Below are 55,718 nucleotides of genomic sequence, written 5' to 3'. Positions count from 1 at the left end.
TCGCAGCCGCAGCCGTATTCGTTGAGAATGGAGATGAGTGCCGGGTTGGGGTTGGCCTTGACGGCAAAGTATTCCTTAAAGCCCGGGTTCCACGCAAAGGCGTCGCGCACCTCTTGCATGTTGCGGCGGATGCCCGCCTCGTCGTATAGATGAAACGGCGTGGGGAACTGCTCGACGATATGCTCGAGCGTCTCCTTGTCCACAAACGGCTGCTTGGCCGCATATGCCTCGTTGGGGGTCAATGCCATGTCCCGTAAACCTCGCTATCCAGACGGCGCCATCTGCGCATCGAATCCGCATAGCGTGGACCCAATGTCCGGATAGCGCTCCCGCATTGCTGCAGACAGTCCTGTGGGTGTTTCCCACAGGCCCACCAGGTTGTTCGTGCCCGAAAAACCCAGTTCGGCGGGTTTCGCCTCCCCGCGGGGTCAAAGCCTGCCGGCTCACCCGCGGCTCTTCGTGCCCGCGCCTCTATCAAGTGGTAAAGACCCTATCACGTTGCACTTTACCAAACAAGAGTATTCGTATATAACGTTTAAAAAATGCAGGGATATGCTGGAAACATGTGCGCCACAATCCTGTATCACAATAAGTTGCAACAAATGTGCCTCACGAAGGGATCCTCTATGACCGAGCTCCAAGAACTCCGTCGCTATCGGCGCGATCTCCATCGCATTCCGGAGCTCGATTTCGATCTTCCGCAAACCATTGCCTATATCGAGGGCGTGCTGGCACCGCTCACCTGCGAAGTGACCCATCCGTGCCCCAGCTGCGTCTGCGCTTTCTTCGACGCCGGCGTTGATGCCGCGCATGCCACGGCGATTCGCGCCGATATGGATGCGCTGCCCATTGAGGAGGCGACAGGGGCGGCCTTTGCCTCGACCCATCCCGGCAAGATGCACGCTTGCGGACATGACGGTCACATGGCCATGGCACTTGCCGCCGCGACGTATGTCGACCGTACGATTCGCGAGCAGCCGGGCGTCATGAGGCGCAACGTGCTCTTTGTGTTCCAGCCGGCCGAGGAAACGACCGGTGGTGCCAAGACGGTATGCGAGAGCGGCGTGTTCGAGCGCTATGGGGTCGGCCGCATTTTTGGCTTCCATGTGTGGCCCGATCTGCCTGCCGGCACGTTGGCGAGCTGTTCCGGTCCGCTGCTGGCGCGTTCGAGCGAGACGCATATCTATATTCACGGTACGAGCATCCATATTGCTAAGACCTATGGCGTGCCGGTCGAGGAGTCGCACGATGCCGCGTTGGCGGCAGCGAAGTTTTTGGTTGCCGAGCGCGAGCTGATGGACGAGCTGGGCGGCGACGAGCCCTGTATCGGCAAGTTTGGTCTGCTGCAGGCCGGTACGGTTTGCAACGCGGTGGCGGGGGAGGCCCATGTGGCCGGAAGCCTGCGTGTGTTTACGGACGGCATGTTCGATCGGGCGCGCGAGGGCGTGCGCCGCGTGCTTGATGAGGCATGCGCTGCAACGGGCTGCACGTACGATCTCGACTTTGCCGAGGGCTATCCGCCGGTCGACAACGACCCCGAGTTGTTTGCCAGCGTCGCGCCTGCCTTGCCCGGTCTGCAGCTTGTGGAGGAGCCGCTGTTAATTGCCGAGGACTTTGCGTTCTATCAGCGCCATCTGCCGGGCGTGTTCTTCTTGCTGGGCACGGGCGTGCCAGAGGCGCAAGAAAACCCGAGCGATTCGGATGGCTGTCCCGCCTATGCCACGAGCGCCCTTCACACCGATATCATGCTCTTTGACGAGGAAATTTTGCTCAAGGGCCTCGATGTCTACAAACGATTGCTTTTGCTTGGTTAATCGGCGCGGGCGCATGTTCTAGAAAATACGAACAAATGTACGGTATAATAGAGATGTATGTCTGTAGAAACGTTTGACGTTATTAACGTAAGGCGATACTATGATTGCATCGTACAAAGATGAGGATACCGAACGTTTTGCAATGGGTGTGCGGGTCAGGAGGTTCGTGCCCTTTGAGCGGGTCGCATTGAGGAAGATTCGTCAACTGCAGGTTTGTGCTTCACTTGATGACCTTCGCGTTCCTCCGGGCAATCGTCTTGAAGCGTTGAAGGGCGATCGCGCCGGCCAATATAGTATCCGTGTTAATGAGCGCTATCGGGTCTGCTTTGAGTGGAGACAGGGGATGGCTTGGAATGTCGAAATCGTCGATTATCACAAGTGATGAGACCGCGCCCGATTTGCTGTCACCGGTGACTCCTGGTGAACTTCTCAAAGAGGAATTTCTTGTTCCTATGGGCATTTCTCAATATCGTCTTGCTAAGGAGACCGGGATTCCGGCACAGCGTATTGGGCAGATTATTTTGGGGAGGCGTCGTGTTACGGCTGACACCGATCTTCGCCTTTGCCGCTACTTTGGCCTAACGGATGGTTATTGGCTGCGCGCCCAGATAGCGTTTGACCTCGAGGCGGAAAAGAGGCGCATCGAGCCGGAACTGGATAAGATCGTTCCTGTTCAGCAGGCTATCGCATTGTAGTGTTCAAAGATGTTGAGGTTGGAGTGACGATGGGGCGACGCCGACAGTCTGCCGTTTATAGTCCCGGTGGGTGTGGATGCGGCTTGTTGTTGCTTCCGGTTATTGCTGTGAGCATTGGCGTTATGTTTGCGCTTGCCGGGTTGGCGGCAGCGGCACTCGTGTTGCTGATCGTGGCCATTGGCGTGACGATTTGGCTCTGCCGCAATCGCGAGCAACGCCATGCCGACGGTAAAACCAATGTCGGCGGGGTCGTCTTCCTGATTATTGCGTACCCGCTGAGTGTCAGCTACCTGGTGCTCTTTGTCCTGTTGATGATCAGTGCCTTTACCGGGGAATCCGTAACGGTGGGTTGATCACTACTGGCAGACGGTCGCGCAAAGTGCGTTTGCTCGGCGTTTGGATAACTGCATTGGCCGTTTACCGCAACCTTAGCTCTCAGCTAATGACGTAGGGAGGCAGCGGACTCGAAAAGGCGAATAAATGCGCAGGTAGAGCGTATCGTTTCTTTTGACTTCCTCTCAGCGGGTTGCTGCCTGGTAAGAATCCGGTACGAATCGTTCTTCGGGTTGCTCTGAGGCGCCTTCGGGGGCGTTTTCTACGCGCTCACGAGGTGAGCTTACGAGGGTTAGTCGGCGCCCGCCGTTGATGACGCGGGGCTCGACTTGGACGATCGGAGTGACGGCGGGGGCGGCCTCGACGGGTTCGGAGAAGAGGTCGCTCACGACGTCTGCCGCCGCGCGCTTGGCCTCCATGTTCACGTGGGTGTAGATCTCCATCGTGATCTCGCTCGAGGCGTGGCCGGCCAGCTCCTGCATCACCTTGGGGTGCACGTCCCTCAGGGCGAGAGTGGAGAGGTAGGAGTGGCGAAGCTCGTGGAACGCCCAGCCATTGAGGCCGAGCGTCTCGCGGTCGCGCAGCCACCATGCCTCGAGCACGTTTGGGCTGAGCCTGCCCATGGTCGTGCTGAGAACGACCGGGGTGCTCTCGCTCTGCTCCAGGCGTTTTCCGGGCTTCTCGCCGTTCTTCTTCGCCAGCCTCTCCTGCTCCGCCGCGTACTCGTCAATGCGGGCCTTCTGCGCCTCCTTGTGCATGACGAGGGCGTCTCAGACGGAGTCGGGCATGGGGAGGCGCCGCACGCCGGCCTTCGTCTTGGGGTCCTTGAGGTTCCCGAAGCAGCCGTAGGACTTGCGGATCGATATGACCCGGCTCTCGAGGTCGACGTCGCGCCACGAGAGGCCGCAGACCTCCCCGCGACGCATCCCGGTGCTGACCGCGAGGAAGTACGCGATGCCGGCCTCCCAGGTGAAGGGTGGACGCCTCCACGGGCGCTCCGTCGGTAACCGTGACGCTCGGCGGCACGCCGGGGGCGCGCACGTTCGCCTTCGCCTTCTCCGGCCTCAAGGGAGAGACCGGAGAGCAGGGGCCGCAGGGAGCGCCCGGACAGGACGGCGAGGACGGGGCGCCGGGCGCGACGCCCCGTCCTCTCGGTCTACGCGACGAAGCAGTACGTCGACCAGGCAATCGCCGCCCTGGACGACCTGAGCGAGGTGGAGTTCTGATGGCCGTGGGGACGATCCAGAGGTCGGTGCTCACCGACATCGCCAACGCGATCCGCGTCCAGAACGGCGGCACGGGCACCTACCTGCCCTCGGAGATGGCGGCGGCGGTTCTCACGCTCGACGGCACCAAGGCGGGTGCGCCTTTCCAGGCGACGCCGGGCGCCGGCGCGAGCGTGATCTCGGATGCCGTATTCGACGGCATCGCGGACGCCATCCGCGCGCAGAACGGGCTCTCGGAGACCTACAAGCCCTCCGAGATGGCGCCGGCCATCCTGGCGCTCGCATGGGACGTGGGCGCGGAGATGCGCGCGATCCTGCTCGCGGACGATACGCTCGAGTTTCAACTACCGCGACGGGCGCTCCTCCGACATGCCCGGCGCGGTGATCCTGGACGCCTGGGAGGTGGACCCGGAGGGCTACTCCTCGGCGGGTGTCCGCCCATGGGACGACGTGAAGCTCTCCGCGACGCGCGTCGTCTTCGACGGCGACTTCTCCGAGGGCGGGCTCGCCAACGCGAGCTACCTCTTCCACGGGTTCGAGAACCTCGTGGAGGTGTAGGGCTTCGAGGAGCTCTCGGGAGCGACCAGCATGAACCAGATGTTCGTGAGCTGCCCCTCTCTCGAGACGATCTGGGCGGACGGGTTCACCTCGTCCGCCACGAGCGGGTCGCTCATGTTCAGCGGGTGCAGCAGGCTCGTGGGCGGGCAAGGCTACGTGCCCGAGCAGATGGACAACCACAACGAGCTCAACTACGGGGTGGACGGAGTGCTGACCGACCCCGAGGCGGGGCGGGAGCTCGTGTCATCGGGGCTCCTGTGCGCAAACGCCCGGTACAACTCCGTCGGCTACCAGCCCTGGTACGACCACCGGCACGACGTGGAGGCGGTGGAGATCGCCGCCGACATGGCGACCTACGACCACGTGAACACGAACTACTGGTTCTACGGGCACCAGTCGATCACCGACGTGACGGGGATGGGCAACCTCTGCGGCGTGCGCGAGATGCAGCACACCTTCAACAGCTGCGAGGGGCTCACCGAGATCGACCTCTCCGGGCTCGACCCGTCCTCGCTCGAGGACCTCGCCTACACCTTCGGCGGGTGCGGCTCTCTCGTGACGATCTGGGCGGACGCCGACTGGGCGCTGCCTTCCTCCGGCGTCTCCGGCTTCCAGACGTTCTACCAGTGCGCCTCGCTCGTGGGAGGGGCGGGCACGACCTACGCGAGCTCGCGCGCGGGCTACCAGTACATGAGGATCGACGGCGTGGGCGGCGCGAGGGGCGGGGCTCTGCTTTTTTGGTCTAATTCGGCTGGTAACGACGCCATGCCTTCAACGGCTGTTCCATATCGTGGTCAAAGGCGTCATAGAGGACTATCCAGTCTTCGTATACCCTCGCATTCCACCAGTTTCTAACGCGTTCGTTCGTTGCGTCGAAGAACTTCTCCATCATCACACGCGGAGAGAGAAGATTTTCTGCGGGGTCGTGTCTCATTCCAATGAAGCTGTACTTGTCTGATCCCTCTTCTAGATCAAGTTTCCTGCATACCGTATCGAAGAATGCGTCATTGAAGAACACTCCTATCTCATGCGTCTCGTTCTCCATCTCCTTCGGGAAGTCGTCTGCACACACCCTTTTGAACCACCTGGTTACGCTGTTGCTTTTCGGGTTGTCGAAGACCATCAGGCGGTCGCATTCCCAGCATTGCCAGATTTCCACGCTTCTTACTCCGGCGGTATACTCCAGCTCAAAAAAAGCGAGGTCATCCATGTGGCTTCGGAGCTCTTCCCATGGATAAAAGCAGCACTGAGGGTTGTTCTCGTCACATCCGTTCCATAGGGTGTTCCCGCACGGGCAACCTAGCTTGGTCATTCAGCGCTCCTCCTCATGACCTGAGTTTTTCCTTTATCACTCATTGCCTGCGTCTTTCGTGCCGTTATACGTTTCGTCGCCCAGCACGATGACTTCGCCAGCCTCCGGCGGCGCCGCCGCCGCAAGCTCGGATTCCAAAGCCTGCATCACGTATTCGTGCCTTCTCGCGGGTTTGTTGATAAGGACCCACTTCGCCTGGGCGAAGGACCTGCAGGCGAAGACCATCCATTGAGGTCCGTTTATCGCCATCGGGCTCTTGGTGAACGCGACCCTTCCGGCATTCACCGCGGTTGCCAGGGAGTGGGCTATGAAGAGCATGGTCCCGAGTTTAGGACGCTTCTCCCTGCTGGCGGTGATTGGGATGGACTCCCTTACGCCGTACCCCTCTGACACCCTCTTGAGGAAGTAACCGAGGCGCACCACGACCTCCGTAAGCATCACTGGGATGGCCTGGGTGCAGAAGTGCTGAAAGTCGTAGCCCTCGTAGTACATGCCCTGGACAATCTCTGCGATGGTCTGCTCCTCCTCGCCCACACTCCCGAACTGCATGAGGTTGAACAGGCCCATGAGCGGCGCCGGCAGACCCATCGAGGTGGTCATGTCGGACTTTAGGTGGATGACCTGCTTGCAGAGAGCCGCGAAGACCGTTGCCTCCTCGCGTCCGGCGTAGCGGGGTATTTCCTGCGAGAGGATCCTTCCGAACTTGTCGATAGTGGTCATCCTCCCCGTGAGGATGTCGAGCGTTCCCACGACGAACCCGAGCAGCGGGTCGTGCCCCAGCGAGTAGAGCCTGTGCATTGCCGGCCATAGCCCCTCGACGTACTCGCTCGTGAACCCGGCGTTGTACGGGGCGTCGTAGGGGACCTTCGACGAGACGTCTCGCGCAAGTCTCTCCATCTCCTCGGGTGGGAACCTCTCGAGGAACCAGTCACGCACGTAATTCTCAAGGGGCTTCCCCCTCGTACCCTCCGAAGTTCTTTCCGGGATGCCAACGAGCAGGATGTCAACGACCGACGAGAGGATTCCAGCGGACACGCTGATGGCGACGTCTACGGGATTGAGCCTGTGGAGCGCGTTGTACTCCTCGTTGAGAATGCGAACTTTTTCGTCTGCAGACGCGAGCTCTTCTTCCGTCAGAAGCTCCTCCACATGATGGTCGCTCCCATAGTTCGCTCGCGCTTCCTTGACCAACTTGCTCCAAGATGACGCCGAGGAATCCGATTCATCCTCGTGCGAAGCAAAGGAAGTCATCTCTCCAGCCTCTAGCATCGATCTCTGCTCTCCCTTTTGGGAGCCTTCGAGGTTTTCAGCTCTTGCGTACAGCGAATAGAGGACGTCCTCTGCCTCTTGGACGATGTCGCTCCTCTTCCTTCTCATCTTGCGTCCCGCTTCAGCTCTTCGAGTTTCTCCTCAATCTCAAGTTTCTCCTGGGTCTTCTCCTCTAGCTCTTTCCTTGCCTTCTTAAGCTCTCTCTTCGGCGCTCTCTCCGCCTCAAGACGTTTTATTTTCTCCTGCAGGACCAGAAGTGCCTCACAGACTGCTGCATATTTCTTCTCGTACTGCTTGTACTTCCATTTTGCTCCCAGGAAGAAGCCAAGCACCCCCGTGAGACCGGCACCTAGGAACGGGAGCGCTTTTGGAAGCGCCTTTTTTAGATGCGGACCTAGGTTTCTCAAGATGTTCAGAAAGGCATTCATCGTTCCCTTGTCCCTTGGCGTCAGAGTCAATCGTTGCCCGAATTATAACGTCCAGCAATTCCGTCTCTTTCGTTTAGTGGGATATGCATGACGAGGGATTGAGTTGTGAACTGTTGCGTGAAGCGACGGAAGGCGAAGCTTCGCAACATTACCGCAGCTAAACATAGTCGTTTGTGACCGCATCGGACACTTCTCCCGAGTGGCGGGGCGTTCCCGTCCGGGGAGGAGGCGCGCATGGAGTCGGTCGTCGCGGCGCTCGTGACGGGGGTTCTCACCCTCGCCGGGGTGCTCGTGTCCAACTCGCGCAGCCGCGCGGTCATGGAGGTCAAGATCGACAACCTGACGCGTCAGGTCGAGAGGCACAACTGCCTCGTCGAGCGCACCTACGCCCTGGAGCAGGACGTCGCCGTCGTGAAGGCGGAGATCGAGAACATGCGGAAGGGGCAATGATGGAGGCTTTCCTGACAACCAACGAGTGGCCGTGGCGCCTGGCGCGAACGATCGTGCAGGGCGTGCTCGGCGTGGTCGTGGCCAAAGTGGACATGCTCGTGGGCTGCGCGGTGCTGGAGCCCGAGTGGCGCGCCGTGGTGGTGGCGCTCGTGATGGCCGTGCTGTCGCCGGTGATGGCGGAGCTCGGCGCGGCGCTGCCGACGGGCGGTGGTTCCGATGAGTGACGGGCGTAAGTTCGCGAGCGAGGAGGAGCGCTGGGAGGCACTGCACGGCGAGAGCGTCGAGGCGGCAGCGCCCGACGGCTGGGATCCCGACGAGGGCGAGGACGGCGGCTTCGAGGAGGTGCCCGATGGCGTATAGCATCCTCTTCAAGCAGTGCGGGAGCGACCACATGACGCGCGGGCGCTCGCGCGCGATCGACCGCATCGTGGTGCACTTCACGGCGACCCTGGCGTCCGCGCGCAACAACGCGACGTACTTCGCGCGGAACGAGGGCCAGGGCGCCTCCGCGCACTACTTCGTCGACGACATCACGCCCGAGATCTACCAGAGCGTGGCCGAGGGCGACACCACCTGGCACGCCGGAGACTGGCAGATGAGCTGCCGCGCGATCGGCACCGAGGTCGTCTCGGCAGGCGAGGACTTCAGCGCGACCGAGGTCGAGAAGCTGGGATGGCTGGTCAAGAAGCTCATGGCCAGGTACGGCATCGGCGCCTCCGGGGTCATCCGCCACTACGACGTGACGGGCAAGCTCTGCCCCGCGCCCTACGTGGCGGCGTCCAAGTGGGCGGCACTGAAGGCCGCGATCACGGGCGGAGCGGCGTCCGGCGGGACGACTGCGGCCGCCCCGGAGGGCACAGTCGCGGAGCTCGCGCGGCGTGTCATCGCCGGCGAGTTCGGCAACGGGAACGCGCGGCGCACGGCCCTGGGGAGCCGCTACGACGATGTGCAGGCGGAGGTGAACCGCATCCTGGTCGGGGGCTCCGGCGGGGGCGCGGCACAGGCGCCGGCTTCTGACGACGTGGACGACCTCGCGCGCCGGGTGCTCACGGGCGAGTTCGGCAACGGCTCGGCGCGCAAGGCCGCGCTTGGGTCTCGCTATGCGGAGGTCCAGGCGCGCGTGAACGAGATGCTGGGCACCGGGGCTCCTCGGGAGGCTCGTCTGGCGGAGCCGACGTCGACGCCCTGGCGCGCGCCGTCATCCGCGGCGACTACGGCAACGGCGCCGAGCGCAAGCGCCGCCTGGGGTCGCTCTACGACGCCGTGCAGGCCCGCGTGAACGAGATCCTGTCGTGACGCGCGAGGACGTCCGCTGGGGCGTGGCCACGGCGCTCGCCGTGCTGCTGTGCCTGGGTGTGCTGCCTTTCGTTCCGCTGCTCTGGCTCGCGGGCAGGCTCGATACGTAGCGTTTTGTCTCTTCACTAAGGAGTACACAAGGGAGAGGCCCTCGCCCCTTTGCCGGGGCGAGGGCCTCCGTCGCTACCGCCTCCGGCACGGGCCGTCGGAGAGCGTCGGGAAGTCTCGGTGCCTGGGGCCGTCCACGAGCACCTCGTGCCACCACTCGCTGCTTCGCGGCCCGTCCGCCGCGAGGTTGTCGATCAGGCGGGTCTGGGTGACCTCGTCGAGCTCCGCGAACTCGTCGCGCATCGCGTTCTCGATGGCGGAGGAGCTCGCGATCATGTCGTGCAGGATCTGCTTCTTCTCCTCGAGGGTGAAGCTCTCGGGCGAGATGTCCACGAGCTCCGCCATGAAGTAGGCGTGGTCCTCGGTGTCCTCGAGTGCCTTCCAGTCGGTCATGCCTGTGCTCCAATTCTCTCATGTAGTGAGTTTTCCCCTTATCTGGGGTGGTAAGAATTACGGTACGAATAAACCCGCTCGGAGCGCTTCAAGCCGTTGCGAAGTGTTATCCGACCTCATTACGACACCTATATCTACCTGCGAAAATTTTGCAATTTGTTGTCCGCTGTTTCGAACTGGGGTGCGCCTTCTAATTAGCTCTCAGCTAATGAATTCAAGTTTAATCCTTCCTACGATGTGCTGTGTACCGGCGCGGTAGCCGGATCGTAGGAAGGATGCATAATGAAAAAGCTCGAAAACGAAGTGCTGCTCAGCCGTCGCGCTGCACTTGGCGCATTCGCCACCGTCGCCTTGGGGACTGCCGGTCTTCTTGCCGGTTGTGGTAGCGATAAGGCGACCGTCACCGAGGACGCTGGCGATGGCGACAAGAAGGAAGAGGCGAAGAAGGAAGAGCAGCCTACGACTGACCTGGCGGTTGGCACGACGGTGACCACAGCTGCCGGTCTTTCCGTCGTTGTCGATTCCGTCCAGCCCGGCCTTACAAATTATGACGGTTCGACCATGACGGGCATTCACGTCACGTACGTCAACAATGGCGATGAGGGCGCAGATTACAATATCTACGACTGGAAGGGCGAGGACGCCAACGGCGCCCAACAGAATCAGGGTTACTACAGCGAGGGCTCCGATGAGCTGCAGTCTGGTACCCTTTCCGCCGGTGGCTCCGTGGCGGGCAATATCTACTTTGATGGCGATATCAAGAAGGCACTGTATTTTGCCAACATGTTTGATAAGTCTGCCACTGCAAGCTGGGTGCTGGCCTAGCATGTCGCTACCGTTGCGCCGGATGGGAGGTGAAGTCGTATGCCCGATAAAAAACTGACCGAGGAGTTGCTCAATGAGCTTCTCGATGCGCCGAACATCGATGGCTATATCAGGGAGCACGACTTTGCCGCCCCGTCGCTTTCGGATTACCTGAAGCAGCTACTGCAGGAAAAGGGCTTGGAGCGCTCGCGCGTGGTTCGTATGGCCGATCTCAATGAGACCTTTGGCTATCAGATCTTTACCGGTGCGCGTCATCCGAGTCGCAATAAGGTGCTGCAGATTGCCTTTGCGATGGCGCTGACGCTCAAAGAGACCAACCGTGCGCTGACGGCTGCCGGGGTAAGCGTCCTTAACTGCAAGGACCGCCGCGATGCGATTATCATCTTTTGCATCGATCGCGGGTGCAGCCTCCAAAAGGTCAACGAGGAGCTGTATCGCTTTGGCGAGGAGACGGTGAATTAGCCGCTGATATCTGAGCCGGCGGAGCTGTCGAACAACGATGCAAACGAACGGGGCGCGGATGCCATGGGGTGTCTGCGCCCTGCGCTATGATGGAGGCTATGGATACTCAGACCCCAACATATTCCAATGACGAGCTGACCGCAGCGCTTGCCGAGCACCTGGCGTCGCTCGATCGCGACGACAGCTATCGCGTGGAGCGTGTACTTAAGCGCTCGTCTGTTGAAACAACCGAGCTCGTGTACTTTGAAGGAACCGGCGGTGGTTCGCTCGGTCCCTTTGTCCGTAAACGCATCGATGCTTCGGCTCAAATCGGCGGGGCATACGAGCGTCTGTTTGCCGCTCAGCGGGCAGGCAGGCGTTTTGAGCACCTGCCCAGAATCGTCGATTGTCGTCGTGCGGGCGACGAGCTCAACGTGGTTATGGAATACATCGAAGGGGAGACACTCGGGGCACTGGTGGACCGTCTGGGAGCCGCTCCCGATTATGCGCGTGAATTGTATCCTGTCCTTTGCGACGCCGTGGGCGAGCTCCATGCCGGTTTTGCAATGGCGGGGGAGGCTTCGGCGCCGGTGATCCATCGCGACCTCAAGCCGTCGAATATCATCGTGGCAGGTGCCAACTATACGCCTGATGACGGCCTGACGTTTTCATCGCTGGTGATTATCGACTTGGGGATCGCGCGCGTGTGGCGCGATGGCGCCGATGCCGATACTGTCAAGTTTGGGACACGGCCCTATGCGCCTCCCGAGCAGTATGGGTTTGGGCAGACGAGCGTGCGAAGCGACGTCTACGCGCTCGGTGCCCTGCTGTTCTTTTGTTTGACGGGAGTCGACCCTAAACCAGGGCTCGACATGCGCGAGCAATGCGAGGTGCGCGGCATTCCCACTCCACTTGCCGATGTCGTTTGCATGGCGATGGCGCTCGATCCGGCCAAGCGCTTTGCAAGTGCGGAAGCGTTGGGACGGGCGACGCGCGCGGCATACGATCTGAGTCGCCCCGTGCGGCCTCCTGCGCCTGCGCCTGTCTGTACTCCGGCCTCGGAGACGTTGTTGACGCCCCAAGGGCTCCAGAACCCCGCAAGGCTTCCTAGGCCTGCCACCTCCACTGCATGCGGTCTGCTCTCTCACGTTCCGGAGTCCCTGGGGCGCATTTGGAATACGCTCGTCTGCTTCTCGCTGCTTGTGTTCTTTGCCGGAAGTCACTTTGCCGTCTTTCAACCCACGGGAGCAAACCAAAGCTACCCGACGTGGCTTCTCATAATCGAGTATTTTTTCTTTGTCGATGGCCTTATGGCGCTTATGCATTTTGCGGTGCTCGATAAGCGCCGTCTACGTCGGCGATTCGCACTGCTCGACAGCTATCGCGGCAAGAAACTCGCGAAACTCTGTCTCAAGGCATTGGGTGTGCTGCTCCTATGCATGATCGTCATAGTCGCGGTTGCCAATGCGACCGGCGTCGTCGATACCTCCGCTACCTAAAAGAAAAGGGCCCCATTGGGGCCCTTTGCAGTTGCACTTAGATGCGGTTCATCTGAGCGGCGACTTTGTTGTACCAGTCCTGCCATGTGGGTGGGCAGTACTTTTTGGCCGCAGCCGGGGTAAGGGTGGAGCCGTAGTTGGCGCCCAGATAGGCAACGTGAGCGAAGATGCCCTCGCTCCAGCTGCCAAAGCTGCGCCAACCGCCGCCACGTGCACTCCAGCCCCAGGCGTTGTAAGAATTGGCGCAATAAGCACCCTTGGTGCTCTCGATGCAGGCGATGGCGGGGGACCAACGGGGGTCGACGCCGGTATTCCAAGCGGCGACGGCAAAGTTATAGCCCTGGCCTGCCATAGGGGAGCCGGCGAGGTAATTGTCGATGCGGCTCGTCCACTCATTAATGAACGAATCGTAATCGGAACTACCGGTGTTGGCGTTGTTCACCGTGGTGTCGATGGTGGTGTTGGCGTTGGTGGCCTGGCTGCTGGAATTGCTGCCGCTCACGCCCTCGCCCGAGAGCTTCTCGGCGGCAGCGGCCTTATCGGCCTCAAGCTTGGCAAGCTCGGCGGCATTTTCCTGCTCGGCTTTTGCCTGTGCCTCGCTGCGGAGCTGCTGGGCCTGCGCCAGCGCCTCCTCGGCGTTTTTCTGCTCTGCCTCAAGCTGAGACTTGGCCTGCTGGAGCTCGGCCTTGTTCTGCTCGAGTTCGGTTTGCATGTTATTGAGCTCTTCGATCTCGTCGACGCTCGAGCTTGTGATCTGGTTGGTGTATTTGCAGGTCGTGATGAACTCACCCAGGCTCTGTGCGTTGACCAGGAAGCTCACGATGGGGTTGGTGCCCTTCTGGTACTTGTACAGATCGCGCATGGCGGTGCATGCCTTTTCCTGCTGATCGGGAAGCTTCGCCTCGATCTTTTCGATACTTGCCTCGTTGGCGTCAATCTGCTTCTGCAGATCGCCGAGCTTGGTGCGGGCATCGTTGTAGGCGCTCGTGGCGGCTTCGATCTTCTGCTGGGCGGCGGCAAGCTGATCCTGCGTTGCCTGCGAGGCGGCATACGCCGCGACGGGGGAGAGCATCGGCGTGGCCGTCAACGCAACGGCGAGCGCGGCGCTCGTGATGATACGAGCCGGCTTCGACGCGATGAGCGCTGCGGTGCGATGATTCGAATGCTGCATCCAGTCCCTCTGCAATCAATCGTAGGTTATTGTTCCTCAGGTATTCTACTACTGCTTTCGACCTCAACTTGAACCTTAAAGGTTTTAAAGGGTCAAGTTGAACTTGAGACTTTGGCTTTGACCTGCAGTTATATCGAATTGTTGAGAAACCATAGAGTTCAACTTTAACGTTACGGGGCCTGTTTGGGACGGGCTTTGGACTGTGAAAGCTATCTCAACGTTGGGGTTTGTGGCTATAAGGTCCCATTGCGGCGAGCTTGCCCTACTTCGTTGAGCGCCTGGGCGGGGGTGAACGAACAGGTGCCGTCGCCGAGTTTGATTACCCTGATGTTGTCCCCGGCGTGGGCATCGGAGACGAGGCCAAACTGCTCGATGGCGGTATCGTGTCCGCCGGCGACGGGCGTCTTGCGCGTGCCTTTGTGCGCCGATGTATCGATGGAGGTGATGTAGGCGGCACCGTCGTAAGCGTCGTTTGCGGTGCGCAGAGGAGCAGTCGCTTGCGCGCGCGGCGCCAACTCGCGTTTTGGGGCATCGAGGATGGGGTTATCGGTTGGAAGGTCCTGGAGCACGCGTGCGCCTTTCACTCGGGGGTATCAATATGCTGAACCCTACAACAACGGTGGGTTCATTGCCGTTTGCCATACGGCGGTGAGTGCGGCCTTCATGCTGGATAATTGCGTTGATTGTCATAGATACAGTGGAGCTTTAGGAGGAAACGGTCCGGCACGCTAAAATAAACGGGTTGCATAAAGACCGCCCGTCGTGGGCAGTTCTAGATAGGAAGTTTCCATGGCATTGCAGTTTACAGAGCGCGAGTTTATCCCCGTGCTGCTCGGCGGCGACATCAACGCCTATTCGGTGGCGCGCGCCTTTTACGAGGAGTATCAGGTCAAGAGCCTGGTCTTTGGCAAGTACCAGACCGGTCCTGCGTACCGCAGCCAGATTATCGACTACACGCCCAATGTTGATATCGACACCATGCCGGTCATGATCGAGACCATTAACGGTGTCGCGCAGGCCAATCCCGATAAGAAGATTATTCTCATGGGCTGCGGCGACAACTATGTCGCGCTTGCCGCACAGGCTCAGGATGCCGGCGAGCTTGCCTCAAACGTCATCGCGCCCTATGCGCCCTACAGCATGCTCGAACAGTGCCAGAAGAAGGAAATCTTCTACGAGCTGTGCGAGAAGCACGGTGTTCCCTATCCGCATACGTTTACCTTTACCATGGCCATGCTCAACGCCCGGGGCGAGGCTCCTGCCGAGGTGCTCGACCAGATTGATTTTCCCTTCCCGATGATCCTGAAGCCTTCCGACGGCATCATGTGGTGGGAGCACGAGTTCGAGGGCCAGAAGAAGGCCTACGAGATCGCCGATCGCGCCGAGCTGGAGCAGGTCATTCGCGATGTATACGCGAGTGGCTACACCGATGATCTGATCCTGCAGGATCGCGTGCCCGGCAACGACGAGTACATGCGCGTGCTTACCAGCTATTCCGACCGCAACGGCAAGGTGCGCATGATGTGCCTGGGCCACGTGCTGCTCGAGGAGCACCAGCCTCACGGCGTTGGCAACCACGCCTGCATCATCACCGAGCCCAATGACGGGCTCATGGGCGGCGTGCGCAAGTTGCTCGAGGACCTCAAGTTTACGGGCTTCTCAAACTTTGACGTCAAATACGACGAGCGCGACGGTTCGTTTAAGTTCTTCGACTTCAACACTCGCCAGGGCCGCAGTAACTACTACGTCACCAACAGTGGCTTTAACGTTGCCAAGTACGTAGTGGACGAGTATGTGTACAACCGCCCGTTTGAGCCCGAGTTTGTGACGGCGCAGAACGAGGCGCTGTGGATGGTTGTCCCCATGGGCGTGGTCGATAAATACGTCAAGGATCCCGAGCTGCGCGCTAAGGCGCATCGCCTGGTCAAGGAGGGTAAGGCCGCCGACCCCTCGTTTATGAAGGGTGATTTTGTCTTTAACCGCTGGCTACGCATGTGGCATACCAAGCTGCGTCACTTTAAGCTGTTTAGGACGTATTACAAATAGGATGAACGCCGCGCCCGCCCGGTTTGTATCGGACGGGCGCGGGTATGATACGCGCAATGGTGTGAGCGTCACCAAGGAGGCGGCGATGGAAAAGCTGGGAGTTATCGGCGGTATGGGCGCCGAGGCCACGTCGTATTACTACGACCAGGTGGTGCGTCACACGGCGGCCGCCCGCGACCAGGAACATATTGACATGGTGGTGCTCTCTAAGTCGACCATGCCCGACCGCACGCTGGCCATTAAGACCGGCGACCATACCGAGCTGCTGGCGACCATGAAGGAATGCGCGCAGGCGCTCGAGACGCTGGGCTGCGCGCACATTGCCATTCCCTGCAACACGTCGCACTACTTCTACGATCAGATTCAGTCGTTTACCTCGGTCCCCATCATCCATATGCCGCGCGAGTCGGTGCGCTATGCGCTTGCCGGCGTGGTGATGGGGGAGTGTGAGTTCGACCCCAACTTGAGCATGCCGGCCGAGCCGGTGCGCAAGATCGGCATCATGGGTACCGATGGCACCGTGGGTGCCGGCGTCTACGGTCGCGAGTGCGAGGCGGCGGGCGTCGAAGTCGTCTATCCCAGCGAGAAGCGCCAGGCCGATGTGATGTCGCTTATTTACGACGACGTGAAGGCAGGACGCGAGCCCGATATGGATAAGTTTGATCGTGTGATGTGGGAGTTTGCCCGCAGCGGCTGCGACCGCGTCATTCTGGCCTGTACAGAGCTTTCGGTGCTGCAAAAGTATCGCGAGATGCCCGAGATCACCCTCGACGCCATGGACGTTTTGGTACGCGAGTCCATCATCCGCAGCGGTGCCCCCTACCGCCTGTAGCCCTCGACCTGCCAAAAAGGGACAGGTTTATTTTGGTAGGTTTTATCTGGGAAAACAGTAAAGGCCTCGGCTCGTTTGTGCGAGCCGGGGCCTTTTGCATTTTGCGGTTGCTGCCAGCGATTGCTAGAACAGGAAGCCGATGGCGATAAGGGCGATGCTGACGATAAGTACGGCAATGTCCAAGCCTTTGATGGGGTAGCGCTTGTACGAGCTCGCACGCGTGCGCAGGTAGAAGCCGCGCTGCTCGGCGGCAAGCGCGGTGGCATCGGTCTTGCCCACGCTCGAGATCAATAGCGGCACGCACAGCGGCAGCATGAGCTTGAGTTTCTTGATGGGATTCTTGGTGTCGTACTCGACGCCGCGTGCGGTCTGTGCCTCCATGATGGCATTCATCTCTTGGCCAAACACCGGCACAAAGCGCAGCGCCGTGGTAAAGGTAAAGGCGTAGCGATACGGCACGTGCAGCACCTCCACGCAGGCATTGGCAAGGTCGTTGAGCTTGGTCACCATGAGCATCAGGATGAGTGGCAGCGCTACGCCCAACAGGCGCAGACAGGCCTTCGAGCCGGTGATGAGGCCTTCGTCGGTGACGAAGCCCCACACCACGTTGCCATCGCGCATAAAGGCCAGCTGCAGCGCTAACATGATGAGTGCGAGCGGAATCAGCAGCTTGAGCAGCGAGAACAGGCGGTCGACGACGCCGGCGTAGGCTCCCAGCGCGAGCGTAAGCGCCAGAAATCCCAACAGCGCCACGTAGGTGTCGGACAAAAAGATGCCAATGACGACGGCAGCGGCGAGGCCCAGTTTGATGACGGGATTCAGACGATGCAGCAGCGTGTCGCCCGGCATATAGTCGATGACATTAACCACGGCGGACCATCTCCTCGGTAATGCGAACGATATCGGTGACCTCGCTCACCTGTGCAAAGGCGGGCGAGACGGAGGATGCCAGACGGCGTGAGAGTTCAATAACCTGGGGCGGTTCAACGTAGGCGCGCTGCATGAGCTCGATGTTCGAGAACAGCTCGTGTGTGCGGCCGCGATCGAGGATGCGACCGTCGGCCATCACCACGATGCGCTCGGCAAAGTCCGAGACAACTTCCATGTCGTGGCAGACCATGATAACGGCGCAGCCGCGCTCGGCCATGGTGCGCACCGTTTCCATCACGGTCATGCACTCGCGGTAGTCCAGGCCACTCGTGGGCTCGTCGAGAACCACGACCTTGGGCTCTACGACCACGACGGAGGCGAGCGCCACCATCTGGCGTTGACCGCGCGAGAGCGAGAAGGGCGCATCGTAGGGCGGCAAGCCAAAGCGGTCGATGACGAGCTGGGCGCGACGCAGCGCCTCGGCGCGGTCGATGCCGGCAAGCTCTAGGCCAAAGGCGACCTCGTCGAGCACGGTGTCCTTGCAAATCTGGCGGTCGGGGTTTTGGAAAAGGGTTGCGACTTCGCGGGCGATGCGGCTCGTGGGAACGGCTGCGGTATCCAGTCCCGTGACGCGCACGCTGCCCGAGGTGGGCTTAAGCAGGCCTGTGAGCAGCTTGGTGAGCGTGGTCTTGCCGGCTCCGTTTTGGCCGACAATGCCCACGAGCTCGCCGGGATAGAGCGTCAGGTTGAGGTCGTGGACGGCGGCGCCACCATGGGGGTAGGAAAACTCAACGTGGTCAAACGTGAGCACCGGCTCGGCGTCTTTCGCATGCGGGCGCAGCGACGGTGCGTGCGGGGAGCCTGTGGGCGCCTGGGCGTCGCTTGTCGCGCGGTCGGGGTCGACGATGCTCGTAATCAGGCGCTCGGCCTCATCAACATCCAAACAGGGAGTGCCGCTGGCCAGGCCATCGGCCTCGAGGCTGTTGAAGATGCGTGTGACGCGCGGGCAATCGACACCGATGGCGCGGAGCTTGTCGGTGTGCGCAAAGACCTCATGTGGCTCGCCTTGCAGCGCGATCTGGCCGTGATCGAGCACGAGCACGCGGCTGCAATACTCCGAAAGCAGGGCGACCTTTTGCTCAACGACGACGATGGTGATGCCGAGGTTACGGTTTGCCTCGCGCAGCGTTTCGAAAACCAGTGTGGAGCTGACGGGATCGAGTGCCGCGGTTGGCTCATCGAGCACCAGCACGCGCGGGCGCATGGCGAGGATGGCAGCGATGGCCACCTTTTGCTTTTGGCCGCCCGAGAGGGTGGCTATCTCGCGGTCGCGCAGGTCGCTAATGCCGACGGCCTTAAGCGTCTCGCTCACGCGCTGCTCGATCTGGTCGTGGGGAACGCCAAAGTTCTCCAGGCCAAAGAGCATTTCGTCCTCAACGACCGAAGCGACCATCTGCGTGTCGATGTCTTGCAGCACGCTGCCGACGATCTGCGATATGTCGGTGAGCGAGACCTCGCAGGTGTCGTGCCCGTCAACGAACACGGAGCCAAAGAAGGTTCCGGTGTAGTGGTGGGGCACGGCGCCCGACAGGCAGGCGGTAAGTGTTGATTTGCCGGCACCCGAAGGCCCGATGATGCCGATGAAATCTTCCTTGTTCACGCTGAGCGAAACGTGGCTAAGCGCCTGCTCGGCCTGCGTGCCATAGGCGAACGAGACATCGTCGACGTTGATGATCGTTTCCATGGATACCTTTCATAGTCATTGGGGACGTTCTTACATGACTAGTCGTTTAAGGACGTCCCCAATAGCTCGTTGTTTGGAACAGTCTTTGCTGGTGAAGCACGTAGACGGCTTTACGAGGTGCCCCAGGTTGGCGCGAAAGAGGAGCGAAGCGTACTTGGGTACGCGAGCGACGAATGAACGCCAAGATGGGGTGGCTCGTAAAGCCGAGCGGGTTAGTTAAGCCTAAGGGCCTTCTGGATGGGCAGATAGAGCGCGCCGACCAGAATGGCGTTAAACACAGCGGTCATGGCGACGACGGGCAGCATGGCTGCGGCGAGTTCGCCCACTACGCCGAGCATGGCCATCTTGATGACCATGAAGATGACGCCCGAGACAAAGGTGGTCACGAACGTAGCGACGATGGCGACGGCAGGCTTAACTTGGCCATCCTTGGCGGCAGTGTTGACAATGACGGCCATAAGCATGGCGGCGATGCCCTCGGCGGCAAAATCGACAAACGGCGAGGTAGTGGTGATCTGGATTACGGCCGCCGAGATGAGACCGATGACGAGTGCCTGACCAATGTTGGGACGAACGACCAGGATGGTGAGGCAGAAGGCCGAGATGATGAACTCGGGGCTAATCATGCCGCCCGAGAAACCCGAGATTGCCTTGCCGACGGTAAAGTTGAGGATGAAGCCGGCGGCAAGCAGGATGGCGAGCAGGACGAGGGCGCGGATATCGAGTTTGCCGCGGTCGGCGGTCTGGACGGTGCGGGGCTGGGCGGTGGCGGTGGTGTTCTGAGACATGGTGAAGGTCCTTTCAGAAAGGGGAGTGTAAGAGAAAAGCGGAGGCGCGTGATGCGAATGCGATCGGGCTCGAGATAGAAAAAGGCCCCCGGTCGAAACCGGAGGCCTTCCAATCACCTAGAGCGCAAAAACAGGCATGAGGGACTCACCGTCGACCGATCGTATTCGCATCACGCCACCACCAGTTGTTGAGAGACGTCATCGTGTTCTTCATGTTGGTGGCTCCTTTCGTGATGCCATGGCGCGGTCGCGCCCAGTTGCTGTTTCGCTGCACTATAGCACAGCGAAGTGTGTGCGGGGAAATCTTTTTTGAAAAGAATCTCGCGGCGTTTCCTCCTATTAAGAAGAGCGGGCGGGGCAGCTTGTGCTGTCCCGCCCGCGCCCTGGGAAGTGTTACTTCCTGCGAGGAGTGTTACTCCTTGTTGCGGCGATAGAGGGCATAGCCGCCAGCGGAGATGACGACGACGCCAGCAGCGGCGAACGCGGCAACCACGCGGCCGTCAAAACGGTCACCGGTGGTGGGCAGGTTGCCCTTGGTGTTCTTCTTGTTGGTGGTCACCGTGGTAGAGGTGCTCGGCTTGGTCGGCTTCTCGGGGGTAGTAGGCTGCTCGGGGGTGCCGGGCTGCTCGGGGGTGCCGGGCTGCTCGGGGGTGCCGGGCTGCTCGGGGGTGCCGGGCTGCTCGGGCTTCTCGGGGGCCTCGGTGGCGAGGGCATCCTTGGCGTAGGTGATGGACTGCTTAAGGCCACGGGTCTCGGTGTTCAGGTCGCTCGGGGTGAAGGGCTTGCTAAAGTCGCCAGCCTTCAGATAAGCGCGCATCTCCTGGAGCAGGGCCTTGCACTTGACGTAGGTGTTCTCGGTGGCAGCGTTGCCGGCCTTGTTGGCCAGAGCAGTGCGTCCCTCGGTGGTCGTCTCGGCCAGCATGGCGACGTCAACTTCTTTGTTCTGCTCGATGAGCTCATTTTGGAGCGCATCGAGGTAGGCACGGACGCTGATACCAAGGGTGTCAGGGTTCTCAAAGCAGAGCGAGCTGATGTCCATGAGAACGTAGTTGATTGAGTTCTCGGGTTCCTCGTTGTTCACGATGTCGGTCTCTTCGCAGTGCTCGAAGGAGACGGTCTGATCGCTGAAGTACGGGCTGACCTCAGTTATCAGAGCGGAGTACAACGGGATGGCGACGGAGTACGCAGCGCGGGAGAGCATCTCCCACTGGATGGTGGCAACCTGGGGATCAAGGCCGCGACGAATCTGGAAGAGGTTGACCTCGGTGTTGCGCTCGGTGCCGATGGCGTAGGCGCCGTCGGTGTTGGCGTTAAGGCCGGGGACATTTTCGCCGCGGTTGCCAAAGGCACGAATCAGCTCAAAGGTGCTCCAGCCAGACTTGCCAGGCTTGAAGAACAAGGGCTGGATCTCGCTGACGGATGCGCCGGTACCGTTCTTGTCTTTAACGATGGTGTAGTCCTTGTCCTTGATTAGCGGGTTCATGAAGTAGTCTCGGCCCTGGACATAGCGAGTCCACTGATGCCTGCCAGACTCATCGAGTCCCTCGCCATAGGTTTTGGCAACATCGAACTTGCCGTCGGTGTATTTGGCGAAGCCTTTCTCCACGGGCATGGTCTGGATGCCCTCGGAGTGGAGGCAGTTCTCGGCGTCATTAAGGTCGACATCGTAGTTGAGGCTCCCGATATTAGGGTTGAGCGACGCGACGTCATCAGCGAGCTTCATGGCAATCCACTGATGCCCGGAAAGTGCGGCGAACAGCCAAGTCTCGTTGCTGTCGGCGATGACAATCTGGTCGTTGGAGAAGACGCCCTGCTCGTCAATCAGACTGCCGATAAGCTTGACGCCCTCACGGGCCGTGGCGCTTTCGCCCAGGATAACGCTGGCGTAGTTGTACTCACCCAAGCCGTCCGTCAGGGGGTCCACAGCTTTGACATCTGCATTCATGCTGGTGCTTAGCGTGGCGGAACAGGAGACGCCCTTCTCGTTGATGCCTGCCTCGGAGTAGGCGTCCCAACGGTCATCCCACTGCGAGGGGTGATCGCGCACATAGCTGTAGCGATACGTGGTTTTGTTCGAGGTGTATGCGAACCCGGACTCATCGGAGCTGTAGGTGAAGCCGGGGGCGTGCGAATCCTCGATGCCAAAGTGCTTGAGGTAGCGTTTGTCATAGTCCTCGGCGCGGCCATAATACGTATTGCCGTCGGCCGTAAGGTTCTTGCCCATGCCGACATCTGCGTGCAGGCGAGCGCAGATGTCGGCATGGACATGATGGTTGCAGCTCCAAAGGCGAGGCCTATGCCTAGCTTCTTGAGCGCGTTGACGGGGTGAGCTTTCCTCATTTTCCCTCCCAGCGTGCGAAAGCCCTCTGTCGCCAGAGGGCTTCAGCCAATAAAACATCTTCCATAGCATAACGAAATGGAAATATTATTCATGTGTGAAATAAACTTATTCTATAAACGTGGTGAAATATTCGATGAGCGGTAAATCGTATTCATTATGTAGCTTTACTTAAATAAAGGCACCCTGTAATTACTGTACCTGAATAAAGCGCCTTGCACAGGGCGCGAAGAAAATCCCCCACTGTTTGGCAAATGCATAAACAACGGGGGAGACGATGATTGGATGAATATCATACCAATGTGGAATTACTTCTTCCGGCGGTGGATTACGTTAATCGCGTAGCCCACGAGCATGGCCAGAACGATGACGATAAAGCCAATGATAGGGTTGTCGTTCACGGGGTCCTCCTATTTTCCGAGTGGAGAGAATTCGTCGACGATGAGGTCGAGGCATTGCGGAAGCGCGCGGGCGCCAAAGACACCGGAGTTGCTGGAGATGATCTCGCCATCGAACTGCATGCCCAGCGACGGCGTGCAGGTAATCTTGGCTTCCTTGGTCTGGATAATCTTAAACTGCGGGCGGCCGAGTACCTTGCCGGCGGGGTCGAGCGCGGCGGTGATTACCGTGGGGAGCAGCTGTACCGTGCGCACGGGCTCAATAACGACGATGTCGACCATACCGTCGTTCATGCGGCAGTTGGGGAACAGATTGATGTCGTTTTGGATGACTGAGGTATTGCCCGCCATGCAGCAGATGCCGTCGAGCTCCTCGACAATGCCGTCGTGTTCAATGGTAAAGTGCGCCACCGTGGGGTTGGGCGTGGCGAGCGCGGAGAGGAAGTAGGCGATCTCGCCAATGTCGTTTTTGGTGGGAGCGGCCTTCATCATGATCTCGGCGTCGAAGCCCGAGCCGGCGATGATGATAAAGCCGTGGCGCTTCTCGTTACCGTTCTCGTCGATCCAAAAGAGCTCACCCATGTCCACCTTGACCGTGCGGCCGGCGCGGCAAGCCTTGGCAAGCGCCGCCGCCTCGGGGGCATTACCGATGTTGTTAAAGAACAGGCAGGCTGTGCCGGAGGGGAAGATGAGCGTAGGGACACCGCACCCGCGCATCTGGTCGAGCACGTTGGAGACGGTGCCGTCGCCGCCCGAAACGACTACGCGGTCGAACTCACGAACGTCTGCTACCGCGTCCTCGGGCTCCATGCCATCGCCGATAAAGCGCATTACGACCTCGTCGCCGCCCTGTGCAAGAGCGTGCGTGAATGCGTAGATTTCATCGGAGCTGGGACCCGATGCCGGGTTGTGGATGATAAGGCAGCGCATACTTACGTTCCCGTTCTGTGACTAACCGAGTATAGTTGTAGGGCAATGCCGATATCCTACCCGTGTTTTTCGGGCCTAACCTTATTCGATGGGTTGATATGTACATTTCCACACATCAGGCTCTACTCGACTTTTGTCAGCGCGCTCGTGAGTTCGACGCGATTGCCGTCGATACCGAGTTTTTGCGCGAGCGCACGTTTCATCCGCGCCTGTGCCTGGTTCAGATTGCCACCCCTGCCGAGAGCGTCGCGGTCGATCCTTTGGTGATCGACGACTTATCGCCGCTGGCCGAGCTTATGGCCGACGAGAGCGTGGTCAAGGTCTTCCACGCCTGCTCGCAGGATATGGAGGTCATACTCCACACCGTGGGCGCGCTGCCGCGACCGATTTTTGACACACAGGTCGCCGCCGCCTTTTTGGGCGAGCGCCAGCAGATTTCCTACGGCGCGCTCGTTCAGACGTTCTGCGGCGTATCGCTGCCCAAGACCGAGTCGCTGACCGATTGGTCGCGCCGCCCGCTGAGCGATAAGCAGATTGAGTACGCGATCGATGATGTCAAGTATCTGATCGTCGCCTATACCGAGATGATGAGCCGTTTGCGCGAGCTTGGCCGCGTGGACTGGGTGCTCGACGAGTTGCGCCCGCTGGCAGACGAGTCGCACTACCGCGCCGACCGGCATGAGGCATTCCGCAAGGTCAAGCGCATCAACTCGTGTAGCCGCCATCAGCTGGGCATTGCGCGCGAGCTTGCCGCCTGGCGCGAGGACCGCGCCGAGCGCCGCAACATCCCGCGCAAGTGGGTCATGTCCGACGATACGCTGCTGGCGCTCGTCAAGCGCAATCCTGTGCGCGTTGAGGAGTTCCGCAGCATCCGCGGCACCGATCAACTGGGGGAGCGCGATGTGGACGGCGCGCTCATGGCCATCAAGCGTGGCGCGAGCTGCCCGCACGATCGCCTGCCGCTCATGGTGCGCGGACATCGCCAGATCTCTCCGGAGCTGGAGAGCGTGACGGATCTCATGTACGCGCTCATTCGCCTGGTTGCCGAGCGTTCGGGCGTGGCGACCTCGGTCATTGCCTCGCGCGATGACCTAGCCGACTATATTGAGCATCCCGAGCAGAGCCCTTTGCGCGAAGGTTGGCGCTTTGAGCTTGTGGGCTCGCGCCTGGACGATCTGCTCTCGGGCAACATGGGGTTGACGGTGAAGGACGGCAAAATCGAGCTCCTGTAGGTATATGGTTACGCGGTTTTACCAAACCGCGTAACAACTCGACGCTGCAAACGGCCGAGAGCGGCAATCTGACGTTCAATCGTCGCTCGCGTACCAAAGTACGCGTCGCTTCTCTTTCACGTCACCTTGCTCGCTCTCGGCCGTTTTCGCTGACATTGCCAAAACATCGATACTGTCTCGTTGGCTGGGCGAGTGGGTAGAATGCCTCCAACGTGTAACTCGATTCGGAGGAATTCGCATGCCCTATTACTATGGTTATGGCTTTGGCATCGACCCGCTGTACCTGCTGGTCGTCCTTGTTTGTACGGTGCTCGGTCTTGCCGCGCAGAGCTATATCAACTCGACGTATAAAACCTGGTCCAAGGTTCGCTCGGACGGCGACACGGGCGCTGCGGTCGCGCGCCGCATGCTCGACGCCAGCGGTTGCAATGCCGTGGGTATCAAGGGCGTCGCCGGTGAGCTCACCGACCATTACAACCCGCAGGATAACAACCTGTATCTCTCGGATGCCAACCGTTCGGGCGGATCGGTCGCAAGCGTTGCCGTCGCCTGCCACGAGGCGGGCCACGCCGCCCAGCGACAAAGCGGCTATGCCATGATGAAGGTGCGCACTGCCCTGGTCCCGGTCGTCAACTTTACCCAGAACACCTGGACCATCGTGTTGCTCTTGGGCCTGTTTATGAACATTGCCGGGCTCACGACCCTCGCGCTGATCTTCTTCTCGTTTAGTGTGTTGTTCCAGCTGGTTACGCTGCCGGTCGAGATTGATGCCAGCCGCCGCGCCGTGGCGTACATCGAGCGGTCGGGCATGAGCTCCAAGCAGGTCAACGGTGCCAAGAAGGTCCTGACGGCAGCCGCGCTTACCTATGTGGCCGCAGCGCTCACCTCGATCATTCAGCTGCTCTACCTGATGGCTCGCTACAACAGAAACTCCAACCGATAACAAATTGGCTTGACAGGCGCCGCGGGGATTTGTGTCCCCGCGGCGCTGTACTATGTGTTGGACTTGAATTTGCGCAGGGCTGGAGCCTTTGTGCACGATAACGAAAGGAGGCTGCGTGGCAGGCTGGAATCTAACCGGCAATGCTGTTTCCGCCGAGTTTGACGGCTCGGACGATCAGGAGCGCAAGGAACTCAGCGTGAGCCAGGCGGTGGAGATCGCCGCCGGTGCACTCGATGCTATTCCGCAGCTGAGTGTCTTGGGCGAGGTCACGGGCTTCCGTGGCCCCAATGCCCGAAGCGGCCACTGCTACTTCCAGATTAAGGACGATTCGGCCGCCGTTGACTGCATCATTTGGAAGGGTGCCTATCTCAAGCGCACGTTCGATCTGCGCGACGGCATGCAGGTGAGCTTTAAGGGTAGCTTCAATCTCTATAAGCCCACGGGCCGCATGAGTTTTGTCGCCCGCTCGTTTTCGCTGGCGGGGGAGGGTCTGCTGCGTCAACAAGTGGCGCAACTGGCCGAAAAGCTGAGCCGCGAGGGCCTGATGGACGAAGCGCGCAAGCGCCGCATCCCGGTGTTCTGCTCGCGTGTGGCGGTCGTCACCTCGCTTTCGGGTGCCGTAATCGATGACGTCAAACGCACATTGCGTCGTCGCAACCCACTCGTCGAGCTCGTTTGCGTGGGTGCCAAGGTTCAAGGCGAGGGTGCGCCGGCAGAGCTCATTGAGGGTTTGCGTCGCGCCGCTTCCATTACGCCGGCGCCCGATTGCATTTTGCTGGTGCGCGGCGGCGGCTCCTTCGAGGACCTCATGACCTTTAATGACGAGGAGCTTGCCCGCGCGGTGGCGGCTTGTCCTGTGCCCGTGGTGACCGGCATTGGGCATGAGCCCGATACCTCGATCTGCGACATGGTGAGCGACCGCCGCGCCTCCACGCCCACGGCGGCGGCCGAATCGGTAGCGCCGGCTATGACGGAGTTGGCCGACGTGCTTGAGACGCGCCATCAGCGTCTGGGCGCCGCGATGGCTTCGATGATCGGGTCGAATCAGGTCGATCTGGAAATGCTCGACCAGCGCGGTCGTCGTGCCTGGGACACCTATACAGCTCGTCTGGGCGACGCGCTCGATGCGGCCGCGTGCCGCCCGTGCCTCAATGATCCAACATTTATGGTCGAGCGTCGCGAGTCCGAGCTTGCCCTGACTGCCGATCGTCTGTCCGGCGCTGTAACGCGTTCGGTTGGGGCCTTCCGCTCCAACTTTGAGCGTCTGCCCGAGCGCTTGATCGCAAGCACCTCGGGGCTCGATGGCAAGCGCCATGCGCTCACGCTTGCGAGCTCCCGTCTGGAGCATCAGGGGCGCACGATGTTCAGCAAGCCCGCGTCCGACCTGGGCCGAGCTGCTGCGTCGCTCGATGCCTTGTCGCCGCTCAAGGTGCTTGCCCGCGGTTACTCCATCGCGTACAGCGAGGACGGTGTGGCTACGAGCGTCAAGACCTTTAAGCCGGGCGACGCTATTCGCGTGCGCATGGCGGACGGCAACGTGGCAGCAACCGTCAACGCGGTCGAGTAGGCCGCCTTTCATAGCGATAAACCTTTAGGAAAGGAAACAGATATGGCAGAGAAGACCCCGGTCGAGCAGCTTACGTACAAGCAGGCCTCGCAGGAGCTGGAGCTCATCATCCGCAGCCTGGAGTCGGGTGACATGGAGCTCGAGGAGTCGCTCGAGAGCTATACCCGCGGCGTCGAGCTCCTCAAGAGCCTGCGTACCCGCTTGTCCGATGCCGAGCAGAAGGTCTCGGTGCTCCTTAAGGACGTCGACGGCAACGACGTGCTCGTCGACGGCGAAGCCGCCAACACCGACGACAACCTCTCGTTCTAACCACCTCGCAGCCTACTTTGGGGTAGTCTTTTTGGGACGGGGCTTTTTTGACTACCCTTGCGCGACGGCTCGCCAGGTGCCTGCGCTTGCGAAAAAGTAGTCAAAAAAGCCCCGTCCCAAAAAGACTACCTTGGTCTGCGAGAAAGGAACCAACCATGTGTGATTGCATCTTCTGCAAAATTGCCAACCACGAGATCCCCTCAACCGTCGTTTACGAGGACGATCAGGTCATCGCGTTCGACGACCTCAATCCCCAGGCGCCGGTCCACACGCTCGTAATCCCCAAGAAGCACTACAGCGACATCGCCGACAACGTACCTGCCGAGACCATGGGCGCCATGGCCCACGCCATTCAGGAGGTCGCCAAGGCCAAGGGCCTGGAGGACGGCTTCCGCGTCATCTCCAACAAGGGCGTCAACGCCGGCCAGACCGTCATGCACTTCCACATGCACGTCCTCGGCGGCAAGAACCTGGGCGAGAACCTCATCTGAGGACGCTTCTTCCGTGGGATGAGGCGAAAGCTTAGGCACCGATAACTTATATATCAACGCAATAAACCCGAGCGCGAGGGCGTTTGGGTTTATTATTGAAGCGTATGTAACCTGGCGGCGCCACACCGCCTGTTAGTAGGGAGACACATGAACGTTCTGGTCGTCAACGCGGGATCTTCGACCCTTAAGTATCAGGTCATCGATACCAAGTCCCACAAGGTGTCCGCAAAGGGCTCCTGCGAGCGCGTCTGCTTTACCGGCGGTACCTTCACCCACGCTGCCAACGGTTCCAAGAAGGTGACCGAGAACATCGAGTTCCCCGACCACAAGGTCGCCATCGAGGTCGTCCTGAAGGACCTCGAGGCCAACGGCGTCAAGATCGAGGGCATCGGCCACCGTATCGTTCAGGGCGGTTGGTACTTCGGCGATTCCTCCCTCGTCGACGAGGACGTCCTCGCCAAGATCCGCGAGGTCGCTCCGCTCGCCCCGCTGCACAACAACCCCGAGGCCAACGTTATCGAGTACTGCCTCGAGCAGTATCCCGACCTGCCCAACGTCACGGTCTACGACACTGCTTTCCACTTCAACATGCCCGAGGTCGCCAAGACCTACGCCCTGCCCAAGGACGTCTGCGACAAGCTGCACATCCGTAAGTACGGCGCCCACGGCACCAGCTACCGCTACATCTCCAAGAAGGTTGCCGAGATGACCAACGGCGAGGCTCGCAAGGTCGTCGTGTGCCACATCGGTTCCGGCGCTTCCCTGTGCGCCATCGAGGACGGTAAGTGCATGGACACCACCATGGGCTTGACGCCGCTCGACGGTGTCATGATGGGCACCCGCTGCGGCTCCATCGACCCGGCTACCGTGTGCTACCTGCAGCGCGAGGGTGGCTACACCTTCGACGAGGTCGACGAGATGATGAACAAGAAGTCCGGCCTTTTGGCTGTGACCGGCGGCAAGACCAACGACTGCCGCAACGTTGAGGAGCTCGCCGCTGCCGGCGACCCCGAGGCCCAGCTCGCTTTCGACATGTTTGTCTACAAGATTGCCGCCAAGGCTGCCGAGATGGCCACTTCCATGTGCGGCATGGACACTCTGGTCTTTACCGCCGGCATCGGCGAGCACGCTCCGGCTGTCCGCGCCGGCGTGGCCGACCGTCTGGCCTTTATGGGCGTCAAGATGGACCATGCCCGCAACGCCCTGCGTGGCGACGGCGCCTGGTGCCTGTCCGCCAAGGATTCCAAGGTCAAGATCTTCGTCATCCCCACGGATGAGGAGTTCATGATCGCTTCCGACGTTGAGCGTATCGTCAACGGCAAGTAATTGCAAGAGGGGAGGGGCTGGACGACCGAGCGCCGTTCGGCCCCTCTTTTGCGCTCGTTGGGCGATATGCTGATAGATATTTATCAATATATGATAACTTCTTATTAACATGCGGCCGCCTTAAGGGGTCTGCGTCGACCGTATTGCACTGCAAAGGAGTCTCATGAACGTACTTGTTGTCAACGCCGGCAGCTCAAGCCTTAAATATCAGCTTTTGGATACCGATACCCGCAAGGTTTTCGCCAAGGGCAACTGCGAGCGTATCGGATCGGACATGGGCATCTTTGGCCACTCCGAGAACGGTGGCGCCAAGCAGACCGAGGAGGTCCCTTTCCCCGATCATCGCTCTGCTATCGCTCGTGTGCTCGAGGAGCTTGAGAAGACCGACTTTACGATTGATGGCATTGGGCATCGTATCGTTCAGGGTGGCTGGCACTTCGATGATTCCGCAGTCGTCGACGACGAGGTTATGGCCAAGATTCTTGAGGTGGCACCGCTTGCTCCGCTGCACAACTACGGCGAGGCCGCGGCGATTGAGTATTGCCGTGAGAAGTATCCGGAGCTGCCCAACGTGGCCGTCTTCGACACCTCGTTCCACATGACCATGCCCGAGGTCGCCTACACCTACGCGCTGCCCAAGGACGTGTGCGACAAGTACCACGTGCGCAAGTACGGCGCACACGGTACGAGCCACCGCTACGAGTGGATGATGGCCAAGGAGATCCTGGGCTCGCGCTGCCACCGTCTGCTTTCGTGCCATCTAGGCAACGGTGCTTCGCTCGCCGCCATCGAGGACGGCGTGTGCCGCGACACCACGATGGGCCTCACGCCGCTCGATGGCCTGATGATGGGCACCCGTTGTGGTTCCATTGACCCGGCCACCGTGTGCTACCTCCAGCGCGAGGGCGGCTACAGCTATCAGGAAGTCGATGACATGATGAACAAGCAGTCTGGTCTGCTTGCCATCTCGGGTATCTCCAACGACGCCCGCGACATCCGCACACGCGCCTCCGAGGGCGATGAGCGCTGCCTGCTCGCCTTCGACATGTTCGCCTACAAGGCCATGCAGCAGGCCGGTTCCATGATCGCATCTATGGCGGGCGTGGACACCATCACCTTTACCGCCGGCATCGGCGAGAACGACTGGTCGATCCGCAAGGCCTTCTGCGACTGCTTTGAGTGGCTGGGCGTGCGCATCGACAACAACAAGAACCGCGAGGCCGTGGGCAACGGCCCGCAGGTCATCAGCGCCGCCGGTTCCGCCGTCACCGTCATGGTCATCCCCACCGACGAGGAATACATGATCGCCCACGACGTCGAGCGTCTGACCGCGAACAACTAACGCGCCGATTGCATGTAAACGAAAGGCCCCCTGAGCAACAGCTCGGGAGGCTTTTTTCTGGAGGGCGGACGGCGGAAACCCCATCCCATTTTGAACGCGGATTCTGGGACACGCTTTCCGGTTGAGGCGCGTTGCGGAAAGTGCGACCCACAATAAAGCAAAATTCCGTCCCACAGTTTCCCAAACAAGCCCCAAGCGGAAGCTGCATCCCACAATCCGCCTCCAAACCGGGACACGCTTTCCGGTGGGCCAGACATCGAACCGCAGCCAACATTTCGCATCCAAAGTGATTGCCGCCATCAACGCCTGCACTTTCAGCAACGGCACCCATCCATTCAGTTTCTCAGCCCCAGCTCGTAGCCAAGCCGCCGTCCACCCCAGATCCCCTGAATGCTACGTGGCGGTAGAAGGCCGTACGGGCTAACCCCTGAAAACATTCCGCAGACCAGAAACGCCCCCGTTCGTAGCTCCGAAGGAGCAGAACGGGGGCGTTTCATTGGTCGAGGACGTTTTCAGGGGTTAGCCCGTACGGCCTTCGGGCGAGTGCGTGCGCTACTCAGCCATCTGAGCCTGGACGGCGGTGATGGCTACGACACCCACGATGTCGTCGGCAGAGCAGCCGCGCGAAAGGTCGTTAACCGGCTTGGCGATGCCCTGCAGGATGGGGCCGTAGGCGTCGGCGCCGGCGAAGCGCTGGACCAGCTTGTAGCCGATGTTGCCGGCCTCGAGGTCGGGAAACACGAGCACGTTGGCCTTGCCGGCAACGGAGGAGCCGGGAGCCTTGAGCTGGGCGACGTTGGGGACGATGGCGGCGTCGAGCTGCAGGTCGCCATCGATGGCGAGCTCGGGAGCCTTCTCCTTGCAGAACTTCACGGCCTCCTGGACCTTCTTGGCGACCTCGCCGCCGGCGGAACCCATGGTGGAGTAGGAGAGCATGGCCACGTGCGGCTCAACGTTGCCCATGAAGGTGGACCAAGAGTGAGCGGAGGCGATGGCGATCTCGGAGAGCTCATCGGAGGACGGGTTGATGTTGAGGCCGCAGTCGGCGAAGATCAGCGTGCCGTCGGTGCCGAACTGCGGGGTGTCGGTGCACATCACAAAGAAGGCCGAGACCAGCTTGGTGCCCGGGGCGGTCTTGAGGATCTGCAGCGCGGGGCGTAGGGTGTCGGCGGTGGAGTGGCAGGCGCCGGAGACCAGACCATCGGCATCGCCCATCTTGACCATCATGGTGCCAAAGTAGGTGGCGTCCATCACCTGGGCGCGAGCCTGCTCGATGGTGACACCCTTCTTGGCGCGGAGCTCGGCAAACTTCTGCGCGTACTCCTCGTGCTTCTCGGTATTGCGCGGGTCGATGACGGTAGCGCCGGGAACGTTGATCTCGTCGGGGTTGCCCAAGATGACGATCTTTGCCAAGCCCTCCTCGATGATCTTGGTAGCTGCGATGATGGTGCGCGGATCTTCGCCCTCGGGCAGGACGATCGTCTTAAGGTCGGCCTTGGCGGCAGACTTCATACGGTTTAGGAAATCGCTCATGTTACTCCTTACAAGCGTTTCGCTAAGCTCCAGGCGCCCGGCTGTCCACGAATAAACCCGCTGCTAGCGGGTTTACCTTTCAAATATGTACGCCGGGGTGCTTGAGCTTTCCTTGTGTGGCAAGCTCATTATAGGACGCATTAGCGCTATAATCGCTCTGATAAATATGTCTCGAAGAATGTTCGAGAAAAGCCCAGCTAACGAGCCCGTGGCTTTTGACAAGGAGTATCGATGCAGATTACCTCAGGCCTGCCTGAAGGCTTTAATGCCGGCGCATACGACATGATTGTCGTCGGTGCCGGGTATGCCGGTGCCGTTTGTGCCCGCCGTCTTGCCGAGACCATCGGCTATCGCGTTGCCGTTTTGGAGCGCCGTGGCCACATTGCGGGCAATGCTTACGACTGCTCTGATGAGGCCGGGATCCTGGTCCACGAGTATGGTCCGCACATTTACCATACCTTTAACGAGCGCGTCCACAATTTTCTGTCGCGCTTTACCAAGTGGACGGACTACCAGCACAAGGTGCTCGCCAACATCAACGGCACCCTTATGCCCGTGCCCTTTAACCACGCGAGCCTCAAGCTCGCCTTTGGCGATGAGCGCGGCGAGGAGCTGTATCAGAAGCTCGTGGAGACCTTTGGCAAGGACGTCAAGGTGCCCATCATGGAGCTGCGCAAGAAGAACGACCCGGATCTTGCCGAGGTCGCCGATTACGTCTACGAGAACGTCTTTTTGCATTACACCATGAAGCAGTGGGGCCAGACGCCCGACCAGATCGATCCCTCGATCACCGGCCGCGTTCCCGTCTTTGTGGGCGACGATGACCGCTATTTCCCGCAGGCTCCCTTCCAGGGCATGCCGCAGGACGGCTATACCGCGTTGTTCGAGCATATGCTCGACCACGATCTGATTGATGTGTTCTGCGACGTGGATGCCCGCGACCTCTTTGAGATTGACGAGACCACCGTCAAGATCGACGGCAAGGTCTATGGCGGCGAGATCGTCTACACCGGTCCGCTCGACGAGCTGTTCAACCTCGACTTGGGCGCTCTGCCGTACCGTACGCTCGACATGAAGTTCGAGACGCTCGATATGGACCAGTTCCAGCCCGTGGGCACCGTCAATTACACCACGAGCGAGGATTACACGCGTATCACCGAGTTCAAGAACATGACTGGTCAGGTCCTGCCCGGCAAGACCACCATCATGAAGGAGTATTCCAAGGCCTATACGCCCGGCTCGGGCGAGACGCCCTATTACGCCATTCTGGAGCCCGAGAACCGCGAGCTCTATGAGCGCTATCTTGAGCGCGTCCAGAACCTGACGAACTTCCACCCGGTGGGTCGCCTGGCCGAGTATCGTTACTACGATATGGATGCCGTGACCAACTCTGCCCTCGATCTTTCGGATGAGATTATCGCCTGCCATGCATAAAGTCATATCATTCGGTATTCCCTCGTATAACGCCGCCAAGGACATGGACCATTGCATCACCTCCATTCTGGAGGGGAGCAATTACGCCACCGATATCGAGATCATCATCGTCGATGACGGTTCCATGGACGAGACGGCAGCTAAGGCCGATGAGTGGGAGGCGCGTTACCCCGGTATCATCCGCGCGGTGCATCAGGAGAACGGCGGCCACGGCATGGCCGTCCTCTCGGGCCTGCGCGAGGCGCAGGGCACCTACTACAAGGTCGTCGACTCGGATGACTGGCTCGACGGTGCGGCGCTTTCGACCATGCTTTCGATTCTGCGTGGCTTTGAGGAGCGCGACCAGCGCGTCGATCTGTTTATCTCGAACTATGTGTACGAGAAGGTTTACGAGGGTACGCATACCGCTATTGGTTACAAGTTTGCCCTGCCGCGCAAAAAGATCTTTACCTGGGACCAGATTGGCCATTTCCGCCCGGACCAGAATTTGCTCATGCACAGCCTGTGTTATCGCACGGATGTGCTGCGCGCGTCCAATCTGCCTATGCCGCCGCACACGTTCTATGTCGACAATATCTACGCCTATGTGCCGCTGCCGCGCTGCAAGACCATGTACTACGCCGACATCGACCTCTATCGTTACTTTATCGGTCGCGAGGGCCAGAGCGTCAACGAGGCCACGATGGTCAAACGTCTGGACCAGCAGTTTCGCGTGACGCGCATTATGATGGAGGCGTTCCATTTGTACAGCGATGTCGAGTCGTCGCGTCTGCGCGCGTACATGATGGGCTATTTCACCATGATGATGGCAATTTGTTCGGTGCTAACCAAGCTTTCCGATGAGGATTGCGCCGACGAGCGCCTGACGACATTGTGGAGTGATTTGAAGGCCTACGACGAGCGTATGTATCGTCGTGCACGCTACGGTGTGGTCGGCTTCTTTACCAACCTGCACGGGCGGGCTGGAGACAAAACCACACTCGGCCTATACCGTCTTGCCTCAAAGATCTTCAAATTCAACTAGCTGTTGAGTAATCGCTGCTGATAGGTTGACTGGGCCCCTTGGCCTTTAGTTTGCTACTGCGAACAGTCCTGCTCGCACGGAAAGCACATTAAGTGCTTTCCGGCTCGTGCGGAACTTGTATCAAACTAAAGGCCAAGGGGCCTTTGCTATAAGAATCGATTGTCAGGCTGCCTGAATTTGAAGATCTTGGACGCGCGGTACACAGGGGCCTGGGCTGAAAGAGATCTTGTTGAGTAGGTTGCCCGGTTGGTCTTGGTTATGTTTGTCGCGAGTTCCGCATGCAAAGAAGGCCACTTAATGTGGCCTTCGTCTTGCATAGGACTGTAGAGCAGCAAACGTAACGCCCGCCCGCCTCCGACCGACGGTCGAGTGGATTACTTCGCGATGCCGGGGATGCCGTGGGATGTTTTGGCGGTTTTGGCTCCGTTTACGATGGCGGTTTCCAGGGCCCTTACGGCGAGCATGCCCAGCAGGTCTAGGGGAACGGCGGCGCTTGCCTGGCTGCCCAGCTTGCCGCTGGCAAGGGTGTAGATGGTGTCACCGTCGTTGGTGGTGTGTGTGGGGCGGATGGCGTGTGCATAGGCGTCTGCGGCCATCTGGGAGACCTTGGTGGCCTGGGCCTTAGTGAGCTCCACGTTGGTGACGATGCAGCTGATGGTGGTGTTGGTGCGGTCGAGTGGCATTTTCATAGAGCCGGCGGCGGCAAGGGCGGCGAGCTCCATGTCGACGATCTGGTCGCTATCGGCTGCGGCGCGCATGCCGGCCACCCACTCGCCGGTGGTCGGGTCGACCACGTTGCCACAGGCGTTGACCGAGACCACGGCGCCCACCTTGACGGTGCCGAGTGCCACGGCAGCAGCTCCAAGGCCAGCCTTCATGCAGGTGGCGGGCCCCATGAGCTTGCCTACGGTGGCGCCGGTGCCGGCACCTACATTGCCCTGCTCGAGTGTGGTGGGGGTATGGTCGAGCGCCTCGCGTACGGCGGCGATACCGGCCTCAATGTCGGGACGCACGGTAGGATCGCCAAAGGCGAGGTCGAAGATGCAGCTGGAACACACGATGGGCACCTGCGTGGGGCCGACGGGCAGGCCGATGCCGCGGCTCTCGAGTTCGCGGGCCACGCCGCTTGCCGCTTCGAGACCAAAGGCCGAACCACCCGAAAGGCAGACGGCGTGGACCTTATCGACGGTGTTCTCGGGACGCAGCAGATCGGTCTCGCGCGAAGCGGGAGCGCCACCACGTACGTCAACGCCGCCGGTGGCACCCTCGGGCGCCACGATTACGGTGCAGCCGGTGCCGGCCTCCTCGTCTGTATAGTTGCCAAAGCAAAAGCCATCGACATCGCAAACGTCAATGGCTTCGAGCAGTGTGTCCATGTTTTCTCCTATCGGTTTTCCGCCGGGCCTTATGCTCGGTCGGGATCCGTGCGGTACGGCAAAATTGTAGGCGCCGGGGGATACCCAGCGCCAGATGCAATTACGAGAGTTTTTGAATCGCGCGTGCGACGCGAGCGATGGGTAATCCCACCACGTTGTAGAAGTCGCCCGAAATGTCATGCACGAGCATGCGGCCGCCTGCGCCCTGGATACCGTAGGCTCCGGCCTTGTCCATGGGTTCGCCGGAGGCAACATAGTGCCCGATCTGCTCCTCGGTAAGCTCATAGAACGTCACGTCGGTCACATCGACAAACGACAGACTTTCGGCGGCATGCGGAGCTGCAGTGTCGCCGGCTTTAACGATGCAGACGCCGGTTGCCACCTGGTGCGTGCGGCCCGAAAGCTCGCGGAGCATGGTGCGTGCCTCGTTCTCGTCTGCCGGCTTGCCCAAAATTTGCCCGTCAAAGGTGACAATGGTATCGGCTGCGACAGTCAGTTCGTTGGGTTCGGCGTGCTCGGAGGCAACGGCAGCGGCTTTGGCGCGTGCCAAGCGTTCGACAAGCGTAAGCGGAGCTTCGCCATCAAAAGGTGTTTCGTCGATATCTGCGGGAATTACGCGAACGTCATAGCCCGCCTCGCGCATCAGCTCTATGCGGCGCGGCGATTGCGAAGCCAAAATCATAGCTGGATGCCCTCGGCAACCTTCTCGACGGCCTTGTCGCCGGCGAGTGTGCGCAGCAGCTCCAAGGCAAAGGGAAGTGACTGTGCCATGCCGCTGGCAGTGATGATGTTGCCGTCTTGCGTGACCTTCTCGCCGGTATAAGCACCCTCGGGGAAGCTCTTCTCAAAGCCGGGGAAGCACGTGGCTCGGCGTCCCTCGAGCAGACCAAGCTCGCCCAGGATAAACGGGGCGGCGCAGATGGCGGCAACGTGCTTGGTTGCGGCGAACTCGCAGACTACATCGCAGACACGCTGGTCGGCGCGCAAGTTGGTGGCTCCGGGCAGGCCGCCAGGCAGCACGACGCAGTCGTACTCCTCAAAGTTGATTTCGTCAAAGAGCGCATCGCAGGTCACGGGAATCTGCAGCGAGCTCACGACCTCGCGTGTGGGCATGATCGAGACGAGCGTGGCACGCACGCCGCCGCGACGCATGACGTCGACCATGGTCAGGCATTCAATAGTTTCAAAACCATCGGCGGCGAGAACGGCAACGCTGGGCATGAGAGTTCCTTTCGTAAGGCGGATACAATTAGCCGTCTTATACCCCGAAGACCTATGCTTGCCACGCTCGATTTCCCAATGTTTAAAAAGGGACGGGGCTATTTTAGCTACCCTCACCCATCCTTAACAATCTCAATCTGTAACATCTAGACCCACTTTTGACCCCTAACTGTTACAGATCAAGACAAACGGAAACCGCCCCGACAAAACGTCTAAATCTGTAACATCTACGGACTAAAACCGGGTCTTACTGTTACAGATCGAGACAGTCCCCAACGCACCGCCCCGTTCGGGGAACGACCGCCGCAGGTACGGCGGGCAGAGACTCACTTTTTTCTTCGGTTTTTCTTGACGGAATCTCACCTGTTGTAGTATTTTGTCTCAGTCTAAAAACGCGTGGACTTTTCTGGGCGCTAGCCACCTTTTTGCCACGCAACCGAGCAGTCGGTTGCGTGGCTTTTTTCGTCTTGGCAGCAGGTGCCACATGCACCGCCAGAAGACCGCACGAGCCCACCTTCCGACTGCAGGGAACAGACGCACGAGACGTGCATCTGCAAGACAGCAGACGGAAGGGAGCCTAATGGCAGGAACAAACACAATCAAGCAACAGGCCGCCGGGGCAGGAGCCACGGGCGCGGGACAGGCCAAGGCGGCGCTCCAGGTCTTTGCGGGCGGCGCCTGCTACGGCGCGATGGCCACGACCTACAAGCTCGCCTACGCCGCGGGCTTCACCTCGGCGCAGGTGGTGGCGAGCCAGGCGTGGTTCGGCTGCCTCTTCTTCGCCCTCGCCACACTCGCGGGCCGCGCACTCGGGCACCGCTGGCAGCGCGTGGGCTGGAAGCTCGCCCTTAAGCTCATGGGCCTGGGAACCCTCACCTGCCTCACCTCAATCCTCTACTGCTACGCCATGAGCGTGCTGCCCGCCCCGGTGGCGCTCACGCTCCTCTTCCAGTTCACGTGGCTGGGGCTCCTGTGGCAGACCGTCATGACGCGCCGACCGCCGAGGGCCCTCCAAGTGGTCTCCGCCCTGGTCATCGTCTTCGGAACGGTGTTCGCCAGCGGCGTTTACAAGACCGGCATCACCGGGTACGACCCCGTGGCCCTGCTCTGCGCGCTGGGGGCGGCCGTGTCCTGCTCCCTCTTTGTCACCCTCTCCGGCAAGGTCGAGGCCCCCTGCTCGTCCGAGCAGCGTGGCGTCATCGTATGCGCGGGCTCCGTGGTCATGTCGCTCACGGTGTGCCCAGACTACGTCGTCTCGGGCGTCCTCGCCCAGGGCATCCTGCCCTTTGCCGTCATCGCCGGCTTCTTTGGCATGCTCTGCCCGGTCCTGCTCTTCGGCATGGGCTCTCCGCACCTGCCCGCGGGCCTCTCCACTGTCATGGCCGCCGCGGAACTCCCCGCCGGCCTGCTCATCGCCATGATCGTCCTCGGCGAGCCGCTCGGGGTCGTCGAGTGGCTGGGCGTCGCCATCATCCTCGCCGGCGTGTGCCTGGCACAGGTCCCCTCCCTGCTTGGAGGCCGGGAGGCACGTCGCGCCGCCGCAGGACAAGCCGTCAGCTAGTCATCCCTTCACAGGCGGCCCGCGCGCATCAGGGAAAGGGCCACGGGCCCGGCGCGTGAGGTCGCAAGGACGTTATTAAAGCGTCCCCCGCAGAGGTGGGGACGCCAGAGAGAAGGAGGCACTATGCCATTTCCAAAAGGGTTCCTTTGGGGAGGAGCCACCGCCGCCAACCAATGCGAGGGAGGTTATGACGAGGGCGGCCGCGGCCTTGCCAATGTCGACGTCATCCCACACGGGCCGGAGCGCAACGACGTGAGTCGCGGCCTGAGGCGCATGCTCGACTTCGAGCCCGGTTACTACTACCCGGCCCAGACGGGCATCGACTTCTACCACCGCTACCGAGAGGACATAGCCCTCTTCGCGGAGATGGGCTTCAAGGTCTTTCGCCTCTCCATCGCCTGGAGCCGCATCTTTCCCAACGGCGACGAGGAGGAGCCCAACGAGGCCGGGCTCGCCTTCTACGAGGACGTGTTCCGCTGCTGCCGCGAGCACGGGATCGAGCCCCTCGTGACCATCACGCACTTCGACTGCCCCATCCACCTCGTCAAGAAGTACGGCGCCTGGCGAAACCGCACCCTCATTGAGCTCTACAAGCGGCTCGTGACGGTGCTCTTCAACCGCTACCGCGGCCTCGTGCGCTGGTGGATCACGTTCAACGAGATGAACATGATCTTGCACCGTCCCTTTATGGGTGCCGGCATCGTCCTCGAGCCCGGGGAGAATGCCCGCGAGGCCGAGTACCGCGCCGCGCACAACGAGCTCGTGGCCAGCGCCTGGGCCACCAAGATCGCCCACGAGGTCGACCCGGAGAACAAGGTGGGCTGCATGCTCGCCGCGGGAAGCTACTACCCCTACTCCTGCCGCCCCGAGGACGTCCGAGCGGCGCAGGTCAAGAACCAGGAGGACCTCTTCTTCGTGGACGTGCAGGCGCGCGGGCACTACCCCGGCTACGCGCTCAAGATGCTCGAGCGCGAGGGCATCGACGTGGGCATGACCGCCGAGGACGAGCGTATCCTTGCGGAGAACACCGTCGACTTCATCTCGTTTAGCTACTACTCCTCGCGCTGCACCGCGGGCGACCCCGATTCCGTGGGCGGCGTCGCCGAGGGCAACGCCTTCGCCGGCGTGGAGAACCCCTACGTGCGCACGAGCGACTGGGGCTGGGTCATCGACCCGCTGGGGTTCCGCATCACGATCAACGACCTCTGGGACCGCTACCAAAAGCCGCTCTTTGTGGTGGAGAACGGCCTCGGCGCCTATGACGAGGTGCTTCCCGACGGCACGATCGAGGACGACTACCGTATCGCCTACCTGCGCGAGCACATCGAGGCCATGCGCGACGCCATCGAGCAGGACGGCGTCGAGATGCTCGGCTACACCACCTGGGGGCCGATCGACCTCGTGAGCGCGGGCTCCGGCGAGATGGAGAAGCGCTACGGCTTCATCTACGTGGACCGCGACAACCTGGGCAACGGCACGCTCGAGCGCAGGCGCAAGAAGAGCTTCTACTGGTACCGACAGGCCATCGCCACCAACGGAGGCGACCTGGGCTAGCCGCCCGGGCAATATCACTAAGGAGAAAATAATGGCTGAAAAATACGACGATCTGGCCAGATCCATACTCGAGAACGTAGGCGGCGCCGAGAACGTCGCCAGCGTCGCGCACTGCATCACGCGTGTGCGCTTCAAGCTCAAGGACGAGTCCCGCGCCAACACGGCCAAGATAGAGGCCCTCAAGGGCGTTATCCAGGTCATCCAGGCCAACGGCCAGTACCAGGTGGTCGTGGGTAACATCGTCGAGGACGTCTACGACGCGGTCCTGGAGGCCGGTAACTTCTCGGGCGGCGCAAGCGCCGACGACGAGCCCCAGGGCGATAAGACCGTTGCCTCCGTCATCATCGACCTCATCTCTGGCATCTTCCAGCCCATCCTGGGACCGCTTGCCGCCGCAGGTATCATGAAGGGACTGCTTGCCCTCATCACCTACTTCGTCCCGGCCTTTGCAAACGACGGCCTCTACACGCTGCTCTACACCGTGGCTGACGGCTTCTTCTACTTCCTTCCCGTCGCCCTGGCGTTCAGTGCCGCGCGCAAGTTCCGCATGAACGAGTTCACCGGCGTGGCAATCGGCGTGGCGCTCCTCTACCCGACGATGGTCGCCCTGACCTCAGGCGAGGCGCTCGGTAGCATCGACCTCGGCGTGGCCGGCACGTTCTCGTGGTACGCCACCGCCCTCGGGGTCCCCATCATCATGCCCGTGTCCGGCTACGTGAGCTCGGTGATTCCCGTCCTTCTCATGGTGTGGTTCGGCTCTATCATTGAGCGCTGGCTCAAGAGCTGGATGCCGGCTGCGCTCAAGATGTTCCTCGTCCCGCTCGCCACGATGACGGTCTCCATCGTCTTGGGCTACCTCGTCATCGGCCCGGTGGCCACCCTCATCACCAACCTGCTGAGCGTGGCGTTCTCGTTCATCTTCCAGCTTCCCGTGGTTGGTTCCGTCTTGGGCAGCGCCCTGGTCGGCGGACTGTGGATGTGCCTCGTCATCTTTGGCTTCCACTGGAGCCTCATCCCCATCTCCATCATGAACCTGAACACCCTCGGCCACGACAGCGTGCTCGCCGCCACCGTCGGCCACGGGTTCGCGCTCGGAGCGGTTATCTTTGCCATGTATCTTAGAAACAAGGACGAGCGCTTCCGCGGCATCGCCCTTCCCGCGATGATCTCCGCCTTCTTCTTCGGCGTCACCGAGCCGGGCATCTACGGCATCGCCCTCTCCAACAAGCGCGCGTTCGTCGTGGCATGCCTGAGCTCCGCCGTGGGCGGCGCCATCGTGGGAATGACGGGCGCCCTCATGTACATCTCGGGTGGCCTCGGTGTCTTCAACCTGCTCAACTTCATCGACGGGACCCCTGGTGGCGCCGGAATCTCCCACATGATCTTCGCGATCATCGCCTCGCTCGTCTCTGCCGTCCTGGCCTTCGTCATCGAGTTCATCACCTACCGGCCCAACGACGACGAGGAAGGCGCCCGCTAGCTTGGGCCCTTCTCGACCAGCTCTATGTAGTTGAGGGCAGTTGAGGTGGGTGAGGGCCGAGGGCGGTCGAGGCGGCCGCCCTCGGCCCGGGACAACCTGCCAGAAGGCGTTTAGCTTTCTCGGGAGGCAGTTCAATGTCCAAGAAATCGTCCGCAGTCCCCAAATTTATTTTTATCCCCGTCCCAGAAAAATCATCGGGTGTGGTCTTGGGCAAACAGTCTAGTTGCGCTTGAGATGGGCGACGGTTTCGCAGTGGAAGGTTTGCGGGAACAGGTCGACCGGCGTGATCTTGACGGGGGAGAAGGGGCCTTCCTCGACAAAGCGCTTAAGATCGCGTGCCAAAGTCGCCGGATCGCAGCTCACGTAGGCCACGTCGCGGGCGCTCGTGCTGGCGATGAGGTCGATTGCCTCGGGTGCCAGACCTGCACGCGGCGGGTCGACCACCAGGACATCGGCATCCTGGTCGGGGAACTCGCGCACGGCATCGCCGCCGATGACATCGATGTTATCGAGCTTGTTGATCTCGAGGTTGCGGCGCAGGTCGCGCACGGCCGGGCCGTAGGCCTCGACGGCGGCAACAAAACCACAGCGGCGGGCGAGCGGCAGGGTAAAGGTGCCGGCGCCGCAGTACAGGTCCATGGCAAGCTCGTCTTCTTGCGGGTCGAGCGCCTCCATGACAAGCTCGATCAAAATCTCGGCGCCCTTGGTGTTGACCTGGAAAAACGATGGGGCCGAAAGGCGCATCTGGCCGTCGGCGATGTTCTCGGTCCAGGAGCCCTCGCCGGCGAGCATCTCCACCTTGGAGACGCGGCGGGCCTTCTTCTCGCCCTTGCTCATGACGCGCACTACGCTCGTGGGGCGAGCGGCGTCTGCCAACACGCGCGAGACCTGCGAGCGCGGGAAGGAGCCCGTGGGCGTCCAAAGTGCGACCTCGAGTGCCTTGGTGCGACGCGAAGCGCGAATGCCCACGCGCTCCAGACCCAGATCGTGACTGCCGCTCAGATAGTTGAGCGCGCCGACGACCGATTTGAGCGCCTTGGGAAAACGCTTATCGAACAGCGGGCACGAATCTACGGTCACGATCTTGCTGGGATCGACGCCGTGCATGCCAAGGCGAACGCGGCCGTTAACGAGGGTGGGCTCCAGCTCAATCTTGTTGCGGTAGCCCCAGTCGTCCTTGGTGTGGCGGATGGGCTGGACAAGATCGTTGACCTGCTCGGGGGCGAACTTGCCAATGCGCTCGAGCGTGGAGCGCAGGTTTTGCTCTTTGGCGGCAAGCTGCGCGGTGCGCGAGAGATTGCCCCACGAACAACCGCCGCAGACGCCCACGAAGGGGCAGGGGGGCTGAATGCGATCGGGGCCCGGCTCCAGAATCTCGGTCGTGCGGGCGCGCATAAACGACTTGCCGTCCTGCACGATCTCGGCCTCGACGGTGTCGCCTGCCACGGCGCCCTGCACAAAGACGGCCTTGCCGTTGTCGGCGTGCGCCAGTCCGTCGGCGCCGTAGGTCATCGATTCTATGGTGAGCTTCATGTTCCTGCCTGTCATTCGCGGTATTGTTCGCAACCATGGTAGCAGTGAAAAACGCCCCGTATTTGGGGTATTCCTCAAATACGGGGCGCTTCTACAAACGTCTATTTCGTCTTGCCGGTAATGAGCGTCTTAAGGCCTAGGCCGATCAGGCCCAGTCCCATGCGCACGCGACCGGGGCGATGGCGCTCGATGGTCTTGGTCTTGCCAGCGGGCTTCTCGCGGCGGGCGCCCTTCTCGGACGCGGGGTTGGCCGCCTGCGGTTGGGGCCGAGGAGCAGGCTCGGACTCAGGCTCTATGACGGTTGCCTGAACCTTCTGGACCTCGGGTGCGGCCGGCTGCGGTTCGAGCTCAGGCTTGGATGCGAGCGTAGGTTCTGCCTTGGCGACGGCCTCGGCGTTGCGATAGGCACGCTCCAGCAGAGCTTCCTGCGAGTTGAAGGGCTTCTCGCCTTCTTTGCGCTTCACGGGAATCCAGGTGCCGTCACTCGTCAGACTGCGTGCCTTCACGTTGTCGCGCAGCTGCATGCCCATGTACTCGTGCACCTGGGCGCGGCAGGTGGGGTCGAGCACGGGGAAGGCGATCTCCACGCGGTGCTCGGTGTTGCGCGTCATCATGTCTGCCGAGCTCAGGTAGATCATATCCGAGTCCACGCCAAAGGCATAGACGCGCGCATGCTCCAAAAAGCGTCCGACGATGGAGCGCACGTGCACGTTCTCGGTCTTGCCCGGAACACCGGGTTTGAGGCACGAGATACCGCGGATGATCATGTCCACGCGCACACCGGCACACGATGCCTCGGCGATCTTGTCGATGACCTCGCGGTCGGTAAGCGAGTTGAGCTTAAAGAACACGCGGGCGGGCTCGCCGACAAGGGCACGCTGAATCTCGCGGTCCAGGCCGCGCATGATGAGCGGCTTGAGGCCCACGGGCGCCACGCCCAGGAAGCGGTAGTCGCCGCGCAGGTTGCCCAGCGACAGGTTGCGGAAGAACAGGCTAGCGTCCTCGCCGATGCCGGGATGCGCGGTCATGAGCATAAAGTCGCTGTAGAGCTTGGCCGTCTTCTCGTTAAAGTTGCCGGTACCCAAAAGCGTCAGACGGGTAAGCGCCATGCCCTCGCGATAGGTGAGCTGGCAGATCTTGGAATGGCATTTAAAGCCCTCGGAGCCGTAGATAACGGTGCAGCCGGCCTCTTCCAGCCGCTCGGCCCATTCGATGTTGTTTTGCTCGTCAAAGCGGGCGCGGAGCTCCATGAGCACTGTAACCTCTTTGCCGTTTTCGGCAGCATCGATGAGCGACTCGCACAGGCGGCTTTGTTTGGCCACGCGGTAGAGCGTGATGCGAAGCGAGATGCACTCGGGGTCGTAGGCTGCTTCGTGCACCAGGTCCAAGAACGGATTCATGGTCTCGTAAGGGTAAAAGAGCAGCTTGTCGTGCTGCAGCACCTGATCGCGGATGGAGCGGGTCATATCGATGGTGGGGTTGGGCTGCGGCCTAAACGGCGTAAAGAGCAGCTCGTTTCGTAGATGCTCGGGTATTTTGCCCTCGATGCCAAAGACATAGCCCAGGTTGAGCGGGATATCGCAGGTAAAAACCGAGCGGCGCGAAAGCTCGAGCGCTTTGCGGATGGTCTTGAGCGTTGGCTTTTCGAGCGAGCCCGATACGGCGAGCACCACCGGCTGCAGGCGCAGGCGCTTCTTGAGGATGCGCTTCATGTGCTGGCGGTAATCCTCTTCCTCCTCGACGCCCTCGCCGTCCGGATCGATGTCGGCGTTGCGGGTGACGCGGATGAGCGCGCGGTCGAGCGGCTTATAGGAGCCGAAGCAGCTGTCCAGGCAGGCGAGGATGACGTCCTCGAGCAGAATGTAGGAGTAGGTGCCGGTGGGCGAGGGGATTTCGACCACGCGGTTCATCGAGGCGGGAATCTCGATAAGGCCCAGCAGGCTCTCCTCGTCGGTGATGCCGTCCAGGCCACAAGCCAGATAGAGCGCGCCGTTGCGCAGGTTGGGGAAGGGATGGCGCGGGTCGATGACCAGCGGCGAGATGACCGGTGATACGTAGGCCTGGAAGTAGCGGGTTACAAAGGTATGTTCCTCGGGCGTAAGCGAATCGATGCGGGCGCGGTGAACGCCCAGAGTGTCGAGCTTGTCCTCGATGCTCTTAAAGATCGACTCCCAGCGGGTAAGGAGCCCGGGCAGCTCTGCCATGACAGCATCGACCTGTTCGGAGGCGGTCATATTGCTCTTGTTGTCGACGGGCTGTTTTTTGAGCTCTGCCAGATCGGACAAGCCGCCCACGCGCACCATGAGAAACTCGTCGAGATTTGACTCGAAGATCGAGACGAACTTAAGGCGCTCGAACAGTGGCACAGACTCATCGAAGGCTTCGTCGAGTACGCGGTTATCAAAGCGCAGCCAGCTAAGCTCTCGATTTTGCGTATACGAGAAATCGCGCGGTTTCTTGCGCAGCTTGGCGGCGTTCTGCTTCTTTTCGATTTTGCTCGGCATATGCATCTGTCCGTTCAGTCCCCAAAGGGACGGTAGCCTAACACTATTTCTTATTGTCTCAATTTAGTCGACCTATGGCGCGGACGTATCGCGCGAACGGTATCTTTACCTACTTATTACGCTGACGATCCGAAGCACTAACGTCCGGTGCTTTGAACAAGCGATCTATATCCTCACTCAACTGGTGAGAATGTATGAATAAGAATGATAGCAAGCTGAATATAATCGAATTTAGGTCGAATCGAGGACAAGCGTCATTTATATGCAGAAAACCGTTTTCGCTATGCAATTTTGAATCATGGATAACTTTGAGTGTTCAATCTTGATTTCCTAGAAAAATAACGTTTACCTAGGAAAATCTGCTTTACGAAACTGAAGTGCATCATGGGAAATCATATGCGATATACCGTTCATCGTACTTTGTTGACCGTTCGGGGGCGAGGTGGAATTGCGGTTGAAATTTGGATATAACTAGAGCTGTCAGCAAGCAGCGCTCCATACGGAGGGGCGCTAACGAATCGGCCCTGACAAGGGCCCGAAAGAAAGGTAGGAGGCCATGACGAAAGGTCTGCACGTGCCTTCCGAGATCGGCAAGCTCAGGAAGGTCTGCCTGCACCGTCCCGGCGACGAGCTCCTCAACCTGCCGCCCGACGAGCTCGAGCGGCTCCTGTTCGACGACGTCCCGTTCCTGGAGGTCGCGCAGCAGGAGCACGACACCTTCGCCCAGATCCTGAGGGACCAGGGCGTCGAGGTGCTCTACCTCGAGAACCTCGTCGCCGAGGTGTTCGACCAGGTCCCCGGCGCCCGCGCCGAGTTCACCGACCAGTACATCGCCGAGGCCGGCATCCGCGGGAAGCACATGCCGCAGATCGTCCGCGAGAAGCTGGACTCCATCGAGGACAACCTCGAGTTCGTCAAGAAGACCATGGCCGGCATGACCAAGGCCGAGATCGAGATGCCCCTCACGGCCTCCACGACCCTCGACTCCCTGGTCAACTCCGAGTCCGAGTCCGACCTGATCATCGACCCGATGCCCAACCTCTACTTCACCCGCGACCCGTTCGCGGTCGTCGGCGAGGGCGTCAACCTCAACCGCATGTACTCGGTCACCCGCAACCGCGAGACCCTGTACGGCAAGTACGTCTTCAAGTACCACCCCGACTACAAGGACGTCTCCCTGTACTTCCGCCGCGACTGCCAGTTCCACACCGAGGGCGGCGACGTGCTGAACATCAACGAGAAGACCCTCGCCGTCGGCATCTCCCAGCGCACCCAGGCCGCCGCTATCGACGTCATGGCCCAGAACATCTTCTGGAACTCCGACTCCAAGGTCGAGCGCATCCTGGCCTTCGACATCCCGGTCTCGCGCGCCTTCATGCACCTCGACACGGTCTTCACCCAGATCGACGTCGATAAGTTCACGATCCACCCCGCCATCATGGGCACCCTGCGCGTCTACGAGCTGACCGCCGGCAAGAACCCGGGCGACGTGAACATCCGCCTGATCGAGGACACCCTCGAGCACGTCCTGGAGGACGCCACCGGCGTCGACCAGGTCAAGCTGATCCCCTGCGGCGGCGGCGACCCGATCGCGGCCTCCCGCGAGCAGTGGAACGACGGCTCCAACACCCTGTGCGTCGAGCCCGGCAAGATCTGCGTCTACGCCCGCAACACCGTCACCAACGACGTGCTGTACAAGGAGGGCCTGGACCTTCTCGTCGTGCCCTCCGCCGAGCTCTCCCGCGGCCGTGGCGGCCCGCGCTGCATGAGCATGCCCTTCTGGCGCGAGGACCTCTAAGGTTTTCAAAGACCCGTACAGGTCTTAAAGCAAACGTCTAACTGCCATTAGATGTCTCCCATTGGGGCGGTGCGGATCTTTCGCACCGCCCCATTCTTGTTTAATGAAGCTAATTCAACAACAGATAAGGTGGCCATTATGTCTAAAGACAGTCGTGTCGATAACCCCAACGGTGTCGGCTTTTTCGGCCTTGTCGGCATGGTCGTTTCCTCCTGCATCGGCACGGGCGTCTTCGCCCTTACCGGTCAGCTCGCTAACGTCGCCTCTCCTGGTGCTGCGCTCATCGCTTGGGTCGTTTGCGGCCTGGGCTTTTTGATGCTGGCGCTCTCGCTCGCCAACGTGGGTTCCAAGCGCCCCGATCTTGACGGCGCCTGCGCGTACGCGGAGGAGGGCTTCGGTCCTTTCCACGGATTTATCTCCGGCTGGGGCTATTGGCTTTCCGCCTGGCTCGGCAATGTCGGCTTTGGCACCATGATCGCCCAGGTCCTGGGTTCCGATTATTGCCTGGGCACGATCATGCCGGGCGTGTTCTCGGATCCCGTGACCGGAAACCCCGCTGTCGTCGGCGTCGTTGTCGTGTCGCTGGTCCTGTGGGGTATTACGTTCTTGGTCATTCGCGGCGTCGAGAGCGCTGCGGCCTTCAACGCGATCGTCATGGTCATTAAGATTGCCTCCATCCTGCTGTTCATCGTGTTTTCCTGCTTCGCCTTTAATGCCGGTGTGTTTACCGCCGACTTCTGGGGCACCGCCGCGCGCAATGCCACGATCATCGCCGCCAACGGCGTTGAACTCGGAAGCGTTGCCAACCAGGTCACGCAGTGCATTCTGATCATGATGTGGGTCTTCATCGGCGTCGAGGGCGCTTCGGTCATGTCCGGTCGCGCTAAGCGCAAGAGTGAAGTCGGCTCCGCCACTATCATCGGCTTGATCGTGCTGCTCACCCTCTACATCGGCGCTTCCGTCATTCCGTACGGCGTTGTTGACTATGCCGATCTGGTTGCGGCTCCCAAGCCTGCCACCATTTCCGTGTTCGAGCAGCTTGCTCCCGGCTGGGGCGGCGCCTTCATCTCCTGGGCCATCATCATCTCGGTGTGCGGCTCCTGGCTCTCCTTTACCATGCTTCCCGCCGAGGTCTCCTCGATGATGGCCGACCACGGTCTGCTTCCCAAGTCCTGGGGCGAGGTCAACGCCAAGGGCGCGCCGCAGATGGCCTTGATTATCGTCGGTGCCCTGACGGAGGCGTTCATCATCATCGCCACGTTCGCTGCCGACGCTTATACCTTCGCGATCTCCATGTGCACCGTGACCATCGTTGTCACCTGGGCCTACGCTGCTGCCTATCAGGTCAAGCTCTCTCGCGAGCGCGGCGAGTCGGGCCAGGCTCTTATCGGTATCCTCGCCCTGGTGTTCCAGGTCGTCGGCGTGCTCTTTACCGGCTGGGGTTTCTTGCTGCTTGCCTGTCTGGGCTACATTCCCGGTTTCCTGTTCTATCGCAAGGCACTCACCGAGTCTGGTCAGTCCATGGGCAACGGCCAGGTTATCTGTGCCGTGGTGATCGCCCTTTTGGGCATCATCTCCATTCCCATGACCTTCGCCGGCATCATCCCCGTGTTCTAGCGATTGGAGCCTAGCCATGGATATCAAGACAATCGGCGTTGAGGAATGGCTCAACGTTTGGGAGAAGAGCGCTACGTGGGATATCGCCCAGTCGACGATCTCGTCGCTTACCATGGGCGAGTTGCGCGCGCTCGACGAGCAGGACGGCGCTACCTTCTACGAGCGCCTGGACCGCGAGAAGATGAACTACGGCTGGATCGAGGGCTCGCCCGACTTTAAGGCCGAGGTCGCCAAGCTCTATCGTCGCGAGGTCAATCCCGATCACATTCTTCAGACCAATGGCTGCACGGGTGCCAACCTCAACGCCATCATGGCCGTTGTCGAGCCCGGCGACCACGTGATTGCCGAGTGGCCTACCTATGCGCCGCTCTACGAGATCCCGCGTACACTGGGCGCCGAGGTCGAGTATTGGGAGCTTCGCGAGGAGCTCGGCTGGAAGCCCGATATCGAGGAACTCAAGCGCCTGGTTCGCCCCAACACGAAACTCATCTGCATCAATAACGCATCGAACCCCATCGGTACGGTGCTTGATGCCGATACGCTCGGTCAGATTGCCGAGATCGCCCGTTCGGTGGGCGCCTACGTGCTGTGTGACGAGGTGTATCTGCCGCTCGAGAACACCGAGTCCTTTATGTCGATGGTCGACGTGTATGAGAAGGCCATTGTCACCAACTCGGTGTCTAAGACCTATTCGACGCCTGCAGCCCGCGTGGGTTGGGTCGTGGCCGACGAAGAGGTGTCCAATCGCATCCGTACCTATCGCGATTACACCATGATCTGCGGCGGCGTATTCAACGATGCCCTGGCGACCTATGTGCTTGAGCACAAGGACAAGATTCTCGAGCGCAACCGCAAGATCGTGTCTGGCAATCGCGATATCGCGCAGGCTTGGATCGATACGCAACATCGCGTTTCCTGGACGGCCCCGCAGGGCGTGTCTACCTCGTTTATCCAGCTTGATATTCCCGAGGACGACGAGGAGTTCTGCAAGCGCCTGTTGTCCGAGAGGGGAGTGCTGCTGGTGCCCGGCAGCCGTTTTGAGCTTCCCTGCGGCGCACGCCTGGGCTACTGCGCGAGCGAAAATGTTCTTCGCGAGGGCCTGAGGCTTCTGGGCGAGGCTCTGGCCGAGTTCGATCGCTAATCCCTTGAGGCCCTCGAAGGACTAAACCTTACTTGGCCCTAGGCGTACCGAATGCAGACCCACTCCCTTTTGGGGAGCGGGTCTGCATGTCTTTGCCGCCGGAAAAGTCAAGTTGTTACAAATGGGGACGCAAGATCGATCGGGTATTCGACGGGCCTTATACTAAGTTTCCGGTGAACGGTATCCAACGTCTGGTAAACGGTAATCTGTTTGCTAAAAATGAATAGGACAAACTTTTTTATGAATAAAAATTAAAATGGTTGAGAGACAGCAAGAATTGCGAATTCTATTCATATCGTTGCACGAAATATGCAATCTGAGGGTGGTTTAACAAAGTTTAGTTCCATTTGATTTTTGGATTGAAAACGCGTTTAAGCACGTAAATAAACTTTATTAAATCAAAGTGTGCCATGCGTGAAGTATATGTGTATGCCGTTCACCCCCTATAAAAAACCGTTCGGGGGCAAGGTGGAAGTATGGGTTGATTTTGGATATAAATATGTCGTCAGCAATAACGCCTCACACGGAGGGGCGCTAACGAATCGGCCCTGACAAGGGCCCGAAAGAAAGGTAGGAGGCCATGACGAAAGGTCTGCACGTGCCTTCCGAGATCGGCAAGCTCAGGAAGGTCTGCCTGCACCGTCCCGGCGACGAGCTCCTCAACCTGCCGCCCGACGAGCTCGAGCGGCTCCTGTTCGACGACGTCCCGTTCCTGGAGGTCGCGCAGCAGGAGCACGACACCTTCGCCCAGATCCTGAGGGACCAGGGCGTCGAGGTGCTCTACCTCGAGAACCTCGTCGCCGAGGTGTTCGACCAGGTCCCCGGCGCCCGCGCCGAGTTCACCGACCAGTACATCGCCGAGGCCGGCATCCGCGGGAAGCACATGCCGCAGATCGTCCGCGAGAAGCTGGACTCCATCGAGGACAACCTCGAGTTCGTCAAGAAGACCATGGCCGGCATGACCAAGGCCGAGATCGAGATGCCCCTCACGGCCTCCACGACCCTCGACTCCCTGGTCAACTCCGAGTCCGAGTCCGACCTGATCATCGACCCGATGCCCAACCTCTACTTCACCCGCGACCCGTTCGCGGTCGTCGGCGAGGGCGTCAACCTCAACCGCATGTACTCGGTCACCCGCAACCGCGAGACCCTGTACGGCAAGTACGTCTTCAAGTACCACCCCGACTACAAGGACGTCTCCCTGTACTTCCGCCGCGACTGCCAGTTCCACACCGAGGGCGGCGACGTGCTGAACATCAACGAGAAGACCCTCGCCGTCGGCATCTCCCAGCGCACCCAGGCCGCCGCTATCGACGTCATGGCCCAGAACATCTTCTGGAACTCCGACTCCAAGGTCGAGCGCATCCTGGCCTTCGACATCCCGGTCTCGCGCGCCTTCATGCACCTCGACACGGTCTTCACCCAGATCGACGTCGATAAGTTCACGATCCACCCCGCCATCATGGGCACCCTGCGCGTCTACGAGCTGACCGCCGGCAAGAACCCGGGCGACGTGAACATCCGCCTGATCGAGGACACCCTCGAGCACGTCCTGGAGGACGCCACCGGCGTCGACCAGGTCAAGCTGATCCCCTGCGGCGGCGGCGACCCGATCGCGGCCTCCCGCGAGCAGTGGAACGACGGCTCCAACACCCTGTGCGTCGAGCCCGGCAAGATCTGCGTCTACGCCCGCAACACCGTCACCAACGACGTGCTGTACAAGGAGGGCCTGGACCTTCTCGTCGTGCCCTCCGCCGAGCTCTCCCGCGGCCGCGGCGGCCCGCGCTGCATGAGCATGCCCTTCTGGCGCGAGGACCTCTAAGTCTTTCCGTTTCCGGTGCGGTCCCCCTACAACCGCACCGGTTTCGCCCGTCAAACGGGCAACACTAATTACTTGCGTAATTCTTATTTTCGAAAGGAAACGAACCATGGGTGTTAACCTCTCCGGCCGTAGCTTCCTCAAGCTCCTCGACCTCACCACTGAGGAGATCGAGTACCTGCTCAAGCTCTCCAAGAACTTCAAGGACATGAAGCGCGCTGGCGTTCCGCACCGCTATCTCGAGGGCAAGAACATCGTTCTGCTCTTCCAGAAGACCTCCACTCGTACCCGCTGCGCCTTCGAGGTCGGCGGCATGGATCTGGGCATGGGCGTCACCTACCTCGATCCGGGTTCGTCGCAGATGGGCAAGAAGGAGTCCATCGAGGACACCGCCCGCGTTCTCGGCCGCATGTATGACGGCATCGAGTTCCGTGGTTTTGCCCAGGACGACGTCGAGGAGCTCGCCGCTAAGTCCGGCGTGCCCGTGTGGAACGGCCTGACCACTGAGTGGCATCCCACCCAGATGCTCGCCGACATCCTGACCGTCCAGGAGAACTTCAACTACGACATCAAGGGCAAGACCCTCGTCTTCATGGGCGACTGCAAGAACAACGTTGCTCGCTCCCTCATGGTTGTCTGCTCCAAGCTCGGCATGAATTTCGTGGCCTGTGGCCCCGAGGAGTGCATGCCCGCTGACGACGTCATCGAGGCCTGCAAGCCCATCGCCGAGGCTAACGACTGCACCATCAAGCTGACCACCGACGTCAAGGACGGCGTCACCGGTGCCGACGTTATCTACACCGACGTGTGGGTCTCCATGGGCGAGCCTGACGAGGTCTGGGCCGAGCGCATCGCTCAGCTCACCCCGTATCGTGTCACCTCCGAGGTCATGGCTATGGCCAACCCGGGTGCCATCTTCCTGCACTGCCTGCCCAGCTTCCACGACACCAACACCACGATTGGCGCCGAGAAGTGCGAGCAGTTCGGCATTACCGAGCAGGAGGTCACCGACGAGGTCTTCGAGAGCCCCGCTTCCAAGGTTTTCGACGAGGCCGAGAACCGCATGCACACCATCAAGGCTGTCATGTACGCAACGCTCAAGTAAGAGCCTTTAAGCATTTCGCTCGGGGTGTATTGCTGCACACCCCGAGCGGTTTGTCTGGTAAATATCTTGCGTCGGGCGGTGGGCACGGCACGGAAGATCCGCTTCGCGCGAGAAAGTTAAATGATTTATGAAGGGGGGATGAGAACTATGACTGAGACCGCTAAGAAAAAGCGCGGTATGCCTTCATCGTTCACCATTCTTCTAGCTCTGCTGGCAATTGTTGCAGTGATTACCGTTATCGTCTCCGGCACGTCCGGCGGCGCTGTTACTGCAGCCCGCCTGAGCGATTTCTGCACCGCCCCGATTCTGGGCTTCGCTGACGCTCTGCCCGTCTGCCTCTTCGTTATGATCTTGGGCGGCTTCCTCGGTATGATGACCGAGACCGGCGCCCTGGACAACGGCATTGCCGTTCTGGTGCAGAAGCTTAAGGGCAACGAGATCATGCTCGTTCCTGTCCTTATGCTCATCTTCTCCCTCGGTGGTACCACCTATGGTATGTGCGAGGAGACCGTTCCCTTCTACGCCCTGCTCGCCGCTACCATGATGGCTGCCGGCTTCGACCCCATGGTCGGCGCCGCTACCGTCCTGCTCGGCGCTGGCTGCGGCTGCCTGGGCTCCACGGTTAACCCGTTCGCCGTCGGCGCTGCCGTCGACGCTCTGACCGGCGTTGGCATTGAGGTCAACCAGTCCATCATCATCGGCCTCGGTGCCGTCCTGTGGATTGTTACCACGGCCATTTCCATCTTCTTCGTCATGGGCTATGCCAAGAAGGTCAAGGCTGACAAGGGTTCCACCATCCTGTCGATGCAGGAGCTCAAGGACGCCGAAGAGGCTCACGGCAAGGCTGCTTCCGAGGTTAACAAGGAGGTCAAGCTCACCGGTCGTCAGAAGGGTGTTCTGATCGCCTTTGCCTTCACCTTCGTCGTCATGATCGTCGGCTTCATTCCGCTGGCCGACCTCAACGAGGGCGTTGCAAACTTCTTTGACGCTGGCGCTGTCTACGATGCCGACGGTAACACCGTCGTCCAGGGCTGGTCTGCCCTGATCACCGGCCTGCCCATTGGCCAGTGGTACTTCGACGAGGCTTCCACCTGGTTCTTCCTCATGGCTATCCTGATCGGTATCATCGGTGGCCTGTCCGAGAAGCAGATCGTTAACACCTTCATCACCGGCGCTGCCGACATGATGTCCGTTGTTCTCGTCATCGCCCTCGCCCGTGGCATCTCCGTCCTCATGGCCAACACCGGTCTCGACGTCTACGTCCTCGACGCTGCCGCCAGTGCCCTGGCTGGTCTGTCCGGCGTGATCTTCGCTCCCATGAGCTTCCTGGTCTACTTCGGCCTGTCCTTCCTGATCCCGTCGACCTCTGGTATGGCTACCGTCTCCATGCCCATCATGGGACCGCTGGCTGTTAAGCTCGGCTTCTCGCCCGAGGTCATGGTCATGATCTTCTCCGCCGCCATCGGTGTCGTGAACCTGTTCACCCCGACCTCCGGTGCCATCATGGGCGGTCTCGCCCTGGCCAAGATCGAGTGGACGACCTGGCTCAAGTTTGCCCTTAAGCTCATCGTCGTTCTCTCCGTCGTCTGCGCCATCATCCTGACCGTCGCCTGCGTGTTGATCTAAGTACCCAACGGGTGCCCCACGGAAACCTTGACGATCCTGTAGAGGATCACTTGGTCATCGTCTGTCCGGTGGGGTCAACCCACCGGTAGACTCCTACCTTTAGCCCCCTCCCGTTCCGTGCGCGGGAGGGGGCGCTCTTATGTTGCGCGGTTCTACGAACCGCGCAACCAGTTGACGCTGCGCGCCGCCCAGAACGACAATTTGTCATTCAAAAGGCAAGGCATGACCAGAAGGTCTATGCCTTGCCTTTTTCATGCCAACTTGTACGTTCTGGACGGCGCTCGCTGACTTATGCTCAACCTGCGATGTTGCCATTGTTGGTGCAGGGGAAGTGCGTTTGGGGCAGCTAATTTGGGACGGGGCTTTTTTGACTACCCCCACATAAAGGGTAGTCAAAAACTGTCTCTTATACACATCT

The 55,718-nt window shown here is 60.4% G+C and carries 55 protein-coding genes, 1 pseudogene and 1 riboswitch (1 of these 57 running past the window's edge); of the genes and pseudogenes, 34 read left to right on the top strand and 22 right to left on the bottom strand.

Annotated elements, in window-relative coordinates; genetic code table 11:
- Window positions 1–248 carry the beginning of a 4-hydroxy-tetrahydrodipicolinate synthase gene (gene dapA, locus ACTQZF_RS06170; protein ID WP_441040964.1) on the bottom strand. Its footprint begins 2,062 nt before the window's first position, so only the first 248 of its 2,310 coding nucleotides appear in the window; the start codon lies at window positions 246–248; its stop codon lies off the left edge, out of view.
- 65 nt (window positions 249–313) lie between these two features.
- Window positions 314–482: riboswitch (Lysine riboswitch) on the bottom strand.
- 144 nt (window positions 483–626) lie between these two features.
- On the opposite strand from dapA, the gene ACTQZF_RS06165 reads away from it, so the two are divergent.
- The 4 genes from ACTQZF_RS06165 to ACTQZF_RS06150 all read left to right on the top strand — a co-directional run bounded on the left by ACTQZF_RS06165 (window position 627) and on the right by ACTQZF_RS06150 (window position 2,862).
- Entirely contained in the window at window positions 627–1,814 is a 1,188-nt protein-coding gene (locus ACTQZF_RS06165) for an amidohydrolase (protein WP_441554821.1), read from the top strand.
- A gap of 100 nt (window positions 1,815–1,914) precedes the next feature.
- Window positions 1,915–2,196, top strand: a complete 282-nt coding sequence (locus tag ACTQZF_RS06160; protein WP_427747940.1) for a type II toxin-antitoxin system RelE/ParE family toxin — start codon at window positions 1,915–1,917, stop codon at window positions 2,194–2,196.
- Window positions 2,168–2,509 carry a HigA family addiction module antitoxin gene (locus tag ACTQZF_RS06155; RefSeq protein WP_427727846.1) on the top strand — a complete coding sequence of 114 codons (342 nt, stop codon included), beginning with the start codon at window positions 2,168–2,170 and terminating at the stop codon, window positions 2,507–2,509. Before ACTQZF_RS06160 ends, ACTQZF_RS06155 begins: the two co-directional genes overlap by 29 nt.
- Window positions 2,510–2,592: 83 nt before the next feature.
- Window positions 2,593–2,862 (top strand): hypothetical protein, encoded by a 270-nt coding sequence (locus ACTQZF_RS06150; RefSeq protein WP_441554820.1) that lies wholly within the window; start codon window positions 2,593–2,595, stop codon window positions 2,860–2,862.
- Window positions 2,863–3,027: 165 nt separating this feature from the next.
- Here the strand turns inward: ACTQZF_RS06150 and ACTQZF_RS06145 are convergent, their stop codons facing one another.
- The gene (locus tag ACTQZF_RS06145) at window positions 3,028–3,600 is read right to left on the bottom strand and encodes a tyrosine-type recombinase/integrase (protein ID WP_441554819.1); all 573 of its coding nucleotides are present in this window, start codon (window positions 3,598–3,600) and stop codon (window positions 3,028–3,030) included.
- Window positions 3,601–3,612: 12 nt separating this feature from the next.
- Entirely contained in the window at window positions 3,613–3,798 is a 186-nt protein-coding gene (locus tag ACTQZF_RS06140; protein WP_441535847.1) for a tyrosine-type recombinase/integrase, read from the bottom strand.
- Between the two features lie 639 nt (window positions 3,799–4,437).
- Between ACTQZF_RS06140 and ACTQZF_RS06135 the strand changes: the two genes are divergently transcribed.
- Together ACTQZF_RS06135 and ACTQZF_RS06130 are read left to right on the top strand one after the other, a co-directional pair.
- Window positions 4,438–4,626, top strand: a complete 189-nt coding sequence (locus ACTQZF_RS06135; RefSeq protein WP_441554818.1) for a hypothetical protein — start codon at window positions 4,438–4,440, stop codon at window positions 4,624–4,626.
- Between the two features lie 30 nt (window positions 4,627–4,656).
- The gene (locus ACTQZF_RS06130; protein WP_441554817.1) at window positions 4,657–5,481 is read left to right on the top strand and encodes a hypothetical protein; all 825 of its coding nucleotides are present in this window, start codon (window positions 4,657–4,659) and stop codon (window positions 5,479–5,481) included.
- On the opposite strand, the gene ACTQZF_RS06125 is transcribed toward ACTQZF_RS06130, so the two are convergent.
- Genes ACTQZF_RS06125 through ACTQZF_RS06115 form a run of 3 tightly spaced genes read right to left on the bottom strand, consistent with a single transcriptional unit; the run spans window position 5,369 to window position 7,635 of the window.
- Entirely contained in the window at window positions 5,369–5,938 is a 570-nt protein-coding gene (locus ACTQZF_RS06125; RefSeq protein ID WP_441554816.1) for a hypothetical protein, read from the bottom strand. The genes ACTQZF_RS06130 and ACTQZF_RS06125 overlap by 113 nt on opposite strands.
- A gap of 36 nt (window positions 5,939–5,974) precedes the next feature.
- A complete protein-coding gene (locus tag ACTQZF_RS06120) occupies window positions 5,975–7,315 on the bottom strand; it encodes a hypothetical protein (RefSeq protein ID WP_441554815.1) in 1,341 nt (446 codons plus the stop codon).
- The gene (locus tag ACTQZF_RS06115; RefSeq protein WP_427748376.1) at window positions 7,312–7,635 is read right to left on the bottom strand and encodes a hypothetical protein; all 324 of its coding nucleotides are present in this window, start codon (window positions 7,633–7,635) and stop codon (window positions 7,312–7,314) included. Before ACTQZF_RS06115 ends, ACTQZF_RS06120 begins: the two co-directional genes overlap by 4 nt.
- 234 nt (window positions 7,636–7,869) lie before the next feature.
- Here ACTQZF_RS06115 and ACTQZF_RS06110 point away from each other — a divergent pair, with 234 nt between their 5' ends.
- The 5 genes and pseudogenes from ACTQZF_RS06110 to ACTQZF_RS06090 all read left to right on the top strand — a co-directional run bounded on the left by ACTQZF_RS06110 (window position 7,870) and on the right by ACTQZF_RS06090 (window position 9,381).
- The gene (locus ACTQZF_RS06110) at window positions 7,870–8,085 is read left to right on the top strand and encodes a hypothetical protein (RefSeq protein WP_087227534.1); all 216 of its coding nucleotides are present in this window, start codon (window positions 7,870–7,872) and stop codon (window positions 8,083–8,085) included.
- Window positions 8,085–8,309 (top strand): hypothetical protein, encoded by a 225-nt coding sequence (locus tag ACTQZF_RS06105; RefSeq protein ID WP_441554814.1) that lies wholly within the window; start codon window positions 8,085–8,087, stop codon window positions 8,307–8,309. Before ACTQZF_RS06110 ends, ACTQZF_RS06105 begins: the two co-directional genes overlap by 1 nt.
- Window positions 8,302–8,445: a hypothetical protein gene (locus tag ACTQZF_RS06100; protein ID WP_441554813.1), complete on the top strand. Its 144-nt coding sequence runs from the start codon at window positions 8,302–8,304 to the stop codon at window positions 8,443–8,445. The genes ACTQZF_RS06105 and ACTQZF_RS06100 overlap by 8 nt, the downstream gene beginning before the upstream one ends.
- A pseudogene (locus tag ACTQZF_RS06095) lies at window positions 8,435–9,208 on the top strand (N-acetylmuramoyl-L-alanine amidase); the annotation flags it as partial. The gene ACTQZF_RS06100 and the pseudogene ACTQZF_RS06095, both read left to right, overlap by 11 nt.
- A 62-nt stretch (window positions 9,209–9,270) precedes the next feature.
- Window positions 9,271–9,381, top strand: coding sequence for a hypothetical protein (locus tag ACTQZF_RS06090; protein ID WP_427748381.1), 111 nt, complete (start codon window positions 9,271–9,273; stop codon window positions 9,379–9,381).
- A gap of 183 nt (window positions 9,382–9,564) precedes the next feature.
- On the opposite strand, the gene ACTQZF_RS06085 is transcribed toward ACTQZF_RS06090, so the two are convergent.
- Window positions 9,565–9,882 (bottom strand): hypothetical protein, encoded by a 318-nt coding sequence (locus ACTQZF_RS06085; RefSeq protein WP_441554812.1) that lies wholly within the window; start codon window positions 9,880–9,882, stop codon window positions 9,565–9,567.
- A gap of 282 nt (window positions 9,883–10,164) precedes the next feature.
- Here ACTQZF_RS06085 and ACTQZF_RS06080 point away from each other — a divergent pair, with 282 nt between their 5' ends.
- From ACTQZF_RS06080 to ACTQZF_RS06070, 3 genes are all read left to right on the top strand, one after another.
- Window positions 10,165–10,707 (top strand): DUF4352 domain-containing protein, encoded by a 543-nt coding sequence (locus ACTQZF_RS06080; protein WP_154517316.1) that lies wholly within the window; start codon window positions 10,165–10,167, stop codon window positions 10,705–10,707.
- A gap of 39 nt (window positions 10,708–10,746) precedes the next feature.
- On the top strand, window positions 10,747–11,169 hold the full coding sequence (locus ACTQZF_RS06075; protein ID WP_154517313.1) for an XRE family transcriptional regulator: 423 nt from the start codon (window positions 10,747–10,749) through the stop codon (window positions 11,167–11,169).
- A 98-nt stretch (window positions 11,170–11,267) separates the two neighbouring features.
- On the top strand, window positions 11,268–12,647 hold the full coding sequence (locus ACTQZF_RS06070; protein ID WP_441554811.1) for a serine/threonine protein kinase: 1,380 nt from the start codon (window positions 11,268–11,270) through the stop codon (window positions 12,645–12,647).
- 37 nt (window positions 12,648–12,684) lie between these two features.
- Here the strand turns inward: ACTQZF_RS06070 and ACTQZF_RS06065 are convergent, their stop codons facing one another.
- On the bottom strand, window positions 12,685–13,818 hold the full coding sequence (locus ACTQZF_RS06065; protein ID WP_441554810.1) for a coiled-coil domain-containing protein: 1,134 nt from the start codon (window positions 13,816–13,818) through the stop codon (window positions 12,685–12,687).
- A 233-nt stretch (window positions 13,819–14,051) separates the two neighbouring features.
- On the bottom strand, window positions 14,052–14,387 hold the full coding sequence (locus ACTQZF_RS06060; protein ID WP_441554809.1) for a hypothetical protein: 336 nt from the start codon (window positions 14,385–14,387) through the stop codon (window positions 14,052–14,054).
- Window positions 14,388–14,607: 220 nt separating this feature from the next.
- Here ACTQZF_RS06060 and ACTQZF_RS06055 point away from each other — a divergent pair, with 220 nt between their 5' ends.
- Both ACTQZF_RS06055 and ACTQZF_RS06050 read left to right on the top strand, forming a co-directional pair.
- Window positions 14,608–15,864 carry a carboxylate--amine ligase gene (locus ACTQZF_RS06055; protein WP_441554808.1) on the top strand — a complete coding sequence of 419 codons (1,257 nt, stop codon included), beginning with the start codon at window positions 14,608–14,610 and terminating at the stop codon, window positions 15,862–15,864.
- An 85-nt stretch (window positions 15,865–15,949) separates the two neighbouring features.
- Complete coding sequence (locus tag ACTQZF_RS06050) at window positions 15,950–16,696, top strand: aspartate/glutamate racemase family protein (protein ID WP_229770678.1); 747 nt, start codon at window positions 15,950–15,952, stop codon at window positions 16,694–16,696.
- Between the two features lie 123 nt (window positions 16,697–16,819).
- Here the strand turns inward: ACTQZF_RS06050 and ACTQZF_RS06045 are convergent, their stop codons facing one another.
- The 5 genes from ACTQZF_RS06045 to ACTQZF_RS06025 all read right to left on the bottom strand — a co-directional run bounded on the left by ACTQZF_RS06045 (window position 16,820) and on the right by ACTQZF_RS06025 (window position 23,764).
- A complete protein-coding gene (locus ACTQZF_RS06045; RefSeq protein WP_441554807.1) occupies window positions 16,820–17,566 on the bottom strand; it encodes an energy-coupling factor transporter transmembrane component T family protein in 747 nt (248 codons plus the stop codon).
- The gene (locus ACTQZF_RS06040) at window positions 17,559–19,310 is read right to left on the bottom strand and encodes an ABC transporter ATP-binding protein (RefSeq protein ID WP_441554806.1); all 1,752 of its coding nucleotides are present in this window, start codon (window positions 19,308–19,310) and stop codon (window positions 17,559–17,561) included. Before ACTQZF_RS06040 ends, ACTQZF_RS06045 begins: the two co-directional genes overlap by 8 nt.
- Before the next feature lie 212 nt (window positions 19,311–19,522).
- Window positions 19,523–20,098, bottom strand: a complete 576-nt coding sequence (locus tag ACTQZF_RS06035) for a hypothetical protein (RefSeq protein WP_441554805.1) — start codon at window positions 20,096–20,098, stop codon at window positions 19,523–19,525.
- A gap of 412 nt (window positions 20,099–20,510) precedes the next feature.
- On the bottom strand, window positions 20,511–22,322 hold the full coding sequence (locus tag ACTQZF_RS06030) for a C69 family dipeptidase (protein ID WP_441554804.1): 1,812 nt from the start codon (window positions 22,320–22,322) through the stop codon (window positions 20,511–20,513).
- 524 nt (window positions 22,323–22,846) lie between these two features.
- Window positions 22,847–23,764 carry a diacylglycerol/lipid kinase family protein gene (locus ACTQZF_RS06025; RefSeq protein ID WP_427718460.1) on the bottom strand — a complete coding sequence of 306 codons (918 nt, stop codon included), beginning with the start codon at window positions 23,762–23,764 and terminating at the stop codon, window positions 22,847–22,849.
- Window positions 23,765–23,862: 98 nt separating this feature from the next.
- Here ACTQZF_RS06025 and rnd point away from each other — a divergent pair, with 98 nt between their 5' ends.
- The 7 genes from rnd to ACTQZF_RS05990 all read left to right on the top strand — a co-directional run bounded on the left by rnd (window position 23,863) and on the right by ACTQZF_RS05990 (window position 30,974).
- On the top strand, window positions 23,863–24,996 hold the full coding sequence (rnd, locus tag ACTQZF_RS06020; RefSeq protein WP_427718458.1) for a ribonuclease D: 1,134 nt from the start codon (window positions 23,863–23,865) through the stop codon (window positions 24,994–24,996).
- A gap of 238 nt (window positions 24,997–25,234) precedes the next feature.
- Window positions 25,235–25,939, top strand: a complete 705-nt coding sequence (locus ACTQZF_RS06015) for a zinc metallopeptidase (RefSeq protein ID WP_427795820.1) — start codon at window positions 25,235–25,237, stop codon at window positions 25,937–25,939.
- Window positions 25,940–26,054: 115 nt separating this feature from the next.
- Window positions 26,055–27,506 carry an exodeoxyribonuclease VII large subunit gene (xseA, locus tag ACTQZF_RS06010; protein WP_441554803.1) on the top strand — a complete coding sequence of 484 codons (1,452 nt, stop codon included), beginning with the start codon at window positions 26,055–26,057 and terminating at the stop codon, window positions 27,504–27,506.
- A gap of 42 nt (window positions 27,507–27,548) precedes the next feature.
- A complete protein-coding gene (xseB, locus tag ACTQZF_RS06005) occupies window positions 27,549–27,815 on the top strand; it encodes an exodeoxyribonuclease VII small subunit (RefSeq protein WP_152067775.1) in 267 nt (88 codons plus the stop codon).
- A 155-nt stretch (window positions 27,816–27,970) separates the two neighbouring features.
- Window positions 27,971–28,306, top strand: coding sequence for a histidine triad nucleotide-binding protein (locus ACTQZF_RS06000; RefSeq protein WP_035137921.1), 336 nt, complete (start codon window positions 27,971–27,973; stop codon window positions 28,304–28,306).
- Between the two features lie 147 nt (window positions 28,307–28,453).
- Window positions 28,454–29,632 carry an acetate/propionate family kinase gene (locus ACTQZF_RS05995; RefSeq protein ID WP_006234305.1) on the top strand — a complete coding sequence of 393 codons (1,179 nt, stop codon included), beginning with the start codon at window positions 28,454–28,456 and terminating at the stop codon, window positions 29,630–29,632.
- 163 nt (window positions 29,633–29,795) lie between these two features.
- On the top strand, window positions 29,796–30,974 hold the full coding sequence (locus tag ACTQZF_RS05990) for an acetate/propionate family kinase (protein WP_441083165.1): 1,179 nt from the start codon (window positions 29,796–29,798) through the stop codon (window positions 30,972–30,974).
- Between the two features lie 552 nt (window positions 30,975–31,526).
- Here ACTQZF_RS05990 and pta read toward each other — a convergent pair.
- Window positions 31,527–32,507, bottom strand: a complete 981-nt coding sequence (gene pta / locus ACTQZF_RS05985; protein WP_441554802.1) for a phosphate acetyltransferase — start codon at window positions 32,505–32,507, stop codon at window positions 31,527–31,529.
- A 231-nt stretch (window positions 32,508–32,738) separates the two neighbouring features.
- Between pta and glf the strand changes: the two genes are divergently transcribed.
- Entirely contained in the window at window positions 32,739–33,941 is a 1,203-nt protein-coding gene (glf, locus tag ACTQZF_RS05980) for a UDP-galactopyranose mutase (protein WP_441554801.1), read from the top strand.
- On the top strand, window positions 33,934–34,965 hold the full coding sequence (locus ACTQZF_RS05975) for a glycosyltransferase family 2 protein (RefSeq protein ID WP_441554800.1): 1,032 nt from the start codon (window positions 33,934–33,936) through the stop codon (window positions 34,963–34,965). Before glf ends, ACTQZF_RS05975 begins: the two co-directional genes overlap by 8 nt.
- A gap of 374 nt (window positions 34,966–35,339) precedes the next feature.
- Here ACTQZF_RS05975 and ACTQZF_RS05970 read toward each other — a convergent pair whose 3' ends face one another.
- From ACTQZF_RS05970 to ACTQZF_RS05955, 4 genes are all read right to left on the bottom strand, one after another.
- Window positions 35,340–36,341: a P1 family peptidase gene (locus tag ACTQZF_RS05970; protein ID WP_441554799.1), complete on the bottom strand. Its 1,002-nt coding sequence runs from the start codon at window positions 36,339–36,341 to the stop codon at window positions 35,340–35,342.
- 100 nt (window positions 36,342–36,441) lie between these two features.
- On the bottom strand, window positions 36,442–37,023 hold the full coding sequence (locus tag ACTQZF_RS05965; protein ID WP_441554798.1) for a Maf family protein: 582 nt from the start codon (window positions 37,021–37,023) through the stop codon (window positions 36,442–36,444).
- On the bottom strand, window positions 37,020–37,562 hold the full coding sequence (locus ACTQZF_RS05960; protein WP_154517253.1) for a DJ-1 family glyoxalase III: 543 nt from the start codon (window positions 37,560–37,562) through the stop codon (window positions 37,020–37,022). The genes ACTQZF_RS05965 and ACTQZF_RS05960 overlap by 4 nt, the downstream gene beginning before the upstream one ends.
- Window positions 37,563–38,139: 577 nt before the next feature.
- A complete protein-coding gene (locus tag ACTQZF_RS05955; RefSeq protein ID WP_441554797.1) occupies window positions 38,140–38,379 on the bottom strand; it encodes a hypothetical protein in 240 nt (79 codons plus the stop codon).
- 12 nt (window positions 38,380–38,391) lie between these two features.
- Here ACTQZF_RS05955 and ACTQZF_RS05950 point away from each other — a divergent pair, with 12 nt between their 5' ends.
- The 3 genes from ACTQZF_RS05950 (at window position 38,392) to ACTQZF_RS05940 (ending at window position 42,157) form a co-directional block, all read left to right on the top strand.
- Window positions 38,392–39,123, top strand: a complete 732-nt coding sequence (locus ACTQZF_RS05950) for an EamA family transporter (protein WP_441554796.1) — start codon at window positions 38,392–38,394, stop codon at window positions 39,121–39,123.
- A 123-nt stretch (window positions 39,124–39,246) separates the two neighbouring features.
- On the top strand, window positions 39,247–40,677 hold the full coding sequence (locus tag ACTQZF_RS05945; RefSeq protein WP_441044763.1) for a 6-phospho-beta-glucosidase: 1,431 nt from the start codon (window positions 39,247–39,249) through the stop codon (window positions 40,675–40,677).
- Window positions 40,678–40,708: 31 nt separating this feature from the next.
- Complete coding sequence (locus tag ACTQZF_RS05940) at window positions 40,709–42,157, top strand: PTS transporter subunit EIIC (protein ID WP_441554795.1); 1,449 nt, start codon at window positions 40,709–40,711, stop codon at window positions 42,155–42,157.
- Window positions 42,158–42,376: 219 nt separating this feature from the next.
- On the opposite strand, the gene rlmD is transcribed toward ACTQZF_RS05940, so the two are convergent.
- Both rlmD and ppk1 read right to left on the bottom strand, forming a co-directional pair.
- Window positions 42,377–43,705 (bottom strand): 23S rRNA (uracil(1939)-C(5))-methyltransferase RlmD, encoded by a 1,329-nt coding sequence (gene rlmD, locus ACTQZF_RS05935; RefSeq protein ID WP_441554794.1) that lies wholly within the window; start codon window positions 43,703–43,705, stop codon window positions 42,377–42,379.
- Between the two features lie 86 nt (window positions 43,706–43,791).
- Window positions 43,792–46,200, bottom strand: a complete 2,409-nt coding sequence (gene ppk1, locus ACTQZF_RS05930) for a polyphosphate kinase 1 (RefSeq protein ID WP_441554793.1) — start codon at window positions 46,198–46,200, stop codon at window positions 43,792–43,794.
- A gap of 550 nt (window positions 46,201–46,750) precedes the next feature.
- Between ppk1 and arcA (ACTQZF_RS05925) the strand changes: the two genes are divergently transcribed.
- From arcA (ACTQZF_RS05925) to ACTQZF_RS05900, 6 genes are all read left to right on the top strand, one after another.
- Window positions 46,751–47,992, top strand: a complete 1,242-nt coding sequence (arcA, locus tag ACTQZF_RS05925; RefSeq protein ID WP_427719159.1) for an arginine deiminase — start codon at window positions 46,751–46,753, stop codon at window positions 47,990–47,992.
- A 138-nt stretch (window positions 47,993–48,130) separates the two neighbouring features.
- Window positions 48,131–49,609, top strand: coding sequence for an amino acid permease (locus tag ACTQZF_RS05920; RefSeq protein WP_441040931.1), 1,479 nt, complete (start codon window positions 48,131–48,133; stop codon window positions 49,607–49,609).
- Between the two features lie 16 nt (window positions 49,610–49,625).
- Window positions 49,626–50,750: an aminotransferase gene (locus ACTQZF_RS05915; protein ID WP_441040929.1), complete on the top strand. Its 1,125-nt coding sequence runs from the start codon at window positions 49,626–49,628 to the stop codon at window positions 50,748–50,750.
- Window positions 50,751–51,330: 580 nt separating this feature from the next.
- Window positions 51,331–52,572, top strand: coding sequence for an arginine deiminase (gene arcA / locus ACTQZF_RS05910; RefSeq protein ID WP_427719159.1), 1,242 nt, complete (start codon window positions 51,331–51,333; stop codon window positions 52,570–52,572).
- A gap of 106 nt (window positions 52,573–52,678) precedes the next feature.
- Window positions 52,679–53,674, top strand: coding sequence for an ornithine carbamoyltransferase (gene argF / locus ACTQZF_RS05905; protein WP_154515223.1), 996 nt, complete (start codon window positions 52,679–52,681; stop codon window positions 53,672–53,674).
- 138 nt (window positions 53,675–53,812) lie between these two features.
- Entirely contained in the window at window positions 53,813–55,300 is a 1,488-nt protein-coding gene (locus ACTQZF_RS05900) for a YfcC family protein (protein WP_370450555.1), read from the top strand.
- Between the two features lie 204 nt (window positions 55,301–55,504).
- Here ACTQZF_RS05900 and ACTQZF_RS05895 read toward each other — a convergent pair.
- The coding region (locus ACTQZF_RS05895) for a hypothetical protein (RefSeq protein ID WP_441554792.1) at window positions 55,505–55,718 on the bottom strand (214 nt) is incomplete at its 5' end.

This window comes from Collinsella sp. LCP19S3_H3 (genome assembly GCF_052119145.1).
GTDB lineage: Bacteria > Actinomycetota > Coriobacteriia > Coriobacteriales > Coriobacteriaceae > Collinsella.
Note: the sequence above shows the minus strand (reverse complement) of the source record. Positions and strands in the feature narration are given on the sequence as shown.

Excerpts from the sequence above, each read along its gene's own strand:
- ACTQZF_RS05940 (WP_441554795.1), top strand. The coding sequence starts at position 40,709 with ATGGCTGAAAAATACGACGATCTGGCCAGATCCATACTCGAGAACGTA.
- arcA (WP_427719159.1), top strand. The coding sequence starts at position 51,331 with ATGACGAAAGGTCTGCACGTGCCTTCCGAGATCGGCAAGCTCAGGAAG.
- ACTQZF_RS05960 (WP_154517253.1), bottom strand. The coding sequence starts at position 37,562 with ATGCCCAGCGTTGCCGTTCTCGCCGCCGATGGTTTTGAAACTATTGAA.
- arcA (WP_427719159.1), top strand. The coding sequence starts at position 46,751 with ATGACGAAAGGTCTGCACGTGCCTTCCGAGATCGGCAAGCTCAGGAAG.
- ppk1 (WP_441554793.1), bottom strand. The coding sequence starts at position 46,200 with ATGCATATGCCGAGCAAAATCGAAAAGAAGCAGAACGCCGCCAAGCTG.
- ACTQZF_RS06035 (WP_441554805.1), bottom strand. The coding sequence starts at position 20,098 with ATGTCTCAGAACACCACCGCCACCGCCCAGCCCCGCACCGTCCAGACC.
- ACTQZF_RS06130 (WP_441554817.1), top strand. The coding sequence starts at position 4,657 with ATGAACCAGATGTTCGTGAGCTGCCCCTCTCTCGAGACGATCTGGGCG.
- ACTQZF_RS06015 (WP_427795820.1), top strand. The coding sequence starts at position 25,235 with ATGCCCTATTACTATGGTTATGGCTTTGGCATCGACCCGCTGTACCTG.
- ACTQZF_RS06110 (WP_087227534.1), top strand. The coding sequence starts at position 7,870 with ATGGAGTCGGTCGTCGCGGCGCTCGTGACGGGGGTTCTCACCCTCGCC.
- ACTQZF_RS05975 (WP_441554800.1), top strand. The coding sequence starts at position 33,934 with ATGCATAAAGTCATATCATTCGGTATTCCCTCGTATAACGCCGCCAAG.
- ACTQZF_RS06000 (WP_035137921.1), top strand. The coding sequence starts at position 27,971 with ATGTGTGATTGCATCTTCTGCAAAATTGCCAACCACGAGATCCCCTCA.
- ACTQZF_RS06075 (WP_154517313.1), top strand. The coding sequence starts at position 10,747 with ATGCCCGATAAAAAACTGACCGAGGAGTTGCTCAATGAGCTTCTCGAT.
- ACTQZF_RS05915 (WP_441040929.1), top strand. The coding sequence starts at position 49,626 with ATGGATATCAAGACAATCGGCGTTGAGGAATGGCTCAACGTTTGGGAG.
- ACTQZF_RS06065 (WP_441554810.1), bottom strand. The coding sequence starts at position 13,818 with ATGCAGCATTCGAATCATCGCACCGCAGCGCTCATCGCGTCGAAGCCG.
- ACTQZF_RS05990 (WP_441083165.1), top strand. The coding sequence starts at position 29,796 with ATGAACGTACTTGTTGTCAACGCCGGCAGCTCAAGCCTTAAATATCAG.
- ACTQZF_RS05900 (WP_370450555.1), top strand. The coding sequence starts at position 53,813 with ATGAGAACTATGACTGAGACCGCTAAGAAAAAGCGCGGTATGCCTTCA.
- ACTQZF_RS06125 (WP_441554816.1), bottom strand. The coding sequence starts at position 5,938 with ATGACCAAGCTAGGTTGCCCGTGCGGGAACACCCTATGGAACGGATGT.
- ACTQZF_RS06135 (WP_441554818.1), top strand. The coding sequence starts at position 4,438 with ATGCCCGGCGCGGTGATCCTGGACGCCTGGGAGGTGGACCCGGAGGGC.
- ACTQZF_RS06025 (WP_427718460.1), bottom strand. The coding sequence starts at position 23,764 with ATGCGCTGCCTTATCATCCACAACCCGGCATCGGGTCCCAGCTCCGAT.
- ACTQZF_RS05920 (WP_441040931.1), top strand. The coding sequence starts at position 48,131 with ATGTCTAAAGACAGTCGTGTCGATAACCCCAACGGTGTCGGCTTTTTC.
- ACTQZF_RS05970 (WP_441554799.1), bottom strand. The coding sequence starts at position 36,341 with ATGGACACACTGCTCGAAGCCATTGACGTTTGCGATGTCGATGGCTTT.
- ACTQZF_RS06165 (WP_441554821.1), top strand. The coding sequence starts at position 627 with ATGACCGAGCTCCAAGAACTCCGTCGCTATCGGCGCGATCTCCATCGC.
- ACTQZF_RS06050 (WP_229770678.1), top strand. The coding sequence starts at position 15,950 with ATGGAAAAGCTGGGAGTTATCGGCGGTATGGGCGCCGAGGCCACGTCG.
- pta (WP_441554802.1), bottom strand. The coding sequence starts at position 32,507 with ATGAGCGATTTCCTAAACCGTATGAAGTCTGCCGCCAAGGCCGACCTT.
- ACTQZF_RS06155 (WP_427727846.1), top strand. The coding sequence starts at position 2,168 with ATGTCGAAATCGTCGATTATCACAAGTGATGAGACCGCGCCCGATTTG.
- ACTQZF_RS06085 (WP_441554812.1), bottom strand. The coding sequence starts at position 9,882 with ATGACCGACTGGAAGGCACTCGAGGACACCGAGGACCACGCCTACTTC.
- ACTQZF_RS06055 (WP_441554808.1), top strand. The coding sequence starts at position 14,608 with ATGGCATTGCAGTTTACAGAGCGCGAGTTTATCCCCGTGCTGCTCGGC.
- ACTQZF_RS05965 (WP_441554798.1), bottom strand. The coding sequence starts at position 37,023 with ATGATTTTGGCTTCGCAATCGCCGCGCCGCATAGAGCTGATGCGCGAG.
- ACTQZF_RS06120 (WP_441554815.1), bottom strand. The coding sequence starts at position 7,315 with ATGAGAAGGAAGAGGAGCGACATCGTCCAAGAGGCAGAGGACGTCCTC.
- ACTQZF_RS06160 (WP_427747940.1), top strand. The coding sequence starts at position 1,915 with ATGATTGCATCGTACAAAGATGAGGATACCGAACGTTTTGCAATGGGT.
- ACTQZF_RS06070 (WP_441554811.1), top strand. The coding sequence starts at position 11,268 with ATGGATACTCAGACCCCAACATATTCCAATGACGAGCTGACCGCAGCG.
- xseB (WP_152067775.1), top strand. The coding sequence starts at position 27,549 with ATGGCAGAGAAGACCCCGGTCGAGCAGCTTACGTACAAGCAGGCCTCG.
- ACTQZF_RS06030 (WP_441554804.1), bottom strand. The coding sequence starts at position 22,322 with ATGGGCAAGAACCTTACGGCCGACGGCAATACGTATTATGGCCGCGCC.
- ACTQZF_RS06145 (WP_441554819.1), bottom strand. The coding sequence starts at position 3,600 with ATGCACAAGGAGGCGCAGAAGGCCCGCATTGACGAGTACGCGGCGGAG.
- ACTQZF_RS06105 (WP_441554814.1), top strand. The coding sequence starts at position 8,085 with ATGGAGGCTTTCCTGACAACCAACGAGTGGCCGTGGCGCCTGGCGCGA.
- ACTQZF_RS06080 (WP_154517316.1), top strand. The coding sequence starts at position 10,165 with ATGAAAAAGCTCGAAAACGAAGTGCTGCTCAGCCGTCGCGCTGCACTT.
- ACTQZF_RS05945 (WP_441044763.1), top strand. The coding sequence starts at position 39,247 with ATGCCATTTCCAAAAGGGTTCCTTTGGGGAGGAGCCACCGCCGCCAAC.
- ACTQZF_RS06115 (WP_427748376.1), bottom strand. The coding sequence starts at position 7,635 with ATGAATGCCTTTCTGAACATCTTGAGAAACCTAGGTCCGCATCTAAAA.
- rnd (WP_427718458.1), top strand. The coding sequence starts at position 23,863 with ATGTACATTTCCACACATCAGGCTCTACTCGACTTTTGTCAGCGCGCT.
- glf (WP_441554801.1), top strand. The coding sequence starts at position 32,739 with ATGCAGATTACCTCAGGCCTGCCTGAAGGCTTTAATGCCGGCGCATAC.
- argF (WP_154515223.1), top strand. The coding sequence starts at position 52,679 with ATGGGTGTTAACCTCTCCGGCCGTAGCTTCCTCAAGCTCCTCGACCTC.
- rlmD (WP_441554794.1), bottom strand. The coding sequence starts at position 43,705 with ATGACAGGCAGGAACATGAAGCTCACCATAGAATCGATGACCTACGGC.
- ACTQZF_RS06040 (WP_441554806.1), bottom strand. The coding sequence starts at position 19,310 with ATGGAAACGATCATCAACGTCGACGATGTCTCGTTCGCCTATGGCACG.
- ACTQZF_RS05995 (WP_006234305.1), top strand. The coding sequence starts at position 28,454 with ATGAACGTTCTGGTCGTCAACGCGGGATCTTCGACCCTTAAGTATCAG.
- ACTQZF_RS06100 (WP_441554813.1), top strand. The coding sequence starts at position 8,302 with ATGAGTGACGGGCGTAAGTTCGCGAGCGAGGAGGAGCGCTGGGAGGCA.